Annotated in this window: 47 protein-coding genes and 1 tRNA gene (1 of these 48 cut by a window edge); 29 read left to right on the top strand and 19 right to left on the bottom strand. The window is 67.2% G+C overall.

Translation table 11 applies throughout. The annotated features are described in order from the left end of the window. Positions 1-1,065: the 3' portion of a bifunctional phosphoribosylaminoimidazolecarboxamide formyltransferase/IMP cyclohydrolase gene (purH, locus tag ACSFB7_RS21465; RefSeq protein WP_435473738.1), read on the top strand. The gene continues 543 nt to the left of window position 1, outside the view; 1,065 of the gene's 1,608 nt are visible here — the last part of the coding sequence; the start codon falls outside the window, past its left edge; the stop codon is at positions 1,063-1,065. Positions 1,066-1,095: 30 nt separating this feature from the next. Here purH and ACSFB7_RS21460 read toward each other — a convergent pair whose 3' ends face one another. The 3 genes from ACSFB7_RS21460 to thiD form a co-directional block, all read right to left on the bottom strand. After that, complete coding sequence (locus ACSFB7_RS21460; protein WP_435473736.1) at positions 1,096-1,575, bottom strand: hypothetical protein; 480 nt, start codon at positions 1,573-1,575, stop codon at positions 1,096-1,098. Between the two features lie 3 nt (positions 1,576-1,578). Continuing rightward, positions 1,579-2,865, bottom strand: coding sequence for a glutamate-1-semialdehyde 2,1-aminomutase (hemL, locus tag ACSFB7_RS21455; RefSeq protein WP_435473734.1), 1,287 nt, complete (start codon positions 2,863-2,865; stop codon positions 1,579-1,581). 359 nt (positions 2,866-3,224) lie between these two features. Further along, positions 3,225-4,187, bottom strand: a complete 963-nt coding sequence (gene thiD / locus ACSFB7_RS21450) for a bifunctional hydroxymethylpyrimidine kinase/phosphomethylpyrimidine kinase (protein WP_435473732.1) — start codon at positions 4,185-4,187, stop codon at positions 3,225-3,227. A gap of 111 nt (positions 4,188-4,298) precedes the next feature. Between thiD and ACSFB7_RS21445 the strand changes: the two genes are divergently transcribed. From ACSFB7_RS21445 to ACSFB7_RS21420, 6 genes are all read left to right on the top strand, one after another. Next, a complete protein-coding gene (locus ACSFB7_RS21445; protein ID WP_007838397.1) occupies positions 4,299-4,469 on the top strand; it encodes a rubredoxin in 171 nt (56 codons plus the stop codon). Positions 4,470-4,553: 84 nt separating this feature from the next. Next, a complete protein-coding gene (locus ACSFB7_RS21440) occupies positions 4,554-4,952 on the top strand; it encodes a response regulator (RefSeq protein WP_021012487.1) in 399 nt (132 codons plus the stop codon). Then, positions 4,952-5,317 carry a response regulator gene (locus tag ACSFB7_RS21435; RefSeq protein WP_124458572.1) on the top strand — a complete coding sequence of 122 codons (366 nt, stop codon included), beginning with the start codon at positions 4,952-4,954 and terminating at the stop codon, positions 5,315-5,317. The genes ACSFB7_RS21440 and ACSFB7_RS21435 overlap by 1 nt, the downstream gene beginning before the upstream one ends. Before the next feature lie 19 nt (positions 5,318-5,336). Continuing rightward, positions 5,337-5,873, top strand: a complete 537-nt coding sequence (locus ACSFB7_RS21430; RefSeq protein ID WP_435473730.1) for a chemotaxis protein CheW — start codon at positions 5,337-5,339, stop codon at positions 5,871-5,873. A 42-nt stretch (positions 5,874-5,915) separates the two neighbouring features. Continuing rightward, positions 5,916-8,234 (top strand): methyl-accepting chemotaxis protein, encoded by a 2,319-nt coding sequence (locus ACSFB7_RS21425; RefSeq protein WP_435473728.1) that lies wholly within the window; start codon positions 5,916-5,918, stop codon positions 8,232-8,234. A 28-nt stretch (positions 8,235-8,262) separates the two neighbouring features. After that, positions 8,263-14,388, top strand: coding sequence for a hybrid sensor histidine kinase/response regulator (locus ACSFB7_RS21420; protein ID WP_435473726.1), 6,126 nt, complete (start codon positions 8,263-8,265; stop codon positions 14,386-14,388). A 55-nt stretch (positions 14,389-14,443) separates the two neighbouring features. Here the strand turns inward: ACSFB7_RS21420 and ACSFB7_RS21415 are convergent, their stop codons facing one another. Next, positions 14,444-15,946 (bottom strand): cryptochrome/photolyase family protein, encoded by a 1,503-nt coding sequence (locus tag ACSFB7_RS21415; RefSeq protein ID WP_435473724.1) that lies wholly within the window; start codon positions 15,944-15,946, stop codon positions 14,444-14,446. Between ACSFB7_RS21415 and ACSFB7_RS21410 the strand changes: the two genes are divergently transcribed. The 6 genes from ACSFB7_RS21410 (at position 15,947) to ACSFB7_RS21385 (ending at position 20,611) form a co-directional block, all read left to right on the top strand. Beyond that, a complete protein-coding gene (locus tag ACSFB7_RS21410; protein ID WP_435473722.1) occupies positions 15,947-16,546 on the top strand; it encodes a YqgE/AlgH family protein in 600 nt (199 codons plus the stop codon). It begins immediately after the preceding gene. 11 nt (positions 16,547-16,557) lie between these two features. Then, complete coding sequence (gene ruvX, locus ACSFB7_RS21405; protein WP_435473721.1) at positions 16,558-16,998, top strand: Holliday junction resolvase RuvX; 441 nt, start codon at positions 16,558-16,560, stop codon at positions 16,996-16,998. After that, positions 16,995-17,492, top strand: coding sequence for a bifunctional pyr operon transcriptional regulator/uracil phosphoribosyltransferase PyrR (gene pyrR / locus ACSFB7_RS21400; protein ID WP_435473719.1), 498 nt, complete (start codon positions 16,995-16,997; stop codon positions 17,490-17,492). Before ruvX ends, pyrR begins: the two co-directional genes overlap by 4 nt. 85 nt (positions 17,493-17,577) lie before the next feature. Continuing rightward, the gene (locus ACSFB7_RS21395) at positions 17,578-18,540 is read left to right on the top strand and encodes an aspartate carbamoyltransferase catalytic subunit (protein ID WP_025569812.1); all 963 of its coding nucleotides are present in this window, start codon (positions 17,578-17,580) and stop codon (positions 18,538-18,540) included. Continuing rightward, positions 18,537-19,823, top strand: a complete 1,287-nt coding sequence (locus ACSFB7_RS21390) for a dihydroorotase (protein WP_435473717.1) — start codon at positions 18,537-18,539, stop codon at positions 19,821-19,823. Before ACSFB7_RS21395 ends, ACSFB7_RS21390 begins: the two co-directional genes overlap by 4 nt. Before the next feature lie 41 nt (positions 19,824-19,864). Next, positions 19,865-20,611 carry a lysophospholipid acyltransferase family protein gene (locus ACSFB7_RS21385; RefSeq protein WP_435473715.1) on the top strand — a complete coding sequence of 249 codons (747 nt, stop codon included), beginning with the start codon at positions 19,865-19,867 and terminating at the stop codon, positions 20,609-20,611. Positions 20,612-20,888: 277 nt separating this feature from the next. Here the strand turns inward: ACSFB7_RS21385 and ACSFB7_RS21380 are convergent, their stop codons facing one another. Beyond that, positions 20,889-21,686, bottom strand: coding sequence for an IclR family transcriptional regulator (locus ACSFB7_RS21380; protein ID WP_435473713.1), 798 nt, complete (start codon positions 21,684-21,686; stop codon positions 20,889-20,891). Positions 21,687-21,871: 185 nt separating this feature from the next. Between ACSFB7_RS21380 and ACSFB7_RS21375 the strand changes: the two genes are divergently transcribed. The 11 genes from ACSFB7_RS21375 (at position 21,872) to ACSFB7_RS21325 (ending at position 33,462) form a co-directional block, all read left to right on the top strand. Next, positions 21,872-23,632 carry an FAD-dependent oxidoreductase gene (locus tag ACSFB7_RS21375; protein WP_435473711.1) on the top strand — a complete coding sequence of 587 codons (1,761 nt, stop codon included), beginning with the start codon at positions 21,872-21,874 and terminating at the stop codon, positions 23,630-23,632. Positions 23,633-23,678: 46 nt separating this feature from the next. Further along, positions 23,679-24,455 (top strand): SDR family NAD(P)-dependent oxidoreductase, encoded by a 777-nt coding sequence (locus ACSFB7_RS21370; protein ID WP_435473709.1) that lies wholly within the window; start codon positions 23,679-23,681, stop codon positions 24,453-24,455. A 63-nt stretch (positions 24,456-24,518) separates the two neighbouring features. Next, positions 24,519-25,718 (top strand): ABC transporter substrate-binding protein, encoded by a 1,200-nt coding sequence (locus ACSFB7_RS21365; RefSeq protein WP_435473707.1) that lies wholly within the window; start codon positions 24,519-24,521, stop codon positions 25,716-25,718. Between the two features lie 72 nt (positions 25,719-25,790). After that, the gene (locus ACSFB7_RS21360; protein ID WP_435473705.1) at positions 25,791-26,714 is read left to right on the top strand and encodes a branched-chain amino acid ABC transporter permease; all 924 of its coding nucleotides are present in this window, start codon (positions 25,791-25,793) and stop codon (positions 26,712-26,714) included. Then, positions 26,711-28,501, top strand: a complete 1,791-nt coding sequence (locus ACSFB7_RS21355) for a branched-chain amino acid ABC transporter ATP-binding protein/permease (protein ID WP_124458586.1) — start codon at positions 26,711-26,713, stop codon at positions 28,499-28,501. Before ACSFB7_RS21360 ends, ACSFB7_RS21355 begins: the two co-directional genes overlap by 4 nt. Positions 28,502-28,521: 20 nt before the next feature. Beyond that, positions 28,522-29,232: an ABC transporter ATP-binding protein gene (locus ACSFB7_RS21350; protein ID WP_435473703.1), complete on the top strand. Its 711-nt coding sequence runs from the start codon at positions 28,522-28,524 to the stop codon at positions 29,230-29,232. 57 nt (positions 29,233-29,289) lie between these two features. Continuing rightward, positions 29,290-30,264 (top strand): MBL fold metallo-hydrolase, encoded by a 975-nt coding sequence (locus ACSFB7_RS21345; protein WP_435473701.1) that lies wholly within the window; start codon positions 29,290-29,292, stop codon positions 30,262-30,264. Between the two features lies 1 nt (position 30,265). Then, on the top strand, positions 30,266-31,204 hold the full coding sequence (locus tag ACSFB7_RS21340) for a DMT family transporter (protein ID WP_435473699.1): 939 nt from the start codon (positions 30,266-30,268) through the stop codon (positions 31,202-31,204). Between the two features lie 24 nt (positions 31,205-31,228). Further along, positions 31,229-32,410 carry an NADH:flavin oxidoreductase/NADH oxidase gene (locus tag ACSFB7_RS21335; protein ID WP_435473697.1) on the top strand — a complete coding sequence of 394 codons (1,182 nt, stop codon included), beginning with the start codon at positions 31,229-31,231 and terminating at the stop codon, positions 32,408-32,410. Further along, positions 32,407-33,105 (top strand): EthD domain-containing protein, encoded by a 699-nt coding sequence (locus tag ACSFB7_RS21330; protein ID WP_435473695.1) that lies wholly within the window; start codon positions 32,407-32,409, stop codon positions 33,103-33,105. Before ACSFB7_RS21335 ends, ACSFB7_RS21330 begins: the two co-directional genes overlap by 4 nt. Positions 33,106-33,168: 63 nt before the next feature. After that, positions 33,169-33,462: a hypothetical protein gene (locus ACSFB7_RS21325; RefSeq protein ID WP_435473693.1), complete on the top strand. Its 294-nt coding sequence runs from the start codon at positions 33,169-33,171 to the stop codon at positions 33,460-33,462. Positions 33,463-33,538: 76 nt separating this feature from the next. Here the strand turns inward: ACSFB7_RS21325 and ACSFB7_RS21320 are convergent, their stop codons facing one another. Next, positions 33,539-35,050 carry a hypothetical protein gene (locus ACSFB7_RS21320; protein WP_435473691.1) on the bottom strand — a complete coding sequence of 504 codons (1,512 nt, stop codon included), beginning with the start codon at positions 35,048-35,050 and terminating at the stop codon, positions 33,539-33,541. Between ACSFB7_RS21320 and ACSFB7_RS21315 the strand changes: the two genes are divergently transcribed. Further along, the gene (locus ACSFB7_RS21315; protein ID WP_435473689.1) at positions 35,049-35,609 is read left to right on the top strand and encodes a hypothetical protein; all 561 of its coding nucleotides are present in this window, start codon (positions 35,049-35,051) and stop codon (positions 35,607-35,609) included. The two genes, ACSFB7_RS21320 and ACSFB7_RS21315, sit on opposite strands and share 2 nt — an antisense overlap. A gap of 26 nt (positions 35,610-35,635) precedes the next feature. Here ACSFB7_RS21315 and ACSFB7_RS21310 read toward each other — a convergent pair whose 3' ends face one another. After that, positions 35,636-37,315 carry a methyl-accepting chemotaxis protein gene (locus ACSFB7_RS21310; protein ID WP_435473687.1) on the bottom strand — a complete coding sequence of 560 codons (1,680 nt, stop codon included), beginning with the start codon at positions 37,313-37,315 and terminating at the stop codon, positions 35,636-35,638. Positions 37,316-37,453: 138 nt separating this feature from the next. Next, positions 37,454-38,128: a site-2 protease family protein gene (locus ACSFB7_RS21305; RefSeq protein ID WP_435473685.1), complete on the bottom strand. Its 675-nt coding sequence runs from the start codon at positions 38,126-38,128 to the stop codon at positions 37,454-37,456. 119 nt (positions 38,129-38,247) lie between these two features. Here ACSFB7_RS21305 and ACSFB7_RS21300 point away from each other — a divergent pair, with 119 nt between their 5' ends. After that, positions 38,248-38,808, top strand: coding sequence for a DsbC family protein (locus ACSFB7_RS21300; RefSeq protein WP_435473682.1), 561 nt, complete (start codon positions 38,248-38,250; stop codon positions 38,806-38,808). A gap of 12 nt (positions 38,809-38,820) precedes the next feature. Here ACSFB7_RS21300 and ACSFB7_RS21295 read toward each other — a convergent pair whose 3' ends face one another. From ACSFB7_RS21295 to ACSFB7_RS21260, 8 genes are all read right to left on the bottom strand, one after another. Further along, the gene (locus tag ACSFB7_RS21295) at positions 38,821-39,975 is read right to left on the bottom strand and encodes an acyltransferase family protein (protein WP_435473680.1); all 1,155 of its coding nucleotides are present in this window, start codon (positions 39,973-39,975) and stop codon (positions 38,821-38,823) included. 10 nt (positions 39,976-39,985) lie between these two features. Continuing rightward, positions 39,986-40,060, bottom strand: a tRNA-Arg gene (locus ACSFB7_RS21290). 35 nt (positions 40,061-40,095) lie between these two features. Continuing rightward, entirely contained in the window at positions 40,096-44,172 is a 4,077-nt protein-coding gene (locus tag ACSFB7_RS21285; protein ID WP_435473678.1) for a translocation/assembly module TamB domain-containing protein, read from the bottom strand. A 15-nt stretch (positions 44,173-44,187) separates the two neighbouring features. Then, entirely contained in the window at positions 44,188-46,134 is a 1,947-nt protein-coding gene (locus tag ACSFB7_RS21280) for an autotransporter assembly complex protein TamA (RefSeq protein ID WP_435473676.1), read from the bottom strand. Between the two features lie 64 nt (positions 46,135-46,198). Further along, positions 46,199-47,386 carry a vWA domain-containing protein gene (locus ACSFB7_RS21275; protein ID WP_435473674.1) on the bottom strand — a complete coding sequence of 396 codons (1,188 nt, stop codon included), beginning with the start codon at positions 47,384-47,386 and terminating at the stop codon, positions 46,199-46,201. 21 nt (positions 47,387-47,407) lie between these two features. Continuing rightward, the gene (locus ACSFB7_RS21270) at positions 47,408-47,995 is read right to left on the bottom strand and encodes a GNAT family N-acetyltransferase (protein ID WP_435473672.1); all 588 of its coding nucleotides are present in this window, start codon (positions 47,993-47,995) and stop codon (positions 47,408-47,410) included. Between the two features lie 34 nt (positions 47,996-48,029). After that, entirely contained in the window at positions 48,030-48,275 is a 246-nt protein-coding gene (locus tag ACSFB7_RS21265; RefSeq protein ID WP_435473670.1) for a hypothetical protein, read from the bottom strand. A gap of 4 nt (positions 48,276-48,279) precedes the next feature. Then, positions 48,280-49,134, bottom strand: a complete 855-nt coding sequence (locus ACSFB7_RS21260) for an AAA family ATPase (RefSeq protein ID WP_435473668.1) — start codon at positions 49,132-49,134, stop codon at positions 48,280-48,282. Between the two features lie 151 nt (positions 49,135-49,285). On the opposite strand from ACSFB7_RS21260, the gene ACSFB7_RS21255 reads away from it, so the two are divergent. Beyond that, entirely contained in the window at positions 49,286-49,978 is a 693-nt protein-coding gene (locus tag ACSFB7_RS21255; RefSeq protein ID WP_435473666.1) for a c-type cytochrome, read from the top strand. Positions 49,979-50,050: 72 nt separating this feature from the next. Here the strand turns inward: ACSFB7_RS21255 and pcaG are convergent, their stop codons facing one another. Then, positions 50,051-50,659: a protocatechuate 3,4-dioxygenase subunit alpha gene (pcaG, locus tag ACSFB7_RS21250; protein ID WP_435473664.1), complete on the bottom strand. Its 609-nt coding sequence runs from the start codon at positions 50,657-50,659 to the stop codon at positions 50,051-50,053. 19 nt (positions 50,660-50,678) lie between these two features. Beyond that, complete coding sequence (pcaH, locus tag ACSFB7_RS21245; RefSeq protein ID WP_435473662.1) at positions 50,679-51,413, bottom strand: protocatechuate 3,4-dioxygenase subunit beta; 735 nt, start codon at positions 51,411-51,413, stop codon at positions 50,679-50,681. Between the two features lie 104 nt (positions 51,414-51,517). Here pcaH and ACSFB7_RS21240 point away from each other — a divergent pair, with 104 nt between their 5' ends. Continuing rightward, positions 51,518-52,507 carry a LysR substrate-binding domain-containing protein gene (locus ACSFB7_RS21240; RefSeq protein WP_435473660.1) on the top strand — a complete coding sequence of 330 codons (990 nt, stop codon included), beginning with the start codon at positions 51,518-51,520 and terminating at the stop codon, positions 52,505-52,507. Here the strand turns inward: ACSFB7_RS21240 and ACSFB7_RS21235 are convergent. Beyond that, the gene (locus ACSFB7_RS21235) at positions 52,504-52,938 is read right to left on the bottom strand and encodes a DUF1841 family protein (protein WP_007838777.1); all 435 of its coding nucleotides are present in this window, start codon (positions 52,936-52,938) and stop codon (positions 52,504-52,506) included. The genes ACSFB7_RS21240 and ACSFB7_RS21235 overlap by 4 nt on opposite strands. Before the next feature lie 485 nt (positions 52,939-53,423). On the opposite strand from ACSFB7_RS21235, the gene ACSFB7_RS21230 reads away from it, so the two are divergent. Continuing rightward, the coding region (locus ACSFB7_RS21230; protein WP_435473658.1) for a hypothetical protein at positions 53,424-56,849 on the top strand (3,426 nt) is incomplete at its 3' end.

Below are 56,849 nucleotides of genomic sequence, written 5' to 3'. Positions count from 1 at the left end.
TACGACGGCGCCATCAGCGACTACCTCTCGGCCATCGACTTCGACGCCAGCATCGGCCAGCCCGCGCCCAAGCGCTCGCTGTTCCCGGCGCAAAGCAACGGCCGCTTCGTGAAGGTGCAGGACCTGCGCTACGGCGAGAACCCGCACCAGCAAGCCGCGTTCTACCGCGACCTGTATCCGGCGCCCGGCTCGCTCGTGTCGGCCAAGCAACTGCAGGGCAAGGAGCTGAGCTACAACAACATCGCCGATGCGGACGCCGCATGGGAATGCGTCAAGAGCTTCGACGTGCCGGCCTGTGTGATCGTCAAGCACGCCAACCCCTGCGGCGTGGCCGTGGGCAAGGACGCGGCCGAGGCTTACAGCAAGGCCTTCAAGACCGACCCGACCTCGGCCTTCGGCGGCATCATCGCCTTCAATCGCCCGGTCGACGGCGCGACTGCGCAAGAGATCGCCAAGCAGTTCGTCGAAGTGCTGATGGCGCCGGGCTACACGCCCGAAGCGCTCGAAGTCTTCCAAGCGACCAAGGCCAAGCTCAATGTGCGCGTGCTCGAGATCGCACTGCCCAAGGGCGGCGCGAGCGACTGGGACAACGGCCGCAATGCAATGGACGTCAAGCGCGTCGGCTCGGGCCTGCTGATCCAGACCGCCGACAACCATGAGTTGGCAGCCAGCGACCTCAAGGTGGTCAGCAAGAAGCAGCCCACGCCGCAGCAACTGCAAGACCTGCTGTTCGCATGGAAAGTCGCGAAGTACGTCAAGAGCAACGCCATCGTGTTCTGTGCCGATGGCATGACCATGGGTGTTGGCGCAGGCCAGATGAGCCGCCTCGACTCGGCGCGCATCGCGAGCATCAAGGCCGAGCATGCCGGCCTGTCGCTGAAGAACACCGCAGTGGCGAGCGACGCCTTCTTCCCGTTCCGCGATGGCCTCGACGTGGTGGTGGATGCGGGCGCGAGCTGCGTCATCCAGCCGGGTGGCTCGATGCGCGATCAGGAAGTGATCGATGCCGCCGACGAGCGCGGCGTCGTGATGGTGTTGTCAGGCGTTCGCCACTTCCGCCACTGAACGGCGCAACGCAAGGTTCGGTGGCCGCGTTTACTCGTGGTTGCCGAACCGGTACTTGATTTGGAAGGTGAGGGCGCCGTACAGCCGGTTCTTGATCGTCGGCACGTACGCGATGTTCAGGCCCCAGTTCTTGCCTTCGATGGCCGCCGTCGGAATGATGGCGGGGAACCAGTTGCCGTTGCGGTAGTTCGGGTAGCCGTCGAAGCCGCCCACCACCGCACCGAACTTCACGCCGTAGAACTCGAAGGGCAGCACATACAGGCCGACGTAGTTCGATTGCTTGCGGTCGCTGTTGTGGAAGGTGCCGGCCGTGATGCGGTAGGTGTCGCTCAGCGGGTACTCGAAGCCCAGCCCCTGGTTGACGTTCTCCAGCCCCTTGCCGCTGTCGAAGTGCGCCGAATAGAAGCCCGGGTTGACCCAGATGTTCTTCGGCTCGAAGGCGGACTGCGCAAGCGCCAGGCCGGGTAGAAAAAGAGCACTCAATACCGGCAGCAGGCGCAGGGCGTTCATGGACTAAGGTGTTTTGAAAATCTCTCGTGCCGCTTCTATGGTGGCTGCGATATCTTCCTCCCCGTGCGCTGCGCTCACGAAGCCAGCTTCATAAAGCGCCGGGGCAATATACACGCCGCGATCGAGCAAACCATGAAACAACGCATTGAATTTCGCGTTGTCGGTTGTCATCACGGTGGCATAGTTTTGCGGCAGATCTTTCATGAGGAAAAAGCCGAACATGCCGCCTTCGCTGTCGGCGTTGAAGGGCTGGCCTTCCGCTGCTGCAGCGGCCTTCAGGCCCTCGACCAGCGAACGCGTTTTCTTGCCCAGCGCTTCATAGAAACCGGGCTTGGCAATTTCCTTCAGCGTTGCCAGGCCGCAAGCAGTGGCCACCGGATTGCCCGAGAGCGTGCCCGCCTGGTAGACCGGGCCCAGCGGCGCGAGCTGTTCCATGATCGCGCGCGGGCCGCCGAAGGCCGCCAGCGGCATGCCGCCGCCGATGACCTTGCCCAGCACCGTGAGGTCGGGCTTGATGCCCAGCACGCCTTGCGCACCGTGCAGGCCGACGCGAAAGCCGGTCATCACTTCATCGAACACCAGCAGCGCGCCATGCTTGGTGCACAGCTCACGGCAGCGTTGGGCGAACTCGGGCGTGGCGCGCACGAAGTTCATGTTGCCGGCGATGGCTTCGATCATCAGGCAGGCGATGTCGTTGCCGTGTAGCGCGAAGGCTTCGTCGAGCTGCTGCAGGTTGTTGTACTCGAGCACGATCGTGTGCTGCACCACCTCGGGCGGCACGCCGGCCGAGGTCGGATTGCCGAAGGTGGCGAGGCCGGAGCCGGCTTTCACCAGCAGCGCGTCGGCGTGACCGTGGTAGCAGCCTTCGAACTTGATGATGCTCTTGCGGCCGGTGGCACCGCGCGCAAGGCGCAATGCGCTCATGGCGGCTTCGGTGCCGGAGCTGACGAGCCGCACCATTTCCATCGAGGGCACCAGCGCGAGGATGGCTTCGGCCAGCTCGATCTCGCGCTCGGTGGGCGCGCCGTACGAGAAACCTTCGAGCACGGCCTTCTGCACCGCCTCGACCACGGCGGGATGGCCGTGGCCCAGGATCATCGGACCCCAGGAACCGATGTAGTCGATGTAGCGCTTGTCGTTGGCGTCCCAGAAGTAGGCACCCTGGGCACGCTGGATGAAGCGGGGCGTGCCGCCGACGGCCTTGAAGGCGCGCACGGGCGAGTTCACGCCGCCGGGGATGACGGCGCGGGCGCGCTCGAAAAGAATGTCGTTGCGGTCAGTGTTTGGCATCGAGGTTTTGGGGAAGTTTTTTGTGGAAAGGGGCGGTGTTCTTTTTTGGGGGCTTCTTGTTCAGGGCGAGTGCGAATGACACCAGGAGCTCCCCTCCGCGAATGTCCCCCGCTTCGCTCCTCCTTTATTTCGCTGCGGGGAGCACCTGGTGTCATTCGCACAAGGGCACGCTCTGCGTTTGCGGCCGTTCAACCGGTGCTCTGAGCGCTCACGTCGATACGGGGCTCTTTTTCGCGAAATAAAGGAGGAGCGAAGCGGGGGACATTCGCGAAAAAGAGCACCGTGTCGGCGTGAGCGTCGCCCTGAACAGAACGGTAGCCTCCCGAACCAGGGCAACGCATCAAGCCCGAGGCCCCATCCTAATGACGGGTGTCGTGAGGAGGCAAGGCGAAATCGGGCGTGGCGTCGGGGTCGTCATCGTCCTCTTCGTCTTCCGGCTCGGCCCAGAACAGGCGGTCGGGCAACACGTGGCCCATGCCGGGGCGAAAGCCCGCGTCCAGGCAGCGGTCCATGTAGGCCAGCGCTTCGGTCGTGGCGGCAACGAGGTCGGTGCCGCTCGCGAGCAGCGCGGCCAGGGCGGCCGACAGGGTGTCACCGGCGCCGGCGAAGATGGCTTCGAGCCGTTCGTACTTCTCGCTGGTGAGCACCGACTGCGGCGAGGCCAGCACGTTGTCGATGAACTGGTCGGGCAACACCATGCCGGTGACCAGCGTGTAGGGCACGCCGAACTCGCCGGCCGCCTTCGCGATGTCGCGCGCGCCGGGCGGCCGCTCGCCGCTCCAGTCGGGAAGCAACCAGCGCCACAAGGTGCTGTGGTTGCCAACCAACACCGTGGTCTGCGGCAGTACCAGTTCGCGGAAGGCGTCCAGATAGCCTTCGATCAGGTTCTCGTCCCACCACGACAGGTTGGGCATGTAGGCCACCAGGGGCACCTCGGGATAGTCGGAGGCGGTCTCGGCGATGGTGCTCAGCGCCTCGGGCGAGCCGACAAAGCCCACCTTGATCAACTGGACTTCGACGTCTTCCAGGATGGCGCGCGCCTGCTCGGCGATGGCTTCCTCGTCGAAGGGAAAGTGGTCGAATATCTCGGCCGTGTCCCGGGCGTAGGCGCCAGTGACCACGGGCAGCACGTGCGCCCCCACCGACGCCATGGCCAGCGCGTCGGCGCCCAGGCCCCCGGCCCCGCTCGGATCGCTGGCGTTGAACACCAGCACGCAGGGGGGATTCAGGTCGCGCTCGGCCACCTCCTCGGCGTCCTGCGAGGGGTCGTTAAGATCGCCCGGTTTGCGGGCGTTACCTGCTGGAAGTAAGTAGATGGTCATACGCCGGGCTGAATCCCCTGGATGGTGGCATAGGCGCGACGTTTACGGTCGGCCAGTGAGATACGCATAGATACACTCGTTGCATTTAATGAACAAGGACTTTAAGCTCCGATGAATACGAAAACTTGGATGTGCCTGATTTGTGGGTGGATCTATGACGAAGCGGTTGGTGTACCAGAAGACGGCATCGCGGCAGGCACGGCCTGGGCCGATGTGCCGATGAACTGGACCTGTCCTGAGTGCGGTGCACGCAAGGAAGACTTCGAAATGGTTGAAATCTGAAAGCATGGCATAGATAGAGCTACGCGGTCTGCGTCGGTGTTCGGCGCGGCGGGCTTCCAAGTCTCATGAGCAGGAGCGTTTGCAATGGGCCCGAATGGATCAGGTTACAAGGTGCTCGTCATCGACGACAGCAACACCATCCGGCGCAGTGCCGAGATATTTCTGAAGCAGGGTGGGCACGAGGTTCTTCTGGCGGAAGACGGATTCGACGCGCTCTCCAAGGTTAACGACCACAAGCCGCATCTGATTTTCTGCGACATCCTGATGCCGCGTCTCGACGGCTATCAGACCTGCGCCATCATCAAGCGCAATGCCCATTTCTCCAACGTTCCGGTCGTCATGCTGTCGTCGAAAGACGGTGTATTCGACAAGGCGCGCGGCCGCATGGTCGGCTCCCAAGACTACCTGACCAAGCCTTTCACCAAAGACCAACTGCTGCAGGCCGTGCAGCAGTTTGGCATCGTTCAACAGGAAGTGCAGTAATGCCTATTCGAAAAATCCTCGTCGTCGACGACTCCAAGACTGAATTGGTGTTCTTGACCGACCTCCTCCAGAAAAACGGCTTTGCCGTGAAGACCGCCGAAAACGCCGACGACGCCATGCGCCGCCTCGAGGAAGATCATCCCGATCTGATCCTCATGGACGTCGTCATGCCCGGCCAGAACGGCTTTCAGCTCACGCGCGCCATTGCCCGCGATCCGCAGTACGCCGCGATCCCGATCATCCTGTGCACGAGCAAGAACCAGGAAACCGATCGCGTCTGGGGCATGCGCCAGGGCGCGCGCGACTACATCGTCAAGCCGGTCAACGCGGCCGAGCTGATGTCCAAGATCAGCGCGCTGGCCTGAACCAGGGCCAGCCGAGTCCATGGCGAATCGCGATGCTCTGAGAGCCTTCCAGTCCCGGCTGGCGAGCCGTCTGCAGGCTGCGCGCACGACCGGCGTGGCCGCGACGTGGCTGGCGGTCGAGGCGGGCGAGGGCAAGTACCTCTTTCCGCTCGGGCATGCCGGCGAGATCTTTCCCTGGACGCCGCCACAGCCCGTGCCCTACACGGAGCCGTGGTTCCTCGGCGTGGCCAACCTGCGCGGCGGCCTCTATGGCGTGGTGCAGCTGTCGGCGTTCGCCGCGGGCGCATCGGGCGGCGCAGCAGCCGCCACCGAGGCGACGCGCATCCAGTCGCGGCTCGTTGCTTTCAACGAGCTGCTCGAAGTCAACTGCGCATTGCTGGTCGATCGACTGGCGGGGTTGCGGGGCGCGGAGGCCTTCACGGCTTCCGAGGCTCCGGGCGCAGAAGCACCTGCCTGGCACGGGCATCTGTACACCGACGCGACAGGGGAGTGCTGGCAGGAAGTCAACCTGCAGGCGCTTTCGCAGCAACCCCAGTTTTTGAGTATTGGTGCGTAGTGCCTCGGCACGCCGTACCGGCAACCACCTGAAGGACCGACCGTGAGCTCGATCGCCGACAAGTTCAAGAAATTACTGCCCGTGAGCAACGGGAACGACAAGGCCCGCGTCGACGGCTCCGGTTCGATATCGCTCGACGATGTCGATACGGTTCAGGTTCCGGACGAGAAAACCGTGCGGCTGGCAAAGAGCGCAAGCGCTTCCGCCGCGTCTGCCGACACCGGCTTCGGCGACCCGTCCCCGCTGGGCGTCGGCGATGCCGCCAACGAGCCGGGCGCCATGTCGCTCGACGCCGAACCGCAGACCGGGGGCGGCCGCATCGGCGCGAACCCCGCGCGCCAGCAGCGCATCCTGGCCATCATGCTGGCCGTCGTGGTGTTGCTGCTGCTGCTGGTGGCCGGCTCCGCCATTCTTCGCGCGGAACGCCTGGCGCAACAGGTGGCCGCCACCGGCCAGTCGCTGATGCAGTCGCAGCGTCTGGCCAAGTCGATCTCGCAGGCCCTCGTCGGCAGCGCCTCGGCGTTCGTCGAAGTGAAGGACAGCGCCGACGACCTCTCGCGCCGCGTGTCGGGCCTGACCAACGGCGACGATGCCCTGCGCCTCGAACGCGTGGGCAACCAGTACGACGAGGAGATGAACAAGATCAATCCTCTCGTTGCACGCGCCGATGCCAGCGCCAAGGCCGTGCTGGCCCAGCGCCAGATCCTGACCCAGGTGGGTGCCGCCTTGCGCGACATCAACCAGCAGTCGTCCACGCTGCTCGAAATGACGGAAACCGTCGCGTCGCTGAAGATGCAGCAGAACGCCACGTTGCCTGAAATCTCGGCCGCCGGCCAGCTCGTGATGCTGACGCAGCGCATCGGCAAGTCGACCAACGAGTTCTTCACCGTCGAGGGTGTGAACCCCGACGCCGTGTTCCTGCTCGGCAAGGACTTGAACACCTTCCAGGAAACCACCCGTGGCCTGCTGGACGGCAATGCGCAGCAGCGCTTCCCGGGCTCGAAAGACCCGCAGACCCGCCAGCAGCTCGAAGCCATCCTGAAGACCTACGAGCAGATGCGCACGCAGGCTTCGGCCATTCTGGGCAACCTGCAGGGCCTGGTGGCAGCGCGTGAAGCGCAGGCTTCCATCCTGACCGACAGCGAGCCGCTGCGTAAGTCGCTGGGCGACCTGCAGGACAAGCTGTCCGCCCGCACCGGCCTGGGCGCCGGCACCATCGTGCTGCTGTTCGTGCTGTCGCTGGCCGCCCTGGCACTGGCTGGCGCCATCGGTTTCGTGCAGGTGCGCGAAGGCCGTGAACGTGCCGCCAACGCTGAACGCGAACGTCTGGCTGCGGAGCAGACTTCGGAAGAAGCGGGCCGCGTCAACAACGCCAACCAGGCCGCCATTCTTCGGCTGATGAACGAACTGCAGACAGTGGCCGAAGGCGACCTGACGCAGGAAGCCACCGTGACCGAGGACATCACCGGCGCCATTGCCGACTCGGTGAACTACACGGTGGAAGAACTGCGCCTGCTGGTGGGCAACGTGCAGAACACGGCAACGCGCGTGGCGCAGACGACGTCGCAGGTGGAAAGCACCTCGACCGAACTGCTCGCCGCCTCGACTGAACAGCTTCGCGAAATTCGCGAAACCGGCCAGTCGGTGCTGACCATGGCCGAGCGAATCAACGGCGTGTCCATGCAAGCGCAAGAGTCCGCCACGGTGGCGCGCCAGTCGCTGCAAGCCGCGTCCTCGGGTCTGCAGGCCGTGCAGAACGCCATCGGCGGTATGAACTCCATCCGTGACCAGATCCAGGAAACCTCCAAGCGGATCAAGCGCCTGGGTGAATCGTCGCAGGAGATTGGCGAAATCACCGAGCTGATCTCGGACATTACCGAACAGACGAACGTGCTGGCGCTGAACGCCGCCATTCAGGCCGCATCGGCCGGTGAAGCCGGTCGAGGCTTCTCGGTGGTGGCGGAAGAAGTGCAGCGGCTGGCTGAACGCTCCGCGGACGCCACGCGCCAGATTTCGGCGCTGGTGAAGGCCATTCAGACCGACACCCAGGATGCCGTGGGCGCCATGGAGCGCTCCACGCAGGGTGTGGTCGAAGGGGCCAAGCTGTCCGACAACGCGGGTACCGCGCTGACCGAGATTGACCGCGTGTCGCGCCGACTGGCCGACCTGATCGAGCAGATTTCGCAATCCGCCTCCCGCGAAGCCGATTCGGCCAACGTGGTGGCCGCGAACATCCAGCACATTTTTGCGGTGACCGAGCAGACCGGAGAAGGTACGCGGACCACGGCCCAGCAGGTGCGCGAACTGTCGCAGATGGCTGAAGAACTGCGCCGCTCGGTAGCCCGTTTCAAGATTGCCTGACAAAAGATAAGAACGGCGAGCACCCAACGTGTCGATCCAAACCCCTGCCACGGCCCCCCTCGCCGGCAACATGCCGGCCACCGAAGATCTTGGGCCGTTGGCCTGGGTGCTGGGAGAAATCCAGAAATCCCTCGACGGTGTAGGCAAGTCGTTGCGGCGCTTCGTGCGCGACGTGGGCGCGGCGGCGGAGCCCGAAAGCGGCCCGCTGCAAATGGCCCGCCAGCAACTGCACCAGGCCGTGGGTGCCCTGCAGATGGTGGGACATTCCTCGCCCGCGCTGGTGCTCGGCGCCATCGAGTTCGCGGTGCAGGGCTTCATTGCCGATCCGCAACGCTGCACCGACAGCGCGGTGCACAAGATCGAGCGTGCCGGCTTTGCCGTCACTGATTTCCTCAACGCCCTGCTGGCCGGCAAGCCCGTGTCGTCGGTGGCCTTGTTTCCGCAGTACCGCGACGTGCTGGAACTGGTCGGCAACGAGCGTGTGCATCCGGCCGACCTCTGGAGCACCGCGTGGCGCTGGGTCGAGGTCAAGCCCGCGTTGACGCAGGCGGCCATTGCCTATGACCCGGCCGTGCGTTCGCAGCTCGACCGCGAAGTGCTGCAAGTGGTCAAGAGCGGCGACACGCTGGCTGCGCGGCGGCTGAATGCCACATGCCTGGGGCTCGGACGCGGCGCGCTGCTGCCCCGCGTCGCCAGCTTCTGGACCCTGGCCGCGGGCTTCTTCGAAGCCCTCGCGCTGAACCTCATTCCCGCCGACGCGTACGTGAAGCGTGCCGCCACGCGGGTGCTGCTGCAGTACGCCACGCTCGCGCGCGGCGACAGCGTGGTGTCCGACCGCCTCGGGCAAGACCTGCTGTTCTTCTGCGCGCAGGCCGTGCCCACCGCGCGCGACGACGCCACCACGCTGCGCACCGTGCGCAGCGCCTGGGGCATCGCGAGCGAACCGTTCATCGACTACACCGTCGAGCAGTTCGGCCGATTCGATCCGCTGGTGCTCGCCCAGGCGCGCAAGCGCATCGAGACCGCCAAGGAAATGTGGTCGGCGCTCTCGGGCGGCGACATCACCCGCACGCGCCAGGTGGCCGACACCTTCGCGCAGCTCGGCGAATCGCTGCAGAAGCTGCATCCGCCGAGCCTGCCGATGGTGCAGGCGCTGACCCATGCGGTCGAGGCGTCCGTGCGCTCCAGCCAGGCGCCCGACACCGAGCTCGCGATGGAAGTCGCCACCTCGGTGCTGTACCTCGAAGCCGCGCTCGAAGACCTCGATCCGAGCGATCCGCAGCTCACCGCCCGTACCCTGCAACTCGCCGGCCGCATCGAACGCGTGCGCGCGGGCGGCCATTCCGAGCCGCTCGAGCCGTGGATGGAGGACCTGTATCGCCGCGTGAGCGATCGCCAGACCATGGGCACCGTGGTCGACGAGCTGCGCAGCCACCTGAGCGAACTTGAAAAGTCGCTCGACCAATATTTCCGCCGCCCCGCCGAAAAGGGCCTGCTGCGCACCGTGCCCACGCAACTGATGCAGATGCGCGGCGTGTTCTCCGTGCTCGGCCTCGAACAGGCCGCGCACACCGTGCAGCGCATGCGCGACGACGTCGAAGCCATGCTGGTCAGCACCTCGCCGGCCGAAGAAATGGCCGGCTTCGATGCGCTGGGCAACAACCTGGGCGCGTTGGGTTTCCTGATCGACATGCTGGGCTACCAGCCCGCGCTGGCCAAGCGCCTGTTCGTGTTCGACGCCGAAGCCGGTGAGCTCAAGCCGCTCATGGGCCGCCAGGCCACCGACAGCGTGGCCGCCGACAGCGCCGCGCCGAGCCCGGCACCGGTTGCCGAGAGCGTGCTCAGCATCGAGGAAGTCGACGCGCAGATCGCTTCGAAACTCGCCGCGCTCGCCACGCCCAGCCGCAAGGCCAAGGTGTCGCCGATCGAGGAGTTCAGCCGCAAGACCGAAAGCTGGACCTCCAAGATCGCCGGCCCGAGCTCGCTGCCCGACACCGAGGTGACCGAGCTCGAAGAAGACGACCTGCAGAACATCTTTCTCGACGAAGCCCGCGAAGTGGTGCAAAACGGCCTGGCCGCCATCGCCGAACTGGGCGGCCACCCCGACGACGTCGAAGAGCTCACCATCCTGCGTCGCGCGTTCCACACGCTCAAGGGCAGCTCGCGCATGGTCGGCCTGACCGACTTCGGCGATGCCGCCTGGTCGCTCGAACAGGTGGTCAACACCTGGCTGGCCGACCAGCGGGACGCCACGCCCGAACTGCTGTCCGGCACCGAAAGAACGCTGCGCGAATTCAGCCAATGGGTCGAAGCCATCGCCTCGGGCCAACCGCATGCGTGGCAGGCCGCGCCGTTCAACCGCGTGGCCCAAGCCCTGCTGGCCGGCGAGCCGGTGCCCGCGCCGGTGCGACTGGCCGACGCGGAGGCCCTGGCGGTCGCCGCGCGCCACATCGCTGCCGAAGCGCCCGCACCCGTGGCTGCGCCGACACCGGCGCCGTTGTCGGAACTGCCGGACTTGCCCGACCTGTCGTTCCTTGAGTCGCCCTCTGCGCCTGCTGTGCCCGTCGCACCGGTCGCGGCACCCGAGCCGGCCATCGAAATGGTGGCGTGGCAAGAGCCCGAGAAGCCGGCCGCGCCCGAGACCGACGACGATTTCGCATCGACCGACTTCGTCGACTTCGAGGCCAAGCACGACACCGAGCCGGCCCCGCTGCTGACATTGCCCAGTGGCGACGAATTCGATTTCCTCGCGCCCCCGAAGACGCCGGCGCGCGCGGAGCCTGTTGCGGCCCAGCCGGAACCCGAGCCCACCATCGAAGCCGCTGTGCCGACCGCCACCGGTCTGCCCGATCTGGAATGGGTGCCCGAGCCGCTGCCCGTGGAAGCTGGCGAGGTCGAAGTCATCGAGGCGGCAGAGCCGCCGCACGAAGAGCCGGTCGCCGAACCGGAGCCCGAACTGCAGTTGGCACCTGAACCGGTGCCCGAGCCAGAGCCCGCACCGATCGCCGCCGAGGTGGTCGCTCCGGTCGAAGTGCATGCAGCGCCGGTCGAAGCACCCGCCGAGTTGCCCCTTGCCCTCGAGGTTGCCGAAGAGGCACCTGAGGCGGTTGCACAACATGCAGCGGCAGAAGCAGAAGCAGCAGCCGCCGCAGAAACGGCCGCCGCAGCAGCAGCGGAAGAAGCCGCCGCCGCAGCCAGCGCCGAAGACCAGGTCAAGGTGATCGGCCCGCTGCGCATCGGCATCGCGCTCTACAACGTCTACCTCAACGAAGCCGACGAATGGTCCCGCCAACTGGCCACCGACGTCGGCGAGTGGGCGCTCGAATCGCACGAACGCCTGCCTGATTCCACCGTCGCGCTGGCGCATTCGCTGGCCGGCAGCTCGGCCACCGTCGGCTTCCACAGCCTGTCGGGCATGGCCCGCCTGCTCGAATCGGCATTGCAGCATCTGCAGATGCAGGGCAGCGGCACGCGTGAACAGGGCGTGGTGCTGGTCGCCGCGGCCGACGAACTGCGTCGCCTGCTGCACCAGTTCGCCGTCGGCTTCCTGCGCGATCCGGCCGAAGGCACGCTGCAGGCGCTGCGCGACATCGCCGCAGCCCCGATGCCCACCGAAGTGGCCATGCGCGCGGAAGCCGCGCGGCCGCTGCACCAGGTGGTGGTCAACAACAGCGTGGCCGACGTGGCGCTGGACGATTCCGAAGACGCCATCGACCTGGCCGATGCGGTCGACGTCGACCTGTTCCCGATCTTCGAGGAAGAGGCCGCCGAACTGCTGCCGCAACTTGGCGAAGCACTGCGCCAGTGGGCGCATCACCCCGACGACAGCGCGCCGCGCGCCTCGGTGCTGCGCACGCTGCACACGCTCAAGGGCAGTGCACGCCTGGCGGGTGCCATGCGCCTGGGCGAACGCGCGCACCGCATGGAGTCCGAGATCGAAGTCCTGGGTTCCCAGGGCGCCGAGCGCTCCGACATCGAGAAGCTGCTCACGCGCCTGGACGCCCTGCAAGCCACCTTCGACGCGCTGCGCGCGGCGGACGATGCCACGCAGGTCGAGATGGCCCATCTGGTGGCAACCGCGACCGCCTCTGCGTCGGCCACCTCGCTGCTGCAGGTCGCGCCTGAAGCCGGCGTGCCGGCAAACGACGCCGTGGCGGCGCCGGTCACCAGCGACGACGACCTCGACCTGTCCGGCGCTGTCGAACCGGCCGCGGTGATGCTCCAGCCGCGCCCGGCGCCCGCGCTGCTCGCGCCCCTGCGTGCCGCATCGGGCCAGGCCGTGCGCATCCGCACCCAACTGCTCGACCGCCTGGTCGCGCAGACCGGCGAGGTCATCATCACGCGCTCGCGGCTCGAAGCCGAGCTGGGCCAACTGCGCGGATCGCTGTCCGACCTCACCGGCAACCTGGACCGCCTGCGCCAGCAACTGCGCGACATCGAAGTGCAGGCCGAAAGCCAGATGCAGTCGCGCCTGGCGCAAGCCAAGGACTCGCAGCAGAGCTTCGACCCGCTCGAATTCGACCGCTTCACCCGCGTGCAGGAACTCACCCGCATGATGGCCGAGTCGGTCAATGACGTGGCCACCGTGCAGCGCACGCTGCAAAAGACGGTGCAGGCCACGGAAGACGACCTGAGCGTGCAGGCACGCCAGACGCGCGAGCTGCAGCGCGGCCTGCTGCGCACGCGCATGGTGGAGTTCGAGGGCATCTCCGACCGCCTCTACCGCGTGGTGCGCCAGGCGTCGAAGGACACCGGCAAGCAGGTGCGCCTGGACATCGTCGGCGGCTCCATCGAAATGGACCGTGGCGTGCTGGACCGCATGACGCCCGCCTTCGAGCACTTGCTGCGCAATTGCGTGGCGCACGGCATCGAGGATGCGGCGACGCGCGAGAAGGCCGGCAAGGACGCCAGCGGCCTGATCGTGATCGACCTGCACCATGAAGGCAACGACGTCTCGGTGAGCTTCCGCGACGACGGCGCCGGCCTCGACCAGCAACGCATCGCCGAGCGCGCCCGCGCACTCGGCCTGCTGGGGCACGACCAGCAACTGACGGCCGACGAAGCCACCGAGCTGATCTTCAAGCCCGGCTTCTCGACAGCCGGGCAGGTCTCCGAACTCTCTGGTCGCGGCATCGGCATGGACGTGGTGCGCGCGCAGATCGCGGCGCTCGGCGGCCGCATCGAAACGCACAGCGCTTCCGGCCAGGGCACGACCTTCAAGCTGGTGCTGCCGCTGACCACCGCCGTGACGCACGTGGTGATGCTGCGCGCAGGCGAGGTGTCGATCGGCGTGCCGTCGAACCTGGTGGAACTGGTGCAGCGCGTGAGCGGGACCGACCTCGAAGCGGCCTACCTGCACAACAGCCATCCCTTTGGCAGCGAGCAGGTGCCGTTCTACTGGGCCGGCGCGCTGCTGCAGGCTTCGACCCGCAGCGAGCACGCGAGCACCAAGAACAACACCATCGTGATCGTGCGAAGCGCGGCACAGCGCGTTGCGCTGCACGTGGACGAAGTGCTGGGCAACCAGGAAGTCGTGGTGAAGAACCTCGGCCCGCAGCTCGCGCGGCTGCCCGGCTTGGCCGGCATCTCGGTGCTGGCGTCGGGCGCGGTGGCACTCATCTACAACCCGGTGGCGCTGGCCTCGGTGCATGGCGAGCAGGCGCGTTTGCGCCAGGCGGCGGCACTGGCGGTGTCGCATGCCGCCGCGGCCGACGACCACGGCGCGCCGCACGAGCCGCTGCCGGTGCTGGCCCCCGTGGCACCGCAAGTGCCGCTGGTGCTGGTGGTCGACGATTCGATCACCGTGCGCCGCGTCACGCAGCGTTTGCTGCAGCGCGAAGGCTATCGCGTGTCGCTCGCGGCCGACGGCCTGCAGGCGCTCGAACGCCTACAGCAGGAACGGCCCGCCGTGGTGCTGTCGGACATCGAGATGCCGCGCATGGACGGCTTCGACCTGGCTCGCAACATCCGCGCCGACGCTGCGCTGGCCGAGCTGCCGATCATCATGATCACCTCGCGCATCGCCGAGAAGCACCGCGACTACGCGCGCACGCTGGGCGTGAACCACTACCTGGGCAAGCCCTACTCGGAAGAGGAGCTGCTGCGCCTGGTGCGTGCGTACACGAGCGAACCGGCGCTGGCCGCTGCCGCCTGAAGTTGAGCAGGCGCGAGGCGCGCATTGAAAGAAGAAAGGGGCCCGCCGGGCCCCTTTACTTTTGCGCCACCGCCTTGGCCCGCGCCACGCCGTAGCGCTGCAGCGTTTTCTCGCGCGCCTCGGCATGGTCCACCACCGGCACCGGATAGGTCTCGCCGAGCTTGATACCCGCCGCCTCCAGCTCCACCGGCGATGCCGTCCACGGCGCATGGATCGCCGCGTTCGACAGCCCCGCCAGTTGCGGCAGGTAGCGGCGAATGAACTTGCCCTCGGGGTCGAAGCGCTCGCTTTGCGTCACCGGATTGAAGATGCGGAAGTAGGGCTGCGCATCGCAGCCGCTGGAGCTGGCCCATTGCCAGCCGCCGTTGTTGGAGGCCAGCTCGAAGTCGTTCAGGTGCTGTGCGAAGTAGAGCTCGCCGCGCCGCCAGTCCAGCCCCAGGTCCTTGCACAGAAAGCTCGCCACCACCATGCGCAGGCGGTTGTGCATGTAGCCGCTCTGGTTGATCTGCAGCATCGCGGCATCGACCAGCGGGTAGCCCGTGCGGCCCTCGCACCAGGCATCGAACAGCTGGTCGGCGTGCTTGCCGTGGTGCCACTGGATCTTGTCGTACTCGGGGCGAAAGCTCTTCGATTCGCCACCTGTGTGCACATGCGGGAAGTGCGCCAGGATCTGGAAGTAGAAGTCGCGCCAGATCAGCTCGCTCAGCCAGGTCGCGGCGCCGGCATCGCCCTGCAGCGACAACTGGTGCGCCACGCCGGCCATCTGCCGGATCGACACCGTGCCGAAGCGCAGGTGCACGCCCATGTAGCTGGGCCCGCGCACGGCCGGGAAATTGCGCGCGGCGTCGTAGCGGTCGATGCGCTCGAAAAAATCCTCGAACAGCGCGCCGGCGCCCCGCGTGCCGGTGGGAATCTCCAGCGCCCCGAGGTTGCTCTTCGCAAAGCCGATGTCCTGCAGCGACGGCACCGGCTCCCTGTAGGCCTCGGGCAGTGGCGCCAGCGCGTCGGCGTGGCTGCGCACCGGGTACGACTTGAGGAAGAAGGCATCGACCTTCGCCAGCCAGGCCCGCTTGTAGGGAGTGAACACCGTGTAGGGCTGGCCGGTCTTGGTCATGACCTCGTCGCGCTCGAAGACGGTCGAGTCCTTGTAGGTGTGGAAGGTGACGCCGGCATTGGCCAGCGCGCCGAACACCTTGGCGTCGCGCGCCAGCGCATCGGGCTCGTCGTCGCGGTTGGCAAACACCGCCTGCACGTCGAGATCGCGGGCCAGCGCGGGAATCTCCTGGACGGCGGCGGCATGCCGCACGGTCAGGTCGCCGCCCAACGCGCGCAGCTCGGCCTGCAGCTCCACCAGCGATTCGCGGATGAATTCGACCCGCCTGTCGACGGTGGGCAGCGTGTCCAGGATGGCCTTGTCGAACACGAAAACACAGACCACCTGGCGGCAGGCGCGCAGTGCGCGATAGAGGGCCGCGTTGTCGTCCACGCGCAGGTCGCGGCGGAACCACATGAGCCCTTTGGGATAGGTCTTGTCGACGGCCAGTAAAATCGGGGGCATATGGCTGCCGATTCTGCCCCGATGAACCTCACGCATCACTTTTTGATAGCGATGCCCGGGATGGAAGACAAAACTTTCAACCGCAGCGTCGTGTACCTCTGCGAACACAGCGAGCGCGGTGCGCTCGGGCTGGTGATCAACAAACCCAGCGACATCAACCTCAAGGTGCTGTTCGAGAAGATCGAACTGCACCTGTCGCGCCCCGAACTGGGCGATGCGCCCGTTTTCCAGGGCGGCCCGGTGCAGACCGAGCGCGGCTTCGTGCTGCACGAGCCGGTCTTCACCAACGCCGAGAAGCCCGAGGAATCGGTCTACGCCTCGACCATGACCATTCCCGGCGGGCTCGAAATGACCACCTCGAAAGACGTGCTGGAGGCCCTGGCCACCGGCTCGGGCCCGCGCAAGGTGCTGGTCTCGCTGGGCTATGCAGCCTGGGGCGAAGGCCAGCTCGAATCCGAACTGGCCGAGAACAGCTGGCTCACCGTGGGGGCTGACCCGGCCGTGATCTTCGACACGCCGGTCGAGCAGCGCTACGACAAGGCGTTGATGCTGCTGGGCCTCGAAGCCTGGAAGCTGTCTCCCGAAGCCGGGCACGCGTGAGCGTCGTGGTCATGCCTGACGCTCCAGTCCCTTCCGCTTCCTCACCTGCTCCCGTTGCCGTTCCCGCCCATTTCCAGACCTTCCTGGCCTTCGACTTCGGCCTGAAGCGCACGGGCGTGGCCAGCGGCAACCGGCTGCTGTCCACCGCCACCCCGCAGGCCACCATCAAGGCCGAGGGCGACGCCCGCTTCGTGCAGGTCGAGGCGCGCATCAAGGAATGGCAGCCCGACGCGCTGGTGATCGGCGTGCCCTATCACCCCGATGGCGCACCGCACGAGAACACCCGCCGCGCGCAGAAGTTCGCGCGCCAGTTGCGGGGGCGTTTCAATCTCCAGGTGTTCGAGGTCGACGAGCGCTACAGCACCACCGAGGCCCTGTCGTCGGGCGCACGCGATGCCGATGCGGCTTCGGCCTGCATCATCCTGGAGCAATTCCTGAGGAGCCTTGCGTGAGTTCAATTCCCGACGCCGAAGCGCTCTACACGAAGCTGCTGGCCGGCGTGAAGACGCTGATGCGCGCTGAAACGAAGCTGGTCGGCATCACCTCCGGCGGTGCTTGGCTGGTCGAGCGGCTGCAGAAAGACCTGGACCTGCCCGGTACGCCCGGCATCATCTCGTCGGCCATGCACCGCGACGACTTCGCGCGCCGTGGCCTGTCGGCCAGCGCGCAGACCGCGCTGCCCTTCGACGTGAACGGCACCGACGTGCTGCTGCTCGACGACGTGCTCTACACCGGCCGCACCATCCGCGCGGTGCTCAACGAACTGTTCGACTTCGGCCGCCCGGAATGCGTGCGGCTTGCCGTGCTGGTCGATCGCGGTGGGCGCGAGCTGCCGGTGGCGGCCGACTTCGCCGCGACGACGCTCACGCTACCCGACACGCAACTGCTGGCCCTCGCGCGCGCAGAGGGCGGCGCGTTCAGCCTCAAGGTGGAGGAGAACTTGTGAGCCCCCACACTCATCACTTCGTGTATTCGTTGCCCCCCGAGGGGGCGCGGCCTTCCCTTGGGGCGGCCCGGCGGGAGGCCTGCTGATGCTCTACAAGCGAAACCCCCAACTCAACAAGAACGGCGAGCTGATCCACCTGCTGTCCATCGAGGGGCTGCCCAAGGACATCGTCACCCACATCCTCGACACGGCCGCCAACTTCACCAGCGTGAGCGACCGCGAGGTGAAGAAGGTGCCGCTGCTGCGCGGCAAGAGCGTGTTCAACCTGTTCTTCGAGAACAGCACGCGCACCCGTACCACCTTCGAGATCGCGGCCAAGCGCCTGTCGGCCGACGTCATCAACCTCGACATCGCGCGTTCCTCGGCCACGAAGGGCGAGTCGCTGCTCGACACCATCGCCAACCTGAGCGCGATGGCCGCTGACCTGTTCGTGGTGCGCCATAGCGAGTCGGGCGCGCCCTACTTGATCGCGCAGCACGTCGCGCCGCATGTGCACGTGGTGAATGCCGGCGACGGCCGCCACGCGCACCCGACGCAGGGGCTGCTCGACATGTACACGATCCGCCACTACAAGAAAGACTTTGCGAACCTCACGGTCGCGATCGTCGGCGACGTGCTGCATTCGCGCGTGGCGCGCTCCGACATTCATGCGCTGACCACGCTCGGCTGCGCCGAAGTGCGCGTGGTCGGCCCCAAGACGCTGGTGCCCGGCGACATGGCCGGCATGGGCGTGCGCGTGTGCCATACGCTCGAAGAAGGCATCAGGGACTGCGACGTCATCATCATGCTGCGCCTGCAGAACGAGCGCATGAGCGGCGCGCTGCTGCCCTCGTCGCAGGAGTTCTTCAAGACCTACGGCCTCACGCCCGAGAAGCTGCAACTGGCCAAGCCGGATGCGATCGTGATGCATCCGGGCCCGATCAATCGCGGCGTGGAGATCGACTCCGCCGTGGTCGACGGAAAGCAGAGCGTGATCCTTCCGCAAGTCACTTTCGGCATCGCGGTTCGCATGGCGGTCATGAGCATCGTGGCGGGCAACGAAGCATGAAAACGACACTGATCACCAATGGCCGCGTCGTCGATCCCGCATCGGGCACCGACAAGAAGGCCGACGTCGCACTGGTCGACGGCAAGATCATCGCCATCGGCAACACCCCCGTCGGCTTCAAGGCCGACCGCACCATCGACGCCGCAGGTTGCATCGTCGCCCCGGGCCTCGTCGACCTTGCCGCGCGCCTGCGTGAACCGGGCTACGAGCACGAAGGCATGCTCGAAAGCGAAATGGCCGCGGCCGTTGCCGGTGGTGTCACCAGCCTCGTGTGCCCACCCGACACCGACCCCGTGCTCGACGAGCCCGGCCTGGTCGAGATGCTCAAGTTCCGCGCCGAAAAGCTGCAGTGCGCGCGCCTGTTCCCGCTCGGCGCGCTCACGCGCAACCTTGCCGGTGGCGTGCTGACCGAGATGGCCGAACTCACCGAAGCCGGTTGCATCGGCTTCAGCCAGGCCGACGTGCCGCTGGCCGACACGCAGGTGCTGCAACGTGCGCTGCTGTACGCCAGCACCTTCGGCTACACCGTCTGGCTGCGCCCGCAAGACCGCGACCTCGGCAAGGGCGTCGCGGCCAGCGGCCCGCTCGCCACGCGGCTGGGCCTTGCGGGCGTGCCCGTGGCGGCCGAGACCATCGCCATCTTCACCATCATCGAACTGATGAAGAGCACCGGCGCGCGCGTGCACCTGTGCCGCATCTCCAGCGCCCGGGGCGTCGAGCTGGTGCGCGAGGCCAAGGCACAGGGCCTGCCGCTGACCTGCGACGTCAGCATCAACTCGCTGCACCTGGCCGACACCGACATCGGCTACTTCGACAGCCGCGCGCGTCTGAACCCGCCGCTGCGCCAGCAACGCGACCGCGAGGCACTGTCGGCCGCGCTGGCCGACGGCACCATCGACGCGCTGGTGTCCGACCACACGCCGGTCGAAGCCGATGCCAAGACGCTGCCCTTCGCCGAGGCCGAGGCGGGCGCGACCGGGCTCGAACTGCTGCTGCCGCTCGCGCTGCAATGGGCCGAACGCAGCGGCGCCGGCATGGCGCGTGCCATCGAAGTCATCACCAGCGCGCCGGCGCGCCTGCTGGCCGCCGCCGATGCGGGCAGTGGCATCGGCCGCCTTGTCGAAGGCGGCGTGGCCGACCTGTGCATCTTCGAGCCGACGCTCGAATGGCAGGTCCAGTCCTATGCGCTCAAGAGCCAGGGCAAGCACACGCCGTTCGCCGGCTATCCGTTGCAGGGGCGCGCGCGCCACACACTGGTCGCGGGCCGCGTCGTCCACGGCTGAAGATCCGAAGCAAGTCAAAGAACAAAAAGGCCCACGTCCAGATGCTGCATTCACTGAAAGCCTGCGGGCGCCTGCTGCATGCGGTGGGGCATGCGCTGGTCGGCTGGTGGACGATCCGCTTCACCTTTCCCGAACTGTCGCAGCAGGAGCGCAACGCACGCGTGCAGGCATGGTCGCAGCGCATGCTGGAGATCATGGGCATCACGCTCAAGGTGCAGGGCACGCCGCCGGCGGACGGGCCGGTGCTGCTGATCAGCAACCACCTCTCGTGGCTCGACATCACCGCCATCCATGCGGCGCGCCATGTGCGCTTCGTGTCGAAGTCGGGCGTGAAGCACTGGCCGCTGATCGGCACGCTGTCCACGGGCGCGGGCTCGCTCTACATCGAGCGCGAACGCCGCCGCGACGCGCTGCGCGTGGTGCACCACATGACCGAGGCGCTGCGCAACGGCGACCTGATCGGCGTGTTCCCCGAAGGCACCACAAGCGACGGACGTGGGCTGCTGCCGTTCCACGCGAACCTGCTGCAGGCGGCCATTTCATCGGGCGCGCCGGTGCTCCCGGTCGCGTTGCGCTTTGCCGATGCGGCCACCGGCGAGAACAGCCAGGCGCCGCGCTACATCGACGACGACAGCCTCGTGGCCTCGCTCTGGAACACGCTGCGCGCGCCGCCGCTGCTGGCCATCGTGCGCTTCGGCGAGCTGCAGGACTCGCACGGCCGCGAGCGCCGCGTCTGGGCGCAATCGCTTCATGAAGACGTGCAACAGTTGCGTCGCGATACCCACTGACCGCATCGACCGGACTGACCAAAAAAAGCGCCCCGTGAGAGGCGCCGAACGACGCGGATGCGTCGCGAGGAGGAAAGGGTGTTCGAGTTCAGAGAATGCCGAAGACCTTCAGGCCGATGATCACGATGAGTGGCACGCCGCAAAGCCAGAGGATGATGCTTTTCATGATCGAGGTCTCCGTGAAGTAGGTAGGCCTCTACAGTGGCGGCGCCCGCGGCTGCCGCTTGCGGGATAAGGCAAAACGCGCGCGTGAGCGCGTGCCTACACCTTTGTCGCTTCAGGCCTGCCCGGTTGTAGGCACGAAGCCCAGACGGCGCGAGATTTCCAGCGCGCAAGCCCTCAGCGGCACGGCCACGCGGCCGTCCCAGTCGCTGTCGAAGGTGGCCTCGGGGCCCATTGCCGTGATGCCCAGCACCAGGTTGTTGGTCGAGTCGAACACCGGCGCGCAGAAGGCGTCGATGCCCGGAATCGGCTGGCCCAGCGTGCGCGACATGCCGTGCAGCCGCGTCTCGACCAGCAGGGCCTCGATCTGCGACTGCGACAGCTCTTCCGCGCCACGGCCGCCGGCCGGCCCGCGCAGGCGCGCGAGGTCGTCCACCATCATCTTTTCGACCACCTTGGGCGGCAGGTAGGCCGCGAACAGCCGGCCCGTGGCCGTGTAGGCCAGCGACATCACGGTGCCGGTGCGCAGGTTCACGTGCAGCGGATGGATCGGCTCTTCAAGCCGCACGACGGTGGGCCCGAAGTTGCCCCACACGGCCACCGCGATGCTTTGCTCGGTCTCGGACGCGAGCGCCTCGATCAGCGGCGAGGCCTCCTTGATCGGGTCCAGCCGCTGCAGCTTGGCCAGGCCCAGTTGCAGCGCCAGCGGGCCCAACTCGTAGCGGCCCGCGCTGTCCTGCACGACAAAGCCGACCTTCAGAAAACTGACGAGGTAAGGGTGCGCCTTGCCGACCGGAATGCCCGCCGACTTGCCGAGGTCGCGCAGCGCCATGGGCGCGACATGCCGGCCGAGCGCAACCAGCAGTTGCGTTCCGATTTCGACTGACTGAATGCCACGTCTTGGCTTTTCCATGGGGCGCCCGGCGTGGGGGTTGAGAGTGGGGGCGAGTATAGCCATCAGGGTTTTCACTGATATTGTCATGATCAATCGACGATGACTGATCATCTGATAGTAACTAAACGACTTGACCATATCAACATCGCTCCATAAACTCCGCCGCAACTTAAGTCGTACACACAGAGGCAAGACAGGCAGAGATGGAACAGAACACTTTTGAATGCGATGTGCTGGTCGTCGGCAGCGGCGCCTCGGGCATGTCCACCGCCATCACGGCGGCTTCGCAGGGGTTGAAGGTGCTGGTGGTCGACAAGGAGCCGCGCTTCGGCGGCACCACCGCGCGTTCGGGCGGCTGGCTGTGGATTCCGGGCACGCGCCTGGCCACCGAGCAGGGCATCCACGAACCCGAAGGCGCCGCGCTCGCCTACATGCGGCACGAGACCACCACGCATTTCGACGCGGCGCGCGTCGGTGCCTTCCTGGACATGGGCCCCAAGGCCATCGACTTCTTCACGCGCAAGACCTGCGTGCAGTTCGACATGCCGGCCGTGTTTCCCGACTACCACGCCGAAGCGCCCGGCGGCCAGCCGGGCGGGCGCTCGATGGTCACGCGCCCGTTCGATGGCCGCGAACTGGGCAAGCGCGTGAAGCTGCTGGCGCCGCCGCTGCCCGAACTCACCGTGTTCGGGATGATGTTGGGCTCGGGCCCCGAGATCAAACACTTCATGCGGGCCTTCAAGTCGCCGACCTCGTTCTGGTACGTGACCAAGCGGCTGACCCGCCATTTCCTCGACGTGCTGGGCCACGGGCGCGGCATGACGCTGACCAACGGCAATGCACTGGCCGGCCGGCTGGCCAAGGCCGCGATGGACCTGGACATTCCCGTGTGGCTGTCCTCGCCCGTGAAGAAGCTCGTGGTCGAGTACGACGGCGTTTCCGGCGCGGTCGTGCAGCACGAAGGCAAGAGCGTGCGCATCGTCGCCAGGCGCGGCGTGGTGCTGGCCTGCGGCGGCTTTCCTTATGACGTGGAGCGCCGCAAGCAACTGTTTCCGCATGCGCCCACCGGCAAGGAGCACTACTCGCCTTCACCGTCCACCAACACCGGCGACGGCCTGCGCCTGGCCGAAGCCGTGGGCGGCCGCGTCGACGGCACCATTCCGCACGCGGCGGCCTGGGTGCCCGCATCGGTCACCACGCGCCCCGACGGCAGCAAGGGCGTGATGCCCCACTTCATCGACCGCGCCAAGCCCGGCGTGATCGCGGTCACGCCCAAGGGCAAGCGCTTTGCCAACGAAGGCAACTCGTACCACGACTTCGTGCAGGCGATGGTCAAGGCCTGCGAAGGCGAGCCCGAGGTGTCGGCCTGGCTGCTGTGCGACCACAAGGCACTGCGCAACTACGGCCTGGGTTGCGTCGCACCGTCGCCGCTGCCCATCGGCCGCCACCTGAAGAGCGGCTACCTCAAGCGCGGCGCAAGCATCGGCGAGCTGGCGAAAGAAATCGGCATCGCACCGGCCACGCTCGAAGCCACCGTGCAGGAGTTCAACAAGGGCGCGCGCACCGGCGACGACCCTGCCTTCGGCAAAGGCAGCAAGGCCTACAACCGCTACCAGGGCGACGCCAACGTCACGCCCAACCCCTGCGTCGCGCCGCTGGAAAACGGCCCGTACTACGCCATCAGGCTGGTGATCGGCGACATCGGCACCTTCGCCGGCCTCGTCACCGACGAGAAGACCCGCGTGCTCGATGCCAACCGCCAGCCGATCAAGGGCCTCTATGCGGTCGGCAACGACGCGGCCAGCGTGATGGGCGGCAACTACCCCGGCGCGGGCATCACGCTCGGCCCGGCACTGACCTTCGGCTACGTGGCGGGCCTGCAGCTCGCACAGGCCGAGGCCCTGGCGACGGTGCAGCTCAAGGTCGAGCAGCGCGAAGCCGTGCCGCTGAGCCGCAAGGCCTGAGCTTCGTTTCCCACCCGATCAACGCATTCCAAAGAAGGAGCCACCGATGGCCTTTCCCGTCAACGTCGCGCCTCGCCTGCTCGAAGGACGCCTTGCACTCATCACTGGCGCCGGACAAGGCAACGGCCGCGCGCTCGCACTCGGCCTGGCGCAAGCAGGTGCCCGCGTGATCGTGACCGACATGAACGACGCCACCGTGCGCGAGACCGCGCAACTGGTGCGCGACGAAGGCGCGCAGGCCTGGTCCTTCGTGCTCGACGTCACTTCGCCCGAGGCCTGCAACGCGCTGGCTGCGAAGGTCGGCGAAGAGGTCGGCGCGATCGACCTGCTGGTCAACAACGCCGGCATCATCATTCGCGAGACCACCGCCAGCCCCCACGCAGCGGCCAACTGGAAGAAGACCATCGACGTGAACGTGCACGGCACCTTCAACACCACGCTGGCCTTCATCCCCGCGATCAAGCAGACCAAGGGCTCGATCATCAACATCGCCTCGATCGCCGCGTATGCGGGGCAGGGCGCGAGCCTGGGCTACTCGCCCTCCAAGGGCGCCATCAAGATGCTCACGCAGTCGCTGGCGCAAGAGCTGGCACCGGCCGGTGTGCGCGTGAATGCGCTCGCACCGGGCGTGATCGAAACGCCGATGACCGCCGCCACGCGCGACAACCCGGGCCGCCTCGAATCGTTCATGACGCGCATCCCCATGGGCCGCGTCGGCCAGACCGAAGACCTCGTGGGCCCGGTGATCTTCCTGGCCAGCGACATGTCGCGCTATGTCACCGGCATCACGCTGCCGGTGGATGGCGGCTTCCTCGCGGTCTGAGTCTTTCCCGCGTTCGTTTTTCTTTCCGCTTCCTCGTTCGTCATATCCATCAGGAGACAAAAAATGAAAACCATCCGTCTGTACAAGACCTTGCTTGCGACCGCCGCATTCGCGGCCTTCGCCGCCACCGCGTCGGCGCAGGACATCAAGCTCGGCTACAACGGCGACCTCTCGGCCTCGCCCTCGGCGCAGAGCGGCCAGGCCGCGGTGCTCGGCATGGAAGCGGCCATTGCCGACATCAACGCCGCCGGCGGCGTGCTCGGCATGAAGCTCGCGCTGGTCACGCGCGACGACGTGTCGGCACCGCCCAAGTCGATCCAGAACATGAGCGACCTGATCGACAACGAGAAGGTGGTCGCGGTGTTCGGCCCCACCAACTCGGGCAACGCGATGGCGTGGAAGCACATCGCCAACCAGAAGAAGATTCCGGTGCTGGGCAACGTGGGCTCGGGCACCGACATCACCAAGCCGATGAGCCCCGGCGCCGACAACTACATGTTCCGCGTCTCGATGGTCGACCGCGAGCAGGTGGCCGCGCTCATGGCCTACGTGAAGAAGAACACCGCCGGCTCCAAGGTGGTGGGCCTGATGGCCGAGACCACCGGCTACGGCCAGGGCGGCCTGAAGGACATGGAAGAAATCGCCAAGCTGCAGGACATCAAGGTCGCGGCCACCGAGCGCTTCGGCGTCGGCGACACCGACATGACCTCGCAGCTCAGCAAGATGAAGGCCGCCAACGTCGACACCGTGGTGGTGTGGGCGCAGGGCACGCCCATCGCGCAACTGGTGCGCAGCATGGAGAAGATCAACTACTTCCCGCTGACGCTCACCTCGTGGGCCGCCGACAACATCACCTTCTACGACGCAGCCGGCAAGGCGCTGGCCGAGAAGCCGATCTTCATGCGAACCGTGAGCGAGACCCGCACGCCCGCGCAGCAAAAACTGTTCGACCGCATCGGCAGCAAGCTGAAGGCACCGGGCTCGTTCTCGTTCGCGCTGCATGGCTATGACTCGATGCAACTGCTGGCGCAGGCCATGAAGCAGGCCAACAGCACCGACGGCGCCGCCGTGCGTGCCGCGCTCGAAGACCTGAAGACGCCGGTGCAGGGCGTGCTCAAGACCTACGACAAGCCCTTCAGCAAGACCAACCATGAAGCCCTGACCGCCAAGGACCTGGTCTGGATCCGCTGGAAGGACGGCAAGCTGCTGCCCTACAGCGACGCGTTGATCGGCGCGCTCAAGCCGGCCGACTTCAAGCAGTAAGAAAAGAAAAAGGAGACAGGGCGGAGCTGCCTTCGCGCGGCCCCGCCTCGTCCCGAAACGGAGATACACACCATGGTTGAAGCCCTCCTGCAGGCGCTCATCAGCGGGCTCGCCGTCGGCGGCGCCTATGCGCTGGTGGCACTCGGATTCAGCATCACGTTCACGACCACCAAGACGCTGAACTTCTCGCACGGCGAGTTCGTCTCGGCCGGTGCCTTCATCGGCATGAGCGCGCTGTTCCTGGTGCTGGGCAAGCCTTTCGATTCCACGACCTTCGGCGACGCCATTCCCGGCGCGGGCGCGCAGTTGTTCGCGCTCGTGGCCGCGCTCGGCGTGATGGGGTTCCTGGGCTGGCTGCTCTATGTGCTGGGCGTGCGTCCGTTCGCGGGCCGCCCCGGCATGGCGTGGGTGATGAGCACGCTGGGCTTCGGCGTGATCCTGCAGAGCGTGGGCTTGGCCATCTGGGGGCCGAAGCCCGTGGTGGTGCCCGCGCCCGTGGGCGACACCGTGATCCGCATGTTTGGCGTGGGCGTGCGTCCGCAGGAACTGCTGACGCTGGGCGTGGCCGTGGTCGTGATGTTCGGCTTCGACCGCGTGATGAACCGCACCATGGTCGGCAAGGCGATGCGCGCGGTGGCGCAGAACGGCAACGTGGCCAGCCTCATGGGCATCAACACCAACGCCATGATGATCGGCGCCTTCGTCGTCAGTTCGGCGCTGGCCGGGCTCTCGGGCTTTCTGCTCGCGCCCATCGCGCAGGCGTCGCTCTTCATGGGGCTGACCGTGGGGCTCAAGGGTTTTTCGGGCGCGATGATCGGCGGCCTGAGCAATCCGCGCGGCTGCGTGATCGGCGGCTTCCTGCTCGGCGTGCTGGAGTCGATGGTCAACCTCTGGCAGGCGCAGTGGCGCGAGGTGGCGGTGTTCGCGCTCGTGATCCTGGTGCTGGCCTTCCGGCCCACCGGCCTGTTCGGCCGCAAGACGGTGGAGAAGGTATGAAGCGCTTCGCCCATCCCGCCGGCGTGGTGCTGGCGGCGGCCGTCCTGATCGGCATCGTCTCGATGCTCGGCAACGACTACTACCTGCGCATCGCCTTCATGATGTGCGTCTACTACCTGTGCGCGGCCGGCATGAATGTGCTGGTCGGCTACGCGGGGCAGAAATCGCTCGGGCAGGCCGGGCTGTTCGCGGCCGGTGCTTATGGCGTCGCGCTGCTGACTTCGCGCACTGACATGGACCCGTGGCTCGCGCTCGCGCTGGCCGCCGTCATCTCGGGCCTGTGCGGCGTGCTCATCGCGCTGCCGTCGCTGCGCGTGAAGGGCCCTTACCTGGCGATGGTCACGCTGGCCTTCGGCATCGTGGTCGAGAAGCTCGTGGGCGAATGGACCGACGTGTTCGGCGGCGCGCAGGGCATCTACGGCATTCGACCGCTCACCTGGAAGGGCGCGCCGCTGGACACCACGCAGTGGGTCATTCTGGGCATCGTGCTGTGCGCCGCGTTGCACCTGCTGCTGCGCAACCTGTTGAACGGGCGCTTCGGTCGCGCGCTGCTGTCGCTGCAGGCGGACGAGATCGCATCGTCTTCCGTGGGCGTGCGCGTGTACCGCGCCAAGGTCATGGCCTTCGTGGTCGCGGCCGTCACCTGCGGCATCGCGGGCGCGCTGGTCGCGCAGCAGAACCAGTACATCAACTCCGACTTCATCACCTTCCACCTGTCGATCTTCATCCTGCTGCTGGTGCTGTTCGGCGGCGCGGGCTCGATGTACGGCCCGCTGGTGGGTGCGGTGCTGCTCACGCTGACCGACGCGCTGCTGGCGCGCTGGCCGTCGGCGCAGCACTTCTTGTATGGCTTCCTGCTGCTGTTCGCGCTGTACGTCATGCCGGGCGGCGTGGTGGGCCTGTTCAACAAGTGGTTCATGAAGCCGCGTCATCGCGGCGAAGGCACGGGCGACAGCGGCGTGCCCGGGCAGATCGGCCCCGGCGGCGAAGGCGAACTGCTGGTGGTGCAGGGCGTGACCAAGTCGTATGGCGGCGTGAAGCCCGCGCAGGACGTGTCGTTCCGCCTGCAGCGCGGCCACATCCACGCGCTGATCGGGCCGAACGGCGCGGGCAAGAGCACCATGATCAACATGCTCACCGGCGTGATCGAGCCCGATGCCGGATCGATCCGCTTCCTGGGCCAGAACATCGTGGGCCAGCCGGCGCACACCATCTGCTGCCTGGGCATGGGCCGCACCTTCCAGAACCTGCGGCTGTTCGCGGACCTCTCGGTGCTCGACAACGTGATGCTGGGCCGGCACAGCCGCATGAGCAACGGCTTCCTGTCGTCGCTGGTCGCATGGCCGACAGCCGGCAAGCAGGAGCAGGCGACGCGCGACCGCGCATTGCAACTGCTCGACCTGGTGGACCTGGGCCATCTCGCGCACTGGCCCGCGGGTAGCCTGCCTTACGGCCTGCAGCGCCGCGTGGAACTGGCGCGCGCGCTGGCCACCGAGCCGCAACTGCTGCTGCTCGACGAACCCGCCGCCGGCCTCAATCCGCAGGAGACCGCCGAACTCGGCGAGCTGCTGCTGCGCATCGGCAAGTGCGGCGTGTCGATCCTGATGGTGGAGCACCACATGGACCTGGTGATGTCGATCTCGGACCACGTGATCGTGCTCGACTACGGCATCAAGATCGCCGAGGGCAAGCCCGCCGAGGTGCAGGCCAATCCGCGCGTGGTCGAGGCCTACCTGGGCGTCGACGACGAAGAAGAAGAGGCATTGGCCACGGCCATGCCCGCCTGAGCAGAAAGACCGGACCCATCATGTTGAAAATCGAATCGGTGAAGGTCTCGTACGGCGCCATCGAGGCCGTCAAGGGCGTGAGCCTGGAAGTGCGCGCGGGCGAGGTGGTCACCATCATCGGCGCCAACGGCGCGGGCAAGAGCACGCTGCTGAAAAGCATCGTCGGGCTGGAGCCCGTGGCCGAGGGCCGCGTGCTGATCGACGGCAACGACTGCACGCATGTGCCCGCGCACAGGCGCGTGGGCCTGGGCGTGGCGCTGTCGCCCGAAGGCCGCGGCGTGTTCCCCGACCAGACGGTGCGCGAGAACCTGCTGCTGGGCGCCTACTCGCGCCGCAACGACAAGGCCTTCATCGAGGCCGCCCTGGCACGCGAGTTCGCGCGCTTCCCGCGCCTGAAGGAGCGGCAGGACCAGCCCTCGGGCACGCTCTCGGGCGGCGAGCAGCAGATGCTGGCCATTGCGCGCGCGCTGATGAGCGAGCCGCGCCTGCTGCTGCTGGACGAGCCTTCGCTGGGCCTGGCGCCGCTCATCATCAAGGACATCTTCGATGCCATCCGCCAGTTGCGCAGCTCGGGCCTGACGATCCTGCTGGTCGAGCAGATGGCCAAGCAGGCGCTGGGCGTGGCCGACCGCGCCTATGTGCTGGAAACCGGCTGCATCACGCTCGAAGGGTCCGGGCGCGAGCTGCTCGACAACCCCAAGGTGAAGTCGGCGTACCTCGGCTCGCACTGAGCGCACCGGCCTGTTCACTCCCATTCATTCATCACTGAAGCAGACAAAGGAATCCTCATGACCGTACCCACCAAAGTCTTCGCCAGCCAGGCCGACCTCGAAGAAAAGAAGGTCTCGTTCACCCGCCTCTCGGAGAACGCCTACGCCTACACCGCCGAAGGCGACCCGAACACCGGCATCTTCATCGGCGACGAAGCCGTGATGGTGGTCGACACGCAGGCCACGCCCGCGATGGCGCAGGACGTGATCCGCCGCATCCGCGAAGTCACGCCGCTGCCCATCAAGTACGTGCTGCTGAGCCATTACCACGCGGTGCGCGTGCTGGGCGCGTCGGCGTACTTCAAGGAAGGCGCCGAGCAGATCATTGCCAGCCGCGACACCTATGACCTGATCGTCGAGCGCGGCGAGCAGGACAAGGCCAGCGAGATCGGCCGCTTTCCGCGCCTGTTCCGCAACGTCGAATCGGTACCGGCGGGCCTGACCTGGCCCACCATGACCTTCGACGGCACCATGAGCGTGTGGCTGGGCAAGAAGCTCGAAGTGAAGATCGCGCAGGTCGGCCGCGGCCACACCAAGGGCGACACCATCGCCTACCTCGAAGACCAGAAGATCTGCTTTGCCGGCGACCTCGTCGAATACCAGAGCACCGCTTACGCGGGTGACTGCTACTTCCGCGACTGGCCCACCACGCTGGACCGCCTTGCCGGCTTCGGTTTCGAGAAGCTGGTGCCCGGCCGTGGCGCCGCGCTGGAGAACGCGGCCGACGTGCGCAAGGCCATCGCTTCGACGCGCGCCTTCATCTCCGACGTGTACACGCTGGTCAACAACGGCGTGGCGCTGGGCAAGTCGCTCAACGTCATCTACAAGGAAACCGTGGCTGCGCTGCGCCCGACCTACGGCCACTGGGTGATCTTCGACCACTGCATGCCCTTCGACGTGACCCGTGCCTACGACGAAGCCACCGGCCATGTGCACCCGCGCATCTGGACGGCCGAGCGCGACATCGAGATGTGGAACGCGCTCGAAGGCTGATGTGACCGCCCCGGCGCGCCCCACAGGCGCCACGCCCGCATCGGTGCAGGGCTGGATGCTGCTGGCCATGCTGCTGTGGGGCGTGAACGTATCCGCCGTGAAGGCGCTCACCGCGTCCTTCGAGTCGCTGCCACTGGCGGCGCTGCGCATGGTGGTGGCCTGCATGGCGCTCACGGCCATCGTGCTGTGGCGACGGGGCGGGCTGCCCGCGCTGGGCGCGAAGCAGTTTGCGGGCATGGCGGGCTGCGCCTTCCTCATGGTCTATGCGAACCAGATCCTGTTCGCGCAGGGCCTGCTGCGCTCCACCGCCACCAACGGTGCACTGATCATGGCGCTGAGCCCGCTGGTCTCGGCGCTGATGGCGGCGCTGGTGTTCCGTGAACGTTTCACACCGCGCCGCATGCTCGGTGTGGCGCTGGGCTTTGCCGGTGTGGCCGCAGTGGTGCTGAGCCATCCCGGCGCGGGGCTGTCGAGTGCCGGCATCGGCGACCTGATGCTGGCGCTGGCCGTGGTGAGTTTCGCGGTCGGCGGCGTGGGCGTGCAGCGGCTGGCGCGGCAGATCGATCCGCTGTCGATCAGTTGGGTCATCTACGTGATCGGCACCGGCATGTTGGTCGTGCACACCGTGCTCGGGCCATCGCGGCTCGGCGCGGCCCAACTCTTCCCCGGCGTGTGGCTGTGGGTGCTGGTGCTGTTTTCCGGCGTGGCCGCCACTGCCGCCGGCAACCTGATCTGGAACCGTGCCATCTCGATCATCGGCGTGGCGCGCACGGCCGTGTATCTCTACTGGGTGCCGGTGTTCGGCGTCGCATTCGCCGCGTTGCTGCTGGGCGAGGTGCTCACCTGGTGGCACCTGCTCGGCTTTGCCGCCGTGATGGGCGGAACGTATCTCGGCACGCGGCCCGCTGTCGCGGTGGCTGCGCCCCCTCGGGCGCTCTGAGCGTCTTTTCTTTTTCTGTTGCCCATGTCCGATTCCTCTCCTTTGCTGTTCCAGCCTTTGAAGCTGCGCGATCTCACGCTGGCCAACCGTGTCGTTATCTCGCCGATGTGCCAGCACGCGGCCGACCGCGGCCATGCCACGCCCTGGCACATGGTGCACCTGGGAAAGTTCGCGCTCGGCGGTGCGGGCCTGATCCTGACCGAAAGCACGACGGTCGATCCGCGCGGGCGCATCGGCACCGCCGACCTTGGGCTGTGGAAAGACAGCCAGATCGCGCCGCTGAAAGCTGTGGTCGATTTCGTGCACGCGCAAGGCAGCGCCATCGGCGTGCAGCTCGCGCATGCGGGGCGCAAGGCCGGCAGCGAGCCGCTGTGGGAAGGTGGCGCGGCGCTGAGTGCAGAACGCATGGCCGCCGACGAAGAGCCATGGGAGCGCCTCGGCCCGAGCGCGCTCGCGGCGGGCCCCGGCTGGTCGGCGCCGCGCGCGCTCGATGCGAACGGCATCGCCTCGGTGGTGAAGCATTTTGTCGATGCGACGGTGCGGGCCGACAAGGCCGGCTTCGATGTGGTCGAGCTGCACTTCGGCCACGGCTATCTGGTGGCGAGTTTTCTGTCGCCCAACGCCAACCATCGCGGTGATGCGCTCGGTGGCAGCCGCGAGAACCGCATGTGGCTCGCGCTGGAAATCGCGCAGCGCGTGCGCGCGGTGTGGCCCGCGGGCAAGCCGCTGTTCTGCCGGCTCTCCGCGGTCGACGGCACGCTCGATGGCTGGAACCTCGATGACTCGGTGGTCCTTGCGCGCGAACTCAAGCGCTGCGGCGTCGACGTGATCGATTGCTCGTCGGGCGGCTTGACCGAAGAAACGCGCGCCTTGCCCGTGCCGCGCGGCCTGGGCTTTCAGGTGCCGTTCTCTGAACGCATCCGGCGCGATGCGCAAGTCGTGACGCAGGCGGTCGGCATGATCGTCGATGCGCAGCAAGCCGAGGCGGTGCTCGCCGCTGGCGAAGCCGACCTGATCGCGCTCGGCCGCGAGGCGCTGTTCGATCCCTACTGGCCGCATCACGCGGCTGCCACGCTGGGCGCCGACCCCGGCTACGAACGCTGGCCCGTGAGCCACGGCGTGTGGCTCGCCAAGCGCGCGCCGGGCCTGGCACGCGCACGTGCCGAAGCGGCCGCACTGTCCAACGAAGAAAAAGGCAAGGCATGACAACGACGACCCTGCGCATGGGCCTGATCCGCAAGAAGCCCGAATGGACCGACGAAGCATTTCGCAGCCACTGGCGCGAGAGCCACGGGCCGCTGGTGGCGCAACTGCCCGCGCTGCGTGCCTACCGGCAGAACCTTGTGGTCGACCGGCTGCAGCGCGGCATCGACTTCGCGCGCGGCCCCTGGGATTTCGATGGCTTCTCGCAACTGCGCTTCGATGAAGCCGAGCGGGCGAACGAAGCCTTCACGCAGGGCGATCTCGCAGCGGCCATCCGCGCCGATGAACAGCATTTTCTTGGCGGGCTGCACATCGTCACGGTCGAGCAGACCGAAGTCATCGCGCTGCCCGCGAAGCCCGAGGGCCTGCTCAAGCGCATCTCGCTGCTGCGCCGGCCGATCGCGCAATCGGAAGAGGACTTTCGTCGCGAGTGGAAAGTGCACGCAGACCATGTGCGGCGCATGCCGGGCGTGAGCGGCTATCGGCAGAACGTGCTCGTCGCGCGCGAGTTCGAGAAGGGCACGCCTTGCACTTATGCCGAGCTGCCGATCGACGGCATCGTCGAGCTGTGGTTCGAGAACACCGACACGCTGGATGCCGCGTTCGCGTCACCGCAAGGGCAGCGCACGATGGCGCATGCGCTCACCTTCCTGGCGGAGATCACGGCCTTCGTGGTGCAGGAGCATCGGGTGGTGTGAGGCGCACGTAACATCGCGGCTCAATCGTCTGGAGGCACTATGGGTCGGATCTTTTTTTGCAGCATGGCCATCACCATCGTTGCCCTGTCGGCATGCGGTGAGACGAAGAAGCCGATGCCACCCGGGGTGGAAGGCATCCTGCCCATCGATGCCTCCACCGAGTACGTGTTCCTCCACAAGCCGACGACCGTGGATGGCGCCTGTGCCGGATGGAAGACGATCTCCATCCAGAAGCCCGACCAGCCCGCAACGGGTATGACCAATGTGATGTGCTGGAAGGAAGCCAACGGCCAGCTTCTGACCGCCACGGCAGCCAAAGTCTCGCCGAAAGTCGCGCCGATGGCGGCGATCCACTGAGGGAGATCACGGCCTTCGTGGTGCAGGAGCATCGGGTGGTGTGAGTGCCCCGGGGCGCACCCACACTGCGTCGCGCTCAGAAGTTCTTCAGGGTGTCGAGCTGCAACTGCGTCAGGCCGCGCTGGTACAGCACGTCGGTGCGGAAGTTCGCGGCGATCGCGGCGGCCTGCGTGTCCACGTCGGTGGCGCGGGCCGCGGTGCTCGTGGCGCCGATCCAGGTGTTCGTGCCCGTGAGGATCAGGAAGTTCGCGAGCGTGACCGTGCCGCCGGCCGGCACCGTGATGTCGAAGTCCGTCGTCACCGTGCTGCCGCCATCCTGGGTGTTGAGCGCCGAAGCGGAGAGGTAGGAGACGCTGTCCGCCGCGCCGAAGACGAAGCCCGCGTCGCGGCCATTGCCCATGCCGTCCCACACCGTCAGCGCCTTCAGCGGGGCACCCGCAGGCGGATAGATCACGCCCGCGTCGGAGGAGCCCAGGAAGCTGGTGTAGGTCACCTTCGCCGTGATGGACGATGCCGAGGGGTTGTGGAAGGTGTCCGTCATGCGCCCCCACAACTGGTTGGGCTGTGCGTAGAAGGTGCGCTGCACTTCGAGCCCGCGCAGCGTCCTGGCGCCGGAGCGGATGTTCTGCACGCCTCGCGTCTGCGACACGGTCCAGCCCGACAGGCCCGCGCTGAAGTCGCCGTTGACGACGAAGCTGCGGGACCGCGGCGCGCTGTCGTCCACCGACACCATCTCGATCGACGTGCCCTGGCCGCCATTGCATTGCTCGAACGACAGCACGACCACCTGGCCGACATAGGCCGTGAGCCAGGCGAACCCCGGCGGGCCCGACGGGCCGTTGCTGTCGATCCTGTAGATCGTCTGGAGCAGCCCGCCGCTGGTGTCGCGCAGCACCACCTGCATGAAGGCTGTCTCGTCATTGAAGTTGCCGCGCCACGCACCAGGCTTGCCGGTCCACCCGAGGTTCACGGGGGCGACGGCCCGCGTCAGGTCCAGGGTCTGCTGCAGCCGTGCATCGGGCACCGGATGCAGGAATGCGGCAGTGCCGTTCGACTGGAACTGCGGGTCCGTCGTGGTCGACACGACCTTCATGCCGTCGGCCTGCGTCATCTCGGGTCCCAGCGGCGTCAGCTCCTTGAAGGTCTGATCGCTGTCGAAGCCTTCCGAGCGATTGCCCACCTTCACACGCAATGCCAGCGCACCCGCGAACTGGCTGTTCCAGCCGTCCCCGATGCAGAAGTCGGGCCTCAGGTCCCAGAAGTTCGCCTGGCCGGGGCCGACGCTGGGGTAGAGGTCGTTGTCGTGGCTGACGATGCTCTGCGCAAGGATCGTCGATGCAGGCAGCAAGGTCGGCGTTGCAAGCTCGGGGCCGGCAGGTGGCGCCGGTGGATTGGGTGCGGGCGGTACCGGTGGCACCGGTGGTTGCGGTGCGGGTGGCATCGGCGCGGGAGGCTCGCCCGGGGCAGGTGCCGGCGGCACGTCGACCGGTGGAAAGGCGAACCCGCCACCGCCCCCGCTGCCGCCACCACCGCACCCGCTCAACACCGCGATGCCCACCGCGCTGAGCGCAAACCTTCTCCGGTCCATGATCGATTTCCTCGTGCTTCTTCTGAAGACAGTTCCAAAGCGGCGCGCCGATGGCGGCCGTGAGGCGCCGATTGAAGCGGCTTGGATGTCTTCGGACCATCACCGAAACTGGGTAGGAAGGCGCGTGGCGTGTAGTCCGTTTGTGCGATTGACGCTGCCGTCACGCGACGCCGCCGTGGTGGCCGTGGCGGCCGCAAGCGCAAAAGTAAGATCGGCCCTCGGCAACACCGGAGCAGCAGGCATGGCGCGCATCTTCTTCGTGGGCATCGTCATGGCCACTGTCGCGTGCGCGGCATTCGCGCAGGCGCGCAAGCCGTTGCCACCCGGCGTGGTGGGCGTGCTGCGCATCGACGCCGGCACCGACTATGTGTTTCTAGACCGGCCCACCGCCGTGGGCGGCGCGTGCAAGGGGTGGAAAGCCGTGTCGATACAGGCCCCGGGCCCGGCGGGCTCGGGCATGACCCACATCCTCTGTTGGAAGGAATCGAACGGGCAGTTGCTGACCGCAACCACCGCCAAGGTCACACCGGAAGTCGTGCCGATGGACCTGATTCGCTGAAGTGAACTGAACGACGGACGGGCCGCTCAGGCCGGCAGCAAGCGGTCTTTCGCTTTCGGCGCTGCAGCCAATTGCACTGCCCGTGGTGTCGGCGGCGGCATCCACTCCGCGTCCTGTGGCGCCGCTTCGCCGTCGCCGGGCAGCACGAACTGGCTGATGAGCACATCGAGATGACGCGCCTGGTCGCGCAGGCCTTCCGACGCGGCAGCGGACTCTTCCACCAGCGCCGAGTTCTGCTGCGTCATGCGATCCAGATGAGAGACGGCGGTGTTGATCTGCCCGATGTCCTGCGTCTGCGCATGTGTCGCGGCGGTAATGGCGCTCACGGTGTCCGCCACCTGCCGGATCGAATCCATGATGCGGCCCATCGTCTGCCCCGCGCTGTCGGCCAGCGTCGTGCCGGCTTCGATGCGGTGCACCGAGTTTTCGATCAGGCCCTTGATCTCGCGCGCGGCGGCGGCCGATCGCGTGGCGAGCTGCCGCACTTCGGCCGCGACCACCGCGAAGCCCCGGCCTGATTCACCGGCGCGCGCCGCTTCGACGGCGGCATTGAGCGCGAGGATGTTCGTCTGGAAGGCGATGCTGTCGATCACCCCGATGATGTCGGCCATCTTGTGCGAGGCGCGATGGATGTCCTGCATGGTGCCGACCACCTGCGACACCACCTCACCGCCCTGCGCCGCCACAGCGGCTGCGGCGCCGGCCATCTGCTCGGCCTTGCCCGCGGCCTCGCTCGACTGCTGCACGTTGCGCATCACCTGTTCGAGCGCAGCGGCCGTCTGCTGCAGGCTGGACGCCGCGTTCTCGGTGCGCGCCGACAGATCCGAATTGCCGTGGGCGATCTCGCCGGCCGCCACGTGCACGCTCTGCACCGACTCGCGCACCCGCAGGACCAGCTCGCGCAATGCGCCCTGCATGGCGCCCAGGGCCAGCAGCATCTGGCCGGCTTCGTCGCGCGAATGGCCTTCGATGTCCTGGCGCAGGTCGAGGCTGGCCACGCGCCCGGCCGTTTCACCCGCCACGCGGATCGGCCGGCTGATGTTGCGCACCAGCCACTGCGCCAGCACGATGCCCAGCAGCAGCGCCGTGGCACTGAACAGCACCAGCGCCAGCCGGGCCGAAGCGCTCAGGTCTTCGATGCGGACACCGGCCGCATCGATGGCCTCGCGTTGCGATTGCGCGAGCTTGCCGAGGGCCTCCAGCAGCGCGGCGGCGCCGGGCTGAAAGCGCTGCGCGTAGACGCTGCGGATGCGCTCGGTCAGGCCCGAGTCGCGCGCGGCGATCAGCTCCTTCACGGCCTTCTTGAAGTCTTCGCCGGTGGCCTGTGTCTGCGCGAGCAGTGCGCGGTCGGATGCGGTGTGAAGGCGCTGCGACACCTGCTGCATCAACTCGGCGTACCGGGTTTCGGTCGCCTGAATGTCGGCGGCCAGGATCTCGCCCACTTCAGGTTCGGAACTCAATGCCATCGCCTTGTAGCGCTCGGCGTTGATGGCCTGGTGGCGGTAGGCGTCCACCACCAGGCGCTCCGACACGCCGTGCTGCTGGATGGCTTCGTGCGTGGCCTCGTTCACCTTCGCCAGCGACCAGATGCCGATGCCCGAACCCGCAAGGGTCAGCAGCAGCACGACGCAGAAGGTGGCCAGGAGACGCCGACCAAGAACGTTGGTGGTGTTGTGGAATCGGGGAGCGCGAAGGTCGGTGGTCACAGGCAGGTTCCCGCGCCGGGTGCGGCGCAGGACGATGAGGGCAGGGGAGGTTTCCCGCGCTGGATTAAACCGATGCCTTGTTACCGCTCATTGACTGTTTCGACGCAGGGGTTGTCTGGTGTCGCACCGTTTTTTTCTTCAGCGCGCGAACGCGAAGAAGCCGATGGCCACTGCCCACGAAAAGGCCAGCGCAATGCACAGCCACACGGACCATTGCATCAGCATCTGTTTCCAGCGCGGTGTTTCCTGCGGGGCCGGGTCCAGCAATGCGAGCAGTGCCTGCCCGCCATTCATCATCGGCAGCGGCAGGAGGTTCAGCGCGGCGAACTTCGCGGCGAGCACGCCGAGCAAAGGCAGGAAGCCCTGCGTCGCGATGTGGCTCGCACCGGCGATCAGCGGCTGGGCGGTCGAAAGCGGCCCGAGTCCGCCCGTCACGATCTGCACGAAGCCGTGGCCCAGGCTCGCGAGCGCCGAGCCCGGATGCAGCAGGAGCGCCATGGCCACCAGCGAGGCCGCCCCGGCCAACGGCAGCAGGGCCTGTACCCATCGCGGCTGATGGTCGAAGGCGTCCTTCACCCAGCCGGGTGGCGCGCTTTCCGGAATGGCTTCGGCACGCGTGTCCTTGAACTGGACAGATCCCACCAGCGGCACCGCGCGCAGCCGGAAGATGCCGGCGGACAGCAGCACCGGGCCGAAGCCGAGCGACACCTCGCGGACCGCAATGCGCAACCGAAGGCCGAGCACGGTCATGACAAGCACGTGAACCGTGGTCAGCAGCGCGGTGGCTGCGATGAACTTCAGGGCGATGGGCATGGGGTTGGAGGGCGACGAAAAGCGGGGGCGGGCGAATGTTAGCGTCGGGGGCTCATGCCGCCACGCGCTCGCTGCGGCGAGACAGACATCTTTCTTCTTTCTTTCGACTGAACCCACCGATGAAACTTCGACGCCAACTTCTTCTTCTGATCCCCTGTGCGGTCGCGCTGCTCGCAGTCGCCAACGTCAGTGAAGCCCAGAGCCGCAAGAGTTCTGTCGAGGGACGGTTCGAGAAGCTTGCAGGCTTCTCTTTTGAACAACTGCCGCTGGCGGACGCCATCAAGGTCGTGCACGGCGATGGCAAGCGAAAGCTGGCCGTGTTCTCGGACCCCAACTGCGGCCACTGCAAGCGCGTCGATCAGGACCTGAAGAAGATCGGCAACGTGACGGTCTATGTGTTTCTTTACCCGATTCTTGGGGCCAATTCGGTCGCCAAGTCGCGCAATGTGTGGTGCAGCAAGGAACGCACGAAGACCTGGGAAAGCTGGATGCAATCGGGCACGGAGCCCGCCCCGGCGGCTGGCGCCTGCGATGCAGTGGCCCTGCAGCGGAACGCCGACTTCGGCCGCAAGCTCGACGTGAAAGGCACGCCGACGATGATCTTCAAGGACGGGACGCGGGTGCCCGGTGCAATCTCGGCGGATTGGATCCAGCAACTGCTCGCGGCGTCGGAGCGCTGAGCGGTATCGCGCTCAGGTCCCGGCCTTCATGCCTTCGGTCGTTGCGGGGAGTACGGGCGCGACGGGCTTGCGTCCGAATCGCTTGCCCAGCGCCGCCGTCGGCAATTCCACAGTGCGATGGATCAGGTAGGCGAGCGCAACGGCCGCGCCGAACGCGAGCAGCGCCGCAGGCACGAAGCTCACGCCGTTCGCCATCAGGAAACGGATGGCCGCGTACCCGACGAGCGAGTGCACGATGTACAGGGGATAGCTGACGTCGGCGAAGAAATCCAGCACGCGGTTCGCCCGGAAACGGCCGCGCAGCACATAGCAGACGCTGAAGAGCACAAGCGCATAGCTGTAGTTCGCTGCCGCACTCGCGGATTGCGCGAACCAGGGCGTCTTCTTCCACATCGCCAGGAAGATGATCAGCACGGCAAGGGCCGAGCCGATGAGCGCTTTCGGCGAAATCTTCTTTGTCAGTTCGAGATGAAAGAGGGTCCCGATGAACAGGAACGGAAGAAACAGCAACTCGGTGTTGGTCGAGGTAAGGCCGATCTGCAGGGGGCCCATCGGCACGATGTTCCAACCCTTGGGGATGCAGCTCATGTAGGCCAGCAGCGCCAGCGAGAAGCCCGTGATGGTCAGCACCGGCCGGCGCCGGATCCAGGGCCACAGCAGCATGGCGACGATGTAGAACTTGACCTCGACCGCGAGCGTCCAGTTGACGAGGTCCGTCGACAGATGGCCTGTCTGGATCTGGACCAGCAGCATGTTTGCGATCAGCCGGCCTGCGTCCATGTGAAACGCCTGTCCCCAGTATTTGCTGGAGAGCCACGCGACGAACAGCACCGCGGCACTGGCGGCCCAGTACGTCGGATAGATGCGCAGCAGGCGCGCCGCAAGGAAGCGCGCGGCGCCCAGTTTCTCCAGCGAGAACGGAATCACGAAGCCGCTGATGAGAAAGAAGATGGCAACGCCGAACGGACCGTAGTTGACGGTGGGCGGCGTGATGAACCGGCTTACCATCGACGCGGGGCCCTCGATCGGCGGCGCGAAGATGAACAGCGAAACGAGCTCGCGCGCGTTCCAGTAGGTTCCGGCGTAGTGGCTGACGATGACCATGAGCACGGCCAGGCCGCGCAACTGGTTGGCGAAGGCGAACTTGCCTTGTGCAGGGGGTGTCATCGTGGGTTGTTGGTGCCCTCGACAGGAATCGAACCTGTATCTGAGTCTTAGGAGGACCCCGTTCTATCCATTGAACTACGAGGACCGAAGGCAGGGCGAGACTTTACCAGTTCGGTCCTGTCAGTCGTACTTCACCGTATAGATCAGGTCCAGCCCGCTGGTCTGGCCCGCCTGGCCCCGCAGCGTGAGCTTCGTCGTCAGGTCGTAGAAGATGAAGATCGTGCCGAAGGTGCCGCCCAGGCTGCGTTCGTAGGTCACGTAGAAATCCTTCGACAGCCGCTTGCCCAGCGTCACGGCCGACTCGCGCAGGTCGCCGCCGCTGCCCGGGCCCTTGAAGCCGAGTTCGTCCAGGCCGAAGCGGCTGGCCAGGCTGCCGCCGGAGCCGCTGCCGCCGATCTTGCCCAGCAGCGACAGCGCGGCCTGCTGCAGCAGGGCCGACTCGCCGCCGCTGGTGGCCGAGGCGCGGCCCAGGATCACCCATGACAGCGTTTCGGCATCGGACAGCGCGGGTTCGGAATAGAGCTTGACGCGCGGCGATTGCGCGCTGCCCGTGATCTGCACGCCGGCGCGCTGCGAGATGTTCGGCCGGATCGCGAGGATGTCGAGCGCCGGGTTGTCGAAGGGACCGTTGAAGCGCGCCACGCCGGTTTCCACATCGAGCTGCTGGCCGTAGGCGCGGTACTGGCCCTTCACGGTCTTCACCTCGCCGGTGATGCGCGGCGGCGCATTCAGCTTGGTGCTGCGGATCTCCAGGTCGCCTTCGAGCCGCGTGGTGATGCCGCGGCCCTGCACCGCGAAGTCGTCGCCCAGGTCGAAGTTGACGACGATGTCCGGTGGCTTGGCGGTCTGCGGCTTGGCCGCCTGCGCGTCGACGCGGGCGGACTCGCGCCTGGCATCTTCCGCGGCCTCGCGGTCCTTGGCGGCCGAGCGCACGACCACGTCGCTGCCGAGGCTGGGCGCGGTCTCGTCGGGCAGGATGATCACGGCGCGGTCGGTCTTGAGCTTGCCGCGCACGCTGAACTGGCCGTTGTCCAGCTTGGCCTGCAGGTCGCCCGAGAGCGTGACCTGCCGGTCGGTGCGCACCAGCACGCGCAATGCGCGCAACTGGCCTTGCAGGGCCATGCGAATGCCCGATGCCGCGCCGTTCGCGGGGCCCCAGCTCATCTCGCCGCTGGCCGAGAGCGAGCCGCCATCGGTGCGGGCCTCGCTGGCCGAGGTGCTGCGGTTGCCGCTCTGGCCAGCGATGCGCGCCGAACTGCCGGCGCCGCCCTTGAGCGAGAACTCGGTGATCTCGATGCGCTCACCCGTCAGCGTGGCGCGCAGGCGGCCATCGCGCAGGTCGAGCCCTTCGACCGGCGCGCGCAGCGCGAGCTTGTCGGCGCCGAGGGTGCCGTTCCAGCGCGGCGCCGTGCGGCTGCCCGAGAGCGCGGCGCTGGCGTCGAGCGTGCCGGCGATGCGCCAGCCCGGCGGCGCGAGCATCGACCACACGCCCAGGTTGGGCAGCGTGGCCTTGATGGTGCCGCCCAGCGGCGCGTCGGCGGCCCATTGCCAGCCGCCTGCGCGCTGCTGCACGCGGGTGTTGATGTCGGCGTTGATCTGGCCTGCGCGTTCGCTGTCCCATGCGAGGGTGGCGTGCACGGCCTCGCCCAGCGCGTCGAGCTGCAGCTCGGCCTTGCGCAGGCCCGCCGGTGTGCTGGGCGCGTCGGCGCCGTTGGCGGCCGTGGCGGAATTCATCGTGCGTTCGCTCGCGGTGCCCGTGCCGGTGCTCGTGATGCGCGTGACCAGCGCGGCCTCGCCGGCCTGCACGCGAATGTCGCCGCTCTGGCGCGCGAGTCGTGCCTTGGCGCGCAGCGTGTCGCCGGCGTCGATGTTCCAGTCGCCGTCGAACATCAGGTCGCCGCTGATGCCCAGGTCGCTCAGTGTCGAGCTGGCGCCCAGCGCACCGGCCCAGGCCATCGGCAGGCCTTGCATCTGCCCCTTGGACTGCAGGCGGAACACACGATTGGGTGCCGCACCGCTCTGGCTGAAGCGCAGCGGCTGCCAGTCGATGCGCACCGTGCCCGGCACCGGGCCGCGCAGCGTGGCCGCCGCGGCGGAGGCTTCGACGTCGAGGCGGCCCGCGTTCGAACCGCTGCCGGTACGGATGGTGGCAGTGACTTCGCGGCTCAGTTCCACCACCCACGGGTTGCCGGGGCGTGCGCTGTCTTGCGCCTGCAGCCGCAGGCTGGCCAGCGCCGCGCGCCACTGGTCGTTGCCGGCGATGCCGCCGCTGGCGCGCGTGTCGATGGTGAACTTCTGCGTGCCGGTGGTGGCCTCGCCCTGCAGCGTGAGCGTGGCTTGCGCAAGGCTGCCCGCGAGGTCGGCACGCAGGTCGCGCAGTTGCACCGTGGTGGCGGTGCCACCGGCTTCGGCGGCCGGCAGGTGCAGTTCGAGGCGGGGCACGCCGAGCGCGGCCTTGAGCGTGGGTTCGGTGATGCCGCGCTGCGCCGGCGCGTTCGCGTTCTGCAGCCGACGCTGGATGGTCTGCCAGCCGCCTTGCCAACTGGCGTCGAGCTTCGCGGAGCCCTTGGCACTGGCGTTGGCGAACACGCTCGAGAGCCCCGGCAGGCCCTGCACCCAGCGCTGCAGGGTGTCTGCATCGTCGATGCTGGCCTTGATCTCGCCGCTGCCCGTGGTCGGCGCGATGCGGCCTTCGAGTTGTGCGCCGCCGCCCGGCAGCGTGAGGTTCAGCTTGCCGCTGCCGGCCTGCTCGGCCACGCGCACCTGCAGCTTGCCGTCGATGCTGGCGCGCTGGGCTTCGATGCGCAGCGTGCGCAGGTCGAGCACCTGGTCTTTCCATTGGCCCTGGGCCAGTGCACGGTCGAGCGCGAAGCCCGGCAATGCCTTGCTTCCGGCGCCGCCGCCTTCGGCGCGCAGTGCGGCGTCGAAGCTGATGGTGTCTTCGCGCTGTTCGGCCTTGAACTGGCCGCTGACGGGCGCGCCCGAGAGTTCGCTGTACAGCGCAGCGGGCCGCACGCCGCGCACGGTGGCCTGTGCCTTCCAGGGCGCGGGGGCCGGGCTCCAGCTGCCCTCGGCATCGATGCGGCCGCCGCCGGCGCGCACGGTGGCTTCGGGAATGGTCCAGTTCGTGCCGTCGAAGCCGACGCGCGCCTGCACCTGCTCGACCGGCAGCTTCTCTTCGTCCCACGGGCCCGGAACGCTGTTGCGTATGTCGGCCGAGGCCTTCCATGCAGACGGCCCGGTGTCGGCATCGGGTTCGAGCGAGACGGTGCCGGTCAACCGTGTTTCGGGCGCGCCGGGCCACAGGCTGGAGGCATCGACGTTGCGCAGGTCCGCCTTGGCGTCGATCACCGGTTGCGGCAGCCAGGGCGCGATCTGCGCCTGCAGCTTCGCTTCCATCGGTGCGTCGGCGTTTTCTTCGGCGGGCTTCAACTCGGCCGCGACCTGCAGGCGTGCCGCCTTGCCCGAGAGCGTGCCCTTCACCGTGGCTTCGGCCAGCACATCGATGTTGTGGTCTTCGGCCAGCGGCGCCTTCACGCGGCCGTCGAGCGCGGCCTCGATGGCCATCGGCGCGGGGCCTTGCAGCTTGACGCGCGCGCTGTAGTGGCCGTCGGCAATGTCCACGCCCTTGACTTCGAGCGCGTGCTCGGCGGCCTTGTAGCTGTAGCTGCCGGTGAGGTTGGTTGCCGCCAGCGCGGGCGGGCCGGCCCAGCGCAGCGTGTCGATGCGAAAGGGCAGTTCGACCTCGACCGGCAGCGTGATCTGTTCGAGCGGCTCGGTGGGCTTGTCGCTCGGCGGGCCCCGGCGCTCGATCAGCACCTGCTTCGCATGCACCTCGCCGAGCTGCACCTTGCGCTTGAAGAGCGGCGCGAGCTGCCAGCCAATGGTGGCGTCATCGACCTCGACGGCGATGCTCTCGCTCTGGTACTTGAGCCAGCCGATGTGCCCGCCGGTGCGCAGCGAGCCGGTCACGTCGCGGCTTTCGAGCGACTGGCCGGCGGGCAGCCGCTGCGCGGCCTGCGCCAGCGCGAAGGCCAGCGACTGGTTCGAGCCCAGCCACCACCACGCGCCTGCGCCCAGCAGCAGCACCGCCATGAACAGGCCGAGCACGGCCCAGCCCAGCGCGCGCATCACCCGGCGCATGCGCGAGCGCCTGGCGACGGGCGGCGTGGGCGATGAATCGGTTTCGGTCGACATCAGTAAGGCACAGGGTCAGAAGGTGAAGCCGAGGCGAAAGTGCAGGCGGAACTTCTTCGTGTCCACGCCATAGGCCAGGTCGGCCTGCACCGGCCCGACAGGGCTGCGCCAGCGTGCGCCGACACCCACGCCCACCTTGGGCTTGAGCTCGCCGGGCTTGTCGGCCACGGCGCCGGCATCGACGAACACGACGCTTTCCAAGTCGGTGAGCTTGTCCTTGTAGACGAAGGGGCGCTGCCATTCGGCGCTCAGCACGCCGAGGTAGCGGCCCGCGACGGTCTGGCCGTCCGAGCGCACGGTGCCGATCTGCTTGTAGCTGTAGCCGCGCACGGTGGTGTCGCCGCCGGTCAGGAACATCAGCGTCGACGGGATCTGTGCGCTGTCCTTCGCCGAGACGGCACCCGCTTCGGCGCGCAGTTGCAGGCGGCTGCTGCGTGCGCGTGTTTCCTTGTCGTCGGACGAGCCGAACGCCAGCGGCAGCACGCCGAGCCAGCGCACATAGGTGCGCGTGAAGGGCGTGCGCTGGCCGGTCAGCGTGTAGCCAGCAGCCAGTTCCAGCGCAAGGCCGTAGCCGCGCGAGGGCGCGGAGTTGCTGTCGAAATAGCGTCCGGTCCAGCCCCAGTTGGCGGTCACGGCCGAGGCCGAGGGCGGCGCGTTGACGCCGCGGTTCTGGGCGTAGTCGTACTGCAGGAAGTAGCTGCGGTCGATGTGGTCGCTCGACTGGTTGCGCCCGCCGCGCAGCCGGCCGCTGTCGACGATGTAGCTGCCCGACTCTTCGCGCTTGACCTCGCTGCCGGCGAACCAGCGCCAGCCCTGGTCGTTGGGAATCGCGTTCCACTCGGTGCCCAGCGACTTGATGTCGTTGTCGACCGAGAGCTTGGAGACAGCGCGCCAGCCCAGCAGCGGGATCTGGTTGTGGATGTGGTCGATCGACAGGCGCGGGCCGTTGTCGGTGGTGAAGCCGGCGCCCAGCACCACCTTCTGCAGTGGCGCCTCGCGCAGTTGCGCGATGACGGGCGCGAACTGTGGGTTGCCGCTTTCGGTGTCGAGCGTGAGGAACACCGAGTCGTAGTAGCCGCTGCTGGCCAGTCGCTGCTGCGCATCGAGCAGCTTCTGCTGGTCGTAGTCGGCGCCGCTGGGCAGGCGGGCGATGCGGCGCGCGCCGTCGGGGTCGTAGCGCTTGAGGCCGTTCAGCACGAGCGGGCCGAACTTGTAGGCCGGGCCAGATTGGTAGGTGACGTTCAGGCGGGCTTCATGGCGGTCGGCATCGACCTCGGCGCGGCTGATCTCGATGTTGCCCGTGGGGAAGCGCTTGGCCGTGAGGCTGCGCAGCGCGGTGGTCTTGGCGTCGTCCCAGGCCTGCTGGGTGAAGGGCTGGCCGGCGCGCAGCGCCCATTCGGTGCGGATCGTGTCGCGCTGGCCCTCGGCAGCCGCGTCGTCGGCAATGGCGCCGCCGTAGCTGATCTGCACGTTGCTCACCTTGGTGATGTCGCCGGGCGCGACCGTGATGACGATCTCGCGCGGGGCCTTGGTGCTGTCGGGTGTCTCGTTGAGTTCGAGCGTCAGCGTGGGCGTGAAGTAGCCGAGGGTGCCGAGCAGCTCGCGGGCATTGGCTTCGGCCGCCACCATGAGGCGCGAGATCTCGGTGGCACCGAGGTCGTCGAGTTCGCGGTAGCGCTGGATTTCGAGATGCAGCGTGAGGTAGTTGCGCACGTCCTCGGGGCCGCGCACGTCGACGGTGAAGGCATCGCGGCGGTCGGCCTTGGCCTTGTCGTCGTCCTTGCTGTCCTTGCCATCCTTGGCCGTGCTGTCGGCATTGCCGGCGCGCACGAGACCGGCCACCGGCTTGCCCTCGGTGTCGTCTTTTTTCGGCAGCAAGCTGCAGCCTTGCAAAAGCAGGACGCCTGAAAAAAGCAAAGCCGGCAACCACGCCGGCGCAAAAACGGAAACCACCCTGACCATGGGCGGATTCTGACAGCAAGCCCGGCCGGTTCCTGAAGGCCCGGGCCGCATCGCCGGCTTCGCCCTACTTGGACAGCATGCGCATCGCTTCTTCAAGACCCCGCAGGGTCAGGGGATACATGCGGTTGGACATCAGCTGCTGCATCACCGCGATGCTCTGGCGGTACTGCCACACGCCCTGGGGCTCGGGGTTGATCCACGCGAACTTCGGAAAGGTGTGCGTGAGGCGCTGGATCCACTCGGCGCCGGCCTCTTCGTTGTTGTACTCGACGCTGCCGCCGGGCTGCAGAATCTCGTAGGGGCTCATGGTCGCGTCGCCGACGAAGATGAGCTTGTAGTCCTTGTTGTACTTGCGCAGGATGTCCCAGGTCGCGAACTTCTCGGAGAAGCGGCGCTTGTTGTTCTTCCACATGAAGTCGTACACGCAGTTGTGGAAGTAGAAGAACTCCAGGTGCTTGAACTCCGTCTTGACGGCCGAGAACAGTTCTTCCACGCGCTGGATGTGCTCGTCCATCGTGCCGCCCACGTCCATCAGCAGCAGCACCTTGACGTTGTTGTGGCGCTCGGGCCGCATCTTGATGTCGAGGTAGCCGGCGTTGGCGGCGGTCGAGTGGATGGTGTCGTCCAGGTCCAGCTCTTCCTCGTGGCCTTCGCGTGCGAACTTGCGCAGCCGGCGCAGCGCGACCTTGATGTTGCGCGTGCCCAGCTCCTGCGTGTCGTCGTAGTCCTTGTAGGCGCGCTGGTCCCACACCTTCACCGCGCTCTTGTTCTTGCCCGCGCCGCCGATGCGGATGCCCTGCGGGTTGTAGCCGCCATTGCCGAAGGGCGAGGTGCCGCCGGTGCCGATCCACTTGCTGCCGCCCTCGTGGCGTTCCTTCTGCTCCTCGAAGCGCTTCTTGAGCGTTTCCATGAGCTCGTCCCAGCCCATCTTCTCGATCTTGGCTTTTTCTTCGGCGGTGAACTCGCGCTCCAGCGTCTTCTTGAGCCAGTCGAGCGGCACTTCTTTCGTGAAGTCGGTCAGCATCTCGACGCCCTTGAAGTAGGCGGCGAAGGCGCGGTCGAACTTGTCGTAGTGCTTCTCGTCCTTCACCAGCGCGATGCGCGAGAGGTAGTAGAAGTCGTCGATGCCGTAGGCGCCGTCGGAGTTGGGCCCCACCACGTCGGCCTTCAGGGCTTCGAGCAGCGTGAGGTATTCCTTGACCGACACCGGCAGCTTGGCCGAACGCAGGGTGTAGAAGAAGTCGATGAGCATGGAGCGCTCCTTGTGTTTCGTTCAGCCGCGCGGCTTGTCGAGCAGGTACAGCAACTGCGCCTTGACCTCGGGCCATTCGCCCGCGCGCAGGCTGTACATGACGGTGTCGCGGATGGTGCCGTCGCGGCGCATCGCGTGGCCGCGGATCACGCCGTCTTTCTTCGCGCCCAGGCGCTCGATGGCGCGCTGCGAGGCAAAGTTGAAGTTGTCGGTGCGCCAGCCCACCACGTTGCAGCCGAGCGTGTCGAAGGCGTGGCTGAGCATCAGCAGCTTGCAGGTGGTGTTGACGTGCGTGCGCTGGCAGCGCGCGGCGTACCAGGTGTAGCCGATCTCCACGCGCTTCACGCCCGGCAGGATGTCGTGAAAGCTGGTGCTGCCGAGCACCGTGCCCGTGGCGGCTTCGGTGACGGCGAAGGCGAAGCGGTCGGCGGTCTTGAGCGCAGTCTCGATGTAGGCGCGGGTGTTCTCCGGCTCGGGCACGGAGGTCACGCGCAGCTTCCACAGCTCGCCATCGGCGGCCGCGGCGCGCAGGCCTTCTTCATGGTCGAGCGACAAGGGCACCAGCGCGAGGTCGCGGGCCTTCAGCGTGACAGGTTCGACGAACGCCATCTTTTGTCCCACTCTCTTCGAGCTTGTGTAGTCTTCAGCCGCGCGGATCGCCGTACTTGCGCACGTACCAGACGCGCGCCGCCTGTGCCCCGGCACCGCCGCCCAGGCCGACCAGCGCAATGCCGAAGATCTCGCGCTTGCTGTATTCGCCGCTGCCGAAAGCGTCGAGCCCGAGCAGCAGCCCGAGCCCGCGGCCAAGCAGCGCGCCCACCACGAACAGCACGGCCTGGGCAACGCCCAGCTTCATGAGCTGTTTGGTGGAGTGTGGTTGTCGGCTCATGGGCTCAACGGTTGTTGCGTTGCATGAAGACGAGCTTCTCGAACAGCGTCACGTCCTGCTCGTTCTTGAGCAGCGCGCCCACCAGCGGCGGCACGGCGACCTTCTCGTCCTTGCTCTGCAGCGCTTCGAGCGGAATGTCTTCGGCCACCAGCAGCTTGAGCCAGTCGAGCAGCTCGGAGGTCGAGGGCTTCTTCTTCAGGCCCGGGAGGTTGCGCACGTCGTAGAAGGTCTTCATCGCGGCCGTGAGCAGCTCTTGCTTGAGGCCGGGGAAGTGCACCGCGACGATGTGCTTCATCGTCTCGGCATCGGGGAACTTGATGTAGTGGAAGAAGCAGCGGCGCAAGAAAGCGTCAGGCAGTTCCTTCTCGTTGTTCGAGGTGATGAACACCACCGGTCGGTGCTTGGCGCGGATGAGCTCGCGCGTCTCGTAGCAGTAGAACTCCATGCGGTCGATTTCGCGCAGCAGGTCGTTCGGGAATTCGATGTCGGCCTTGTCGATCTCGTCGATCAGCAGCGCCACCGGCTCGTCGGCCGTGAAGGCCTGCCAGAGCACACCCTTGACGATGTAGTTCTGGATGTCCTTGACACGCTCGCCGCCATCGAGGTCCTTGAGTTGCGAGTCGCGCAGGCGGCTCACGGCGTCGTATTCATACAGGCCCTGCTGTGCCTTGGTGGTCGACTTGATGTGCCACTGCAGCAGTGGCAGGCCGAGCGATTGCGCCACTTCCTCGGCCAGCATGGTCTTGCCGGTGCCCGGCTCGCCCTTGACGAGCAGCGGACGCTTGAGGGTGATCGCGGCATTCACCGCGAGCATCAGGTCCTGTGTGGCGACGTAGTTGTCTGAGCCCTGGAATTTCATGAATGAGACGGAGGCTGGGGGTGGAGAAAAGAACACACTCGACACGCGTTGTGCAGCCTCAGGGTTGGCCTGCACAGGGATCCGGAAGACCCCTGCATATAATCGAATGTTGATTCGAAAAACTGTAGCTCCACGAGATTGTGCGCGCAAAATGAACAAGTTGTTGACCACGATGTTTGCCCTTGCTGTCGCTTGCGTGACGCTCTCGGCACAAGCCCAGCAAGTCACCGGCAAGGCCCAGGACGGGGCCAAGAAGGTTGCGATGTGCGTGGGCTGCCACGGCATCATCGGCTACCAGGCCAGCTTCCCCGAGATCCACAAGGTGCCCATGATCGCGGGGCAAAGCGCCACGTACATCACGTCGGCCCTCACGGCCTACAAGGGCGGTGACCGCAAGCACCCCACCATGCGCGCCATTGCCGACACGCTCACCGAACAGGACATGGCCGACCTCGCCGCCTACTACAGCCAACTGGGCGTGAAGGAAGGCGATGCACCACCGGCCGCGCTGGCCAAGGCCACGCCCGAAAACATCCAGGCCCTGATCGCACGCGACAAGGACAACAGCTGCACCAAGTGCCACGGCGCCAACTTCAACACGCCGAACGACGGCACCGTGCCCAAGCTGGCCGGCCAGCATGCCGACTACCTCTTCGTCGCGCTCAAGTCGTACCGCGTCAAGAACAACCCGCACCTGGGCCGCTCGAACGCGGTGATGGGCCAGCAGGTCGAGCCGAAGAAGTTCACCAACGCAGAGCTGAAGACGCTCGCCACCTACATCAGCTCGCTGCCCGGCGAACTGAAGACGGTGCCGGAGTCCCGCATTCACCACGGCGCGCAGTAAACAAGCGCTTCGCTCCCAACAAAAAAAGCCCGCGCGATGCGGGCTTTTTTGTGTCCGGGATTTCCCTCGGTTTCAGACGTCGAAGAAGGCCGTCTCGTTCGCGCCCTGCATGCGGATGTCGAAGCGATAGGTGACGGCGCCGCCCTGTTCGCTGCGTTGCGCAATCAGCGTGTGACGGCGATCGGCCGGCACGCTCTCGAGCACCGCGTCCTTTGCATTCACTTCGGCTTCGTCGCTGAAGTACACGCGCGTGAACGCATGCAGCAGCAGGCCGCGCATCAGCACGATCACATTGATGTGCGGTGCTTCGCCGGGCGTGTGCGCGCCGGGCTTGACGGTGTGGAACACAAAGCGGTTCTGCGCATCGGTGCCCGTGCCGACACGGCCGAAGGCGCGAAAGCCCAGCGCGCGCGCTTCATCGGGCGTTTGCGGATAGCGGCCTTCGCCGTCGGGCTGGCTGATCTCGACCATGGCATCGTTGATCGGATTGCCGTCGCCGTCGATCACCTGGCCTTCGAGGCGGATGCGCTGGCCGGTGGCGTTGTCCAGCGCCACGACGGCATCGAAGGGCTGGTTGAAGTCGTAGCCGTACTGCGTGGCGGTGAGGCCGTAGGCGAAGTAGGGGCCCACGGTCTGGGAAGGGGTCTGGCCGAAGTCGGCTTCCTGTGCGCTCATCAACATGGTGTGTGTCTCCTTCGGTTCAGCGGTTCTCGAACGGCGTTTCATCGGCGCCGCGCAGCACCATGTCGAACTGGTAGCCGAGCGCGTAGCCCTCTTCGGTGATGTCGAGGCTGAAGTCGGCAACCAGCCGGTTGCGATAGCGCTCGGGCGTGCCGGTGACCATCGGGTCGTACTGCAGCAGCGGGTCGCCGGGGAAGTACATCTGCGTGACCAGGCGGCTGGCAAAGCTCTGGCCGAACAGCGACAGGTGGATGTGCTGCGGGCGCCATGCGTTCGGGTGGTTGCCCCACGGGTAGGCGCCCGGCTTGATGGTGAGGAAGCGGTAGCGGCCTTCGCTGTCGGTCAGGCAGCGGCCCGCGCCGAGGAAGTTGGGGTCCAGCGGCGCGTCGTGCTGGTCGACCTTGTGCACGTAGCGGCCCGAGGCATTGGCCTGCCAGAGTTCGACCAGCGTGTTGGCGACCGGGCGGCGATGCTCGTCGAGCACCTGGCCGGTGAGGATCATGCGTTCGCCCAGCGGCTCGCCGTTCTTGCGCGCGTTGCGCGTGAGGTCGTGGTCGAACTCGCCGATGCTGTCGTGGCCGTACACCGGCTGCTGCAGCTCGCCGAGCGAAGCCTTCAGCGGAATCAGCGGCTTCTGCGGGCCGCGCTTGCCGGTGGACTTGTAGCCCGGGTAGACATAGCTGGGGTGGGCTTCCCAGTCGCGCGGGGTGAGGGTGGTGAGCGGGCCTTGCAGGCCCTGGGTCTTGGTCAACATCTGTGGTGTCTCCTGTCGTGGGACGAATCCGGAAGCCCAGACTTTAGAAGCGTCATCCAATGATGTAAATTGAAGATTGGTCCATTTCCAATAACCAGCAGGCATTGAAAAACTCCACCGACCTTCGCCAGGATTTCGTGCGCAACGTGCAGTTGCGCCATCTGCGCTGCCTCGTCGCCGTGGCCCAAGAGCGCCACCTGGCGCGCGCGGCCGGCCGGCTGGCGCTGAGCCAGCCCGCGGTGTCGAAGACGCTCTCCGAGCTGGAGGCGATCGTGGGCGCGCGCCTGGTCGAGCGCAGCAAGGCCGGCCGCCGTGGCGTGCAGGGCCTCACGCCGGCCGGCGAGCAGTTGCTCACGCATGCGCTGCGCGTGCTCGAAGCGCTCGACGCCAGCGCACAGGCGGTGGCGCCGGCCTCGGGCGAGCGCATCGAGCGCCTGCGCATCGGCGCGCTGCCGAGCGTGGCGCCGGCCCTGTTGCCGATGGCACTGGCGCGGCTGCGCGACGGCTGGCCATCCGCACAGGTCATGGTCAAGAGCGCCGCCAACGGCGCGCTGCTCGACGAACTGCGCGCGGGCGAACTGGACATCGTGGTGGGCCGCATGAGCGACCCGCGCCTGATGGGCGGCCTGAGCTTCGAGCTGCTGCACACCGAGCCGCTGGTGTTCGCCGTGCGCGCCGGCCATCCGCTCGCGCTGAAGGCGGCCTCGGTGCAGGCGGTGCTGGCCTATCCGCTCGTGGTGTACGGCGAAGGCACGATCCCGCGCCACAACACCGAGAGCTTTCTGTCGGCGCGCGGCCTCGTGCTGCCGACCAATGCGCTGCAGACGCTCGACGTGGCGGTGGCGCGCGCATTGGTGGCGGTGTCCGATGCAGTGTGGATCACGCCGCTCGGTGCCGCGCGCAGCGAGCTGGCGGACGGCCGGCTGGTGCGGCTGCGCATCGACACGGCCGGTACCGAAGAGCCGGTCGGCCTGCTGCAGCGCAGCGATGCCGAACCGTCGGCGCTGCGTGGCGCCATGGCCGCGCTGTTGCGCGAGGCCGCGAAGCAGCAGGGCGCGCTGCCTTCAAAAAGAAAAGCCCGGCGCAGCCCTTAGTCTTTCGTCGCCCGGCGCTGCACGCAGGCCACATAGCCTTCGCCGTCCGGCGGGCGGCCGGCGCGCTGGCTCTCCCACATCATCTGGCCCAGGCAATCCATTGCCTCGTGATGCGCGTGCAGCAGCGAGCCGCGGCGCGCGGCCAGCAACTCGACCGCCTGGCGGATGCCGCGCGGCTGGTCGATCGAGCATTGCTCGCTGATCGACAAATGCATCGACAGATGCAGGAACGGGTTCTCGCGGCCGTTCGATCCGTCATAGACCCGCGCGACCGCCGCATCGGCATCGGCCAGGTCCTCGTGGTACTCGGGGTGTTCGTCGATCCATCCGGCGGCGATGGTCTCCAGCGCTTCCATCGGCAGGCCCTGCCGGTGCTTGGCGTACACGTCGCAGAAAAAGCGGCGCACATCTTCCTGGGAGGGATTGAACATATATAGATAGTGCAGAAGAAGAAAAAGAGGTGGGAAGGACGAAGAGAAAAGACCACTTTTTCGCGGCCTGAATGTGCCCGGCGTTCCGGGTACATCGCGTTACCTCGTAACGTAACGAATCGCGAAATGACCTTCTTACGAGCTGTTTCGACGCGCCGTCGACAAGCCGATTTTCAGAAAAATATTCATATAAATCAACAGGTTGCGTGGTCTGCAACCGGTCTGGCACAAGGCCTGGAAAAAGCGGCACGCAAGTTGCCCCTGTAGAGGCATCTTTTGTCACAGAGGCTGCCATGACCGCTCAACAAGCATCGACCAATTCGACCGAAGGACTTGCCGCCGCCGGCGCTGCTCCAGTGGTCATCGCTCAAGCCACCGTCACTCCGCTCGGCGCTCCCGCCGCGTTGAGTTCGGCGGCACCCGCTGCCGCAGCTGGCCCCGCCAGCATCGGCACATTATCGAATGCGACGCCCGGCGTCGCGGTGATGCGCGAGGGTGTCCGCATTCCCGTCGATGGCAATCAGACGCTGGTGGCCGGTGACCGCGTGATCGTTCCGCAGGACGGCCATGCCAATGTGCTCTTTCCCGGCTCGGCCACCAACAAGGCACCGCTGTCTGGCGTCTTCACCGGCGGCACCGATGCGACCATCGGCTCGACCAAGCTGCCGGGCGGCCTCGAACAAGTGAATGTGGATGTCGCCTCGGGCGACCTGCAAGTGACCCCGCCGGACAGCGATGCCGACGCAGCCGCACTGGCCGTGACCAAGAAGCTCGCCGCCGGCAGCGGCATCGGCCTGGGTGAATTCGCACTGGGCGCACTGGGTGCCGCGGCACTGGGCGCGGCGCTAAGTGGTGGTGGCGGTGGCGGCGATACCGGCATTCCGCTGCTCGTGTCCTCGGGCAATCCCTCGACGCCTCCCGCACCGCCCCCGGCCCCTCCGACCGGCACCGATGCGGACGCCGATGCCGATGCGGACGCGGACGCGGATGCGGACGGTGACGCCGATGCAGACTCCGATGCGGACGCAGACGCGGACGCCGATTCCGATGCAGACGCCGATGCCGACTCGGATGCAGATGCGGATGCCGATTCGGACTCCGATGCAGACGCGGATGCGGACTCCGACGCGGATGCCGATGCCGACTCGGACGCAGACGCGGACGCCGATTCAGACTCCGACGCGGACGCTGACGCCGACTCGGATGCAGACGCCGATGCCGACTCTGACGCCGATGCGGATGCCGATTCAGACTCCGACGCGGATGCCGACGCCGACTCCGATGCAGACGCGGACGCCGATTCGGACGCCGACGGCGATCACCTGCTCGATCCGGCCGACGGCGCCGTGGGCCACGTGCTCACCGGCCTTGGCAACGCACTCGGCCTTGGCGGCGCGCTCACCCCGGTCAGCCATCTGGTCGATGGTGTGACCGACGTTGTCGACAACGTGCTGGCTCCGCTGCTCGGCACCAACTTCACGCCGAACAACCCGAACGAGTTCGACCCGATCGACAACACCGTCGGCCAGGTGACCCACCTGCTGGGCGGCGCGCTGAGCCCCGCACTCGACGGCCTGCTGGGCGCCGGTGCCACCAACGCCATCCTCGGCAACGTGCTGGGCCAGGTCGACTACCTGACTGACGCGCTGCACAACGGCCTGCAGAACCTGATCGGCGACCACGGCATCGTGAGCGGCCTGACCGGCGCACTCGGCCTCGGTGGCGTCACCGACCAACTGCTGGGCACCCACGGCGTGGTCGGCAATGTGCTGGGCACGGTGCTCGGGCCGAACAGCCTCGTGAGCGGCCTGCTGGGCGACCATGGCTTGGTCGGCGGCCTGCTGGGCAGCGACGGCCTCGTGGGCGGCCTGCTCGGCGAGCACGGCGCGGTCGGCGGCCTGCTCGGCAACGTGCTGGGCCACGACGGCCTGGTCGGCGGCCTGCTCGGCAGCGAAGGTGCGGTGGGCGGCCTGACCGGCGGCCTGCTGGGTGAACACGGCCTGCTCGGCGGCCTGCTCGGCGACGGCAGCGCCCTTGGTGGCCTGCTCGGCGACGACGGCCTCGTGGGCGGCCTGCTCGGCTTCAACGGCGGCCTGTCGGATCTCTTGGGCGTCGGTGGCCTCACCGGCGAACTGCTGGGCCACGGTGGCCTGGTCGACAGCCTGCTCGGCGAGCACGGCGTGATCGGCGGCCTGATCACCGACAGCCCGCTGGGCGGCCTGCTCGGCGGCGAAGGCGGCCTGTTGGGCGGTGCGCTCGGTGGCCTGCTCGGCAACGACGGCCTGGTCGGCGGCCTGCTGGGTGACCACGGCCTGCTGGGCGGCCTGCTCAGCAACGACGGCCTGCTCGGCGGTGTGCTGGGCGACAACGGCATCGTCGGCGGCCTGCTCGGTGGCGATGGCCTTCTCGGCGGTGTGCTGGGCAACGACGGTCTGGTGGGTGGCCTGCTGGGCAACGACGGTCTCGTCGGTGGCCTGCTGGGTGACCACGGTCTGGTCGGCGGCTTGCTGGGCAGCGACGGCCTCGTGGGCGGCTTGCTGGGCGACCATGGCCTGGTCGGTGGCCTGCTGGGCGGCGACGGCCTCCTGGGCGGCGTGACCGGCATCGGTGGCGGCCTGCTCGGACCGGACGGCCTCGTCGGCGGTCTGCTGGGCGAGCATGGTGTGGTCGGCGGCCTGCTGGGCAACGACGGCCTGCTGGGTGGCCTGCTCGGCGGCGTGCTGGGTGGCATTGGCGGCGGTACCCCTGCGCCCGCTGGCACGGCGCTGCTCGACCCGGTCGACAGCATCGTCGGCGGCGTGGCCAACGGTCTGAACCATGGCCTGCTCGGAGGCCTCGGCCTGGGCAACGTGCTGACCCCGGTCGTCAGCCTCACCGACCACGTGACCGACACGGTCGACGGCCTGCTTGGCCCGCTGCTCGGCACGACCTTCACGCCGAACAGCCCCAACATGCTCGACCCGGTCGACAGCGTGGTGAAGAACGTGACGGACGGCGTGAACGGCCTGCTGAGCCCGCTGACCGATCAATTGCTTGGCGCCGGCACGACGCATGCGCTGCTGAACGCGGTCGACACGCAAGTCGACTTCCTTACCGACGGCGTGGCGCATCTGCTGAACGGCGGCCTGCTGGGTGGCGTGCTCGGCGGCGGCGCGGCGGGTGGCCTGCTCGGTGGCGTGCTGGGTGACGACGGCCTGCTGGGCGGTCTGCTCGGCGGCGATGGCGGCTTGCTCGGCGGTGTGCTGGGTGACGGCGGCCTGCTTGGTGGTGTCCTCGGCAACGACGGCCTGCTGGGCGGTCTGCTCGGTGGCGATGGCGGCTTGCTCGGCGGTGTGCTGGGTGACGGCGGTCTTCTGGGCGGTCTGCTCGGCGGCGACGGTGGCTTGCTCGGCGGCGTCCTCGGCAACGATGGTCTGCTGGGTGGTCTGCTCGGCGGCGACGGTGGCTTGCTGGGCGGCGTGCTCGGCGGTGACGGCGGCCTGCTCGGTGGCGTCCTCGGCAACGACGGCCTGCTGGGTGGCTTGCTTGGCGGCGACGGCGGCTTGCTGGGCGGTGTGCTCGGTGGCGGTGCCACCGGCGGCCTGCTCGACGGCGTGCTCGGCGAACACGGTCTGGTCGGCGGCTTGCTCGGCAGCGACGGCCTCGTGGGCGGTCTGCTCGGTGGCGTGACTGGCGGTGCCACCGGTGGCTTGCTCGACGGCGTGCTCGGTGAACATGGCCTGGTCGGTGGCCTGCTCGGCGGCGACGGTGGCTTGTTGGGCGGTGTGCTCGGTGGCGGTGCCACCGGCGGCATCCTCGACGGCGTGCTCGGCGAACACGGTCTGGTCGGCGGCTTGCTCGGCAGCGACGGCCTCGTGGGCGGTCTGCTCGGTGGCGTGACTGGCGGTGCCACCGGTGGCTTGCTCGACGGC

The organism is Variovorax raffinosi, from assembly GCF_051216615.1.
Lineage (GTDB): Bacteria > Pseudomonadota > Gammaproteobacteria > Burkholderiales > Burkholderiaceae_C > Variovorax.
This window is presented reverse-complemented; position numbering and strand designations above follow the sequence as displayed.

Excerpts from the sequence above, each read along its gene's own strand:
- ACSFB7_RS21460 (WP_435473736.1), bottom strand. The coding sequence starts at position 1,575 with ATGAACGCCCTGCGCCTGCTGCCGGTATTGAGTGCTCTTTTTCTACCC.
- hemL (WP_435473734.1), bottom strand. The coding sequence starts at position 2,865 with ATGCCAAACACTGACCGCAACGACATTCTTTTCGAGCGCGCCCGCGCC.
- thiD (WP_435473732.1), bottom strand. The coding sequence starts at position 4,187 with ATGACCATCTACTTACTTCCAGCAGGTAACGCCCGCAAACCGGGCGAT.
- ACSFB7_RS21445 (WP_007838397.1), top strand. The coding sequence starts at position 4,299 with ATGAATACGAAAACTTGGATGTGCCTGATTTGTGGGTGGATCTATGAC.
- ACSFB7_RS21440 (WP_021012487.1), top strand. The coding sequence starts at position 4,554 with ATGGGCCCGAATGGATCAGGTTACAAGGTGCTCGTCATCGACGACAGC.
- ACSFB7_RS21435 (WP_124458572.1), top strand. The coding sequence starts at position 4,952 with ATGCCTATTCGAAAAATCCTCGTCGTCGACGACTCCAAGACTGAATTG.
- ACSFB7_RS21430 (WP_435473730.1), top strand. The coding sequence starts at position 5,337 with ATGGCGAATCGCGATGCTCTGAGAGCCTTCCAGTCCCGGCTGGCGAGC.
- ACSFB7_RS21415 (WP_435473724.1), bottom strand. The coding sequence starts at position 15,946 with ATGCCCCCGATTTTACTGGCCGTCGACAAGACCTATCCCAAAGGGCTC.
- ACSFB7_RS21410 (WP_435473722.1), top strand. The coding sequence starts at position 15,947 with ATGGCTGCCGATTCTGCCCCGATGAACCTCACGCATCACTTTTTGATA.
- ruvX (WP_435473721.1), top strand. The coding sequence starts at position 16,558 with ATGCCTGACGCTCCAGTCCCTTCCGCTTCCTCACCTGCTCCCGTTGCC.
- ACSFB7_RS21395 (WP_025569812.1), top strand. The coding sequence starts at position 17,578 with ATGCTCTACAAGCGAAACCCCCAACTCAACAAGAACGGCGAGCTGATC.
- ACSFB7_RS21390 (WP_435473717.1), top strand. The coding sequence starts at position 18,537 with ATGAAAACGACACTGATCACCAATGGCCGCGTCGTCGATCCCGCATCG.
- ACSFB7_RS21385 (WP_435473715.1), top strand. The coding sequence starts at position 19,865 with ATGCTGCATTCACTGAAAGCCTGCGGGCGCCTGCTGCATGCGGTGGGG.
- ACSFB7_RS21380 (WP_435473713.1), bottom strand. The coding sequence starts at position 21,686 with ATGGAAAAGCCAAGACGTGGCATTCAGTCAGTCGAAATCGGAACGCAA.
- ACSFB7_RS21375 (WP_435473711.1), top strand. The coding sequence starts at position 21,872 with ATGGAACAGAACACTTTTGAATGCGATGTGCTGGTCGTCGGCAGCGGC.
- ACSFB7_RS21370 (WP_435473709.1), top strand. The coding sequence starts at position 23,679 with ATGGCCTTTCCCGTCAACGTCGCGCCTCGCCTGCTCGAAGGACGCCTT.
- ACSFB7_RS21365 (WP_435473707.1), top strand. The coding sequence starts at position 24,519 with ATGAAAACCATCCGTCTGTACAAGACCTTGCTTGCGACCGCCGCATTC.
- ACSFB7_RS21360 (WP_435473705.1), top strand. The coding sequence starts at position 25,791 with ATGGTTGAAGCCCTCCTGCAGGCGCTCATCAGCGGGCTCGCCGTCGGC.
- ACSFB7_RS21355 (WP_124458586.1), top strand. The coding sequence starts at position 26,711 with ATGAAGCGCTTCGCCCATCCCGCCGGCGTGGTGCTGGCGGCGGCCGTC.
- ACSFB7_RS21350 (WP_435473703.1), top strand. The coding sequence starts at position 28,522 with ATGTTGAAAATCGAATCGGTGAAGGTCTCGTACGGCGCCATCGAGGCC.
- ACSFB7_RS21345 (WP_435473701.1), top strand. The coding sequence starts at position 29,290 with ATGACCGTACCCACCAAAGTCTTCGCCAGCCAGGCCGACCTCGAAGAA.
- ACSFB7_RS21335 (WP_435473697.1), top strand. The coding sequence starts at position 31,229 with ATGTCCGATTCCTCTCCTTTGCTGTTCCAGCCTTTGAAGCTGCGCGAT.
- ACSFB7_RS21330 (WP_435473695.1), top strand. The coding sequence starts at position 32,407 with ATGACAACGACGACCCTGCGCATGGGCCTGATCCGCAAGAAGCCCGAA.
- ACSFB7_RS21325 (WP_435473693.1), top strand. The coding sequence starts at position 33,169 with ATGGCCATCACCATCGTTGCCCTGTCGGCATGCGGTGAGACGAAGAAG.
- ACSFB7_RS21315 (WP_435473689.1), top strand. The coding sequence starts at position 35,049 with ATGATCGATTTCCTCGTGCTTCTTCTGAAGACAGTTCCAAAGCGGCGC.
- ACSFB7_RS21320 (WP_435473691.1), bottom strand. The coding sequence starts at position 35,050 with ATGGACCGGAGAAGGTTTGCGCTCAGCGCGGTGGGCATCGCGGTGTTG.
- ACSFB7_RS21305 (WP_435473685.1), bottom strand. The coding sequence starts at position 38,128 with ATGCCCATCGCCCTGAAGTTCATCGCAGCCACCGCGCTGCTGACCACG.
- ACSFB7_RS21300 (WP_435473682.1), top strand. The coding sequence starts at position 38,248 with ATGAAACTTCGACGCCAACTTCTTCTTCTGATCCCCTGTGCGGTCGCG.
- ACSFB7_RS21295 (WP_435473680.1), bottom strand. The coding sequence starts at position 39,975 with ATGACACCCCCTGCACAAGGCAAGTTCGCCTTCGCCAACCAGTTGCGC.
- ACSFB7_RS21285 (WP_435473678.1), bottom strand. The coding sequence starts at position 44,172 with ATGTCGACCGAAACCGATTCATCGCCCACGCCGCCCGTCGCCAGGCGC.
- ACSFB7_RS21280 (WP_435473676.1), bottom strand. The coding sequence starts at position 46,134 with ATGGTCAGGGTGGTTTCCGTTTTTGCGCCGGCGTGGTTGCCGGCTTTG.
- ACSFB7_RS21275 (WP_435473674.1), bottom strand. The coding sequence starts at position 47,386 with ATGCTCATCGACTTCTTCTACACCCTGCGTTCGGCCAAGCTGCCGGTG.
- ACSFB7_RS21270 (WP_435473672.1), bottom strand. The coding sequence starts at position 47,995 with ATGGCGTTCGTCGAACCTGTCACGCTGAAGGCCCGCGACCTCGCGCTG.
- ACSFB7_RS21265 (WP_435473670.1), bottom strand. The coding sequence starts at position 48,275 with ATGAGCCGACAACCACACTCCACCAAACAGCTCATGAAGCTGGGCGTT.
- ACSFB7_RS21260 (WP_435473668.1), bottom strand. The coding sequence starts at position 49,134 with ATGAAATTCCAGGGCTCAGACAACTACGTCGCCACACAGGACCTGATG.
- ACSFB7_RS21255 (WP_435473666.1), top strand. The coding sequence starts at position 49,286 with ATGAACAAGTTGTTGACCACGATGTTTGCCCTTGCTGTCGCTTGCGTG.
- pcaG (WP_435473664.1), bottom strand. The coding sequence starts at position 50,659 with ATGTTGATGAGCGCACAGGAAGCCGACTTCGGCCAGACCCCTTCCCAG.
- pcaH (WP_435473662.1), bottom strand. The coding sequence starts at position 51,413 with ATGTTGACCAAGACCCAGGGCCTGCAAGGCCCGCTCACCACCCTCACC.
- ACSFB7_RS21235 (WP_007838777.1), bottom strand. The coding sequence starts at position 52,938 with ATGTTCAATCCCTCCCAGGAAGATGTGCGCCGCTTTTTCTGCGACGTG.